49 protein-coding genes (2 of these 49 running past the window's edge) are annotated in these 57,458 nt (G+C 67.8%); 25 read left to right on the top strand and 24 right to left on the bottom strand.

All coding sequences use genetic code 11. The features are described from left to right. Positions 1–97 carry the end of an aldehyde dehydrogenase family protein gene (locus AC5WS7_RS29875; RefSeq protein WP_495957935.1) on the top strand. 1,418 nt of this gene lie to the left of the window's left edge, so only the last 97 of its 1,515 coding nucleotides appear in the window; its start codon lies off the left edge, out of view; the stop codon is at positions 95–97. 18 nt (positions 98–115) lie between these two features. On the opposite strand, the gene AC5WS7_RS29870 is transcribed toward AC5WS7_RS29875, so the two are convergent. Then, positions 116–1,357, bottom strand: a complete 1,242-nt coding sequence (locus AC5WS7_RS29870; RefSeq protein WP_495957934.1) for a TetR/AcrR family transcriptional regulator — start codon at positions 1,355–1,357, stop codon at positions 116–118. A gap of 132 nt (positions 1,358–1,489) precedes the next feature. Between AC5WS7_RS29870 and AC5WS7_RS29865 the strand changes: the two genes are divergently transcribed. Together AC5WS7_RS29865 and AC5WS7_RS29860 are read left to right on the top strand one after the other, a co-directional pair. Further along, positions 1,490–2,293, top strand: a complete 804-nt coding sequence (locus AC5WS7_RS29865) for an enoyl-CoA hydratase-related protein (RefSeq protein ID WP_495957933.1) — start codon at positions 1,490–1,492, stop codon at positions 2,291–2,293. Between the two features lie 228 nt (positions 2,294–2,521). Further along, positions 2,522–3,550, top strand: coding sequence for an SDR family oxidoreductase (locus AC5WS7_RS29860; protein WP_495957932.1), 1,029 nt, complete (start codon positions 2,522–2,524; stop codon positions 3,548–3,550). Positions 3,551–3,560: 10 nt separating this feature from the next. Here the strand turns inward: AC5WS7_RS29860 and AC5WS7_RS29855 are convergent, their stop codons facing one another. The 3 genes from AC5WS7_RS29855 to AC5WS7_RS29845 all read right to left on the bottom strand — a co-directional run bounded on the left by AC5WS7_RS29855 (position 3,561) and on the right by AC5WS7_RS29845 (position 6,177). Further along, positions 3,561–4,778 carry a lycopene cyclase family protein gene (locus tag AC5WS7_RS29855; RefSeq protein ID WP_495957931.1) on the bottom strand — a complete coding sequence of 406 codons (1,218 nt, stop codon included), beginning with the start codon at positions 4,776–4,778 and terminating at the stop codon, positions 3,561–3,563. Between the two features lie 629 nt (positions 4,779–5,407). Then, the gene (locus tag AC5WS7_RS29850; RefSeq protein WP_495957930.1) at positions 5,408–5,806 is read right to left on the bottom strand and encodes a hypothetical protein; all 399 of its coding nucleotides are present in this window, start codon (positions 5,804–5,806) and stop codon (positions 5,408–5,410) included. Continuing rightward, positions 5,803–6,177 (bottom strand): hypothetical protein, encoded by a 375-nt coding sequence (locus tag AC5WS7_RS29845; RefSeq protein ID WP_495957929.1) that lies wholly within the window; start codon positions 6,175–6,177, stop codon positions 5,803–5,805. The genes AC5WS7_RS29850 and AC5WS7_RS29845 overlap by 4 nt, the downstream gene beginning before the upstream one ends. Between AC5WS7_RS29845 and AC5WS7_RS29840 the strand changes: the two genes are divergently transcribed. Next, entirely contained in the window at positions 6,176–6,370 is a 195-nt protein-coding gene (locus AC5WS7_RS29840; protein WP_495957928.1) for a hypothetical protein, read from the top strand. The genes AC5WS7_RS29845 and AC5WS7_RS29840 overlap by 2 nt on opposite strands. Positions 6,371–6,464: 94 nt before the next feature. On the opposite strand, the gene AC5WS7_RS29835 is transcribed toward AC5WS7_RS29840, so the two are convergent. Continuing rightward, on the bottom strand, positions 6,465–7,208 hold the full coding sequence (locus tag AC5WS7_RS29835; RefSeq protein ID WP_495957927.1) for an SDR family NAD(P)-dependent oxidoreductase: 744 nt from the start codon (positions 7,206–7,208) through the stop codon (positions 6,465–6,467). Positions 7,209–7,300: 92 nt separating this feature from the next. Here AC5WS7_RS29835 and AC5WS7_RS29830 point away from each other — a divergent pair, with 92 nt between their 5' ends. After that, the gene (locus AC5WS7_RS29830; RefSeq protein WP_495957926.1) at positions 7,301–7,921 is read left to right on the top strand and encodes a TetR/AcrR family transcriptional regulator; all 621 of its coding nucleotides are present in this window, start codon (positions 7,301–7,303) and stop codon (positions 7,919–7,921) included. Positions 7,922–8,305: 384 nt separating this feature from the next. Here AC5WS7_RS29830 and AC5WS7_RS29825 read toward each other — a convergent pair whose 3' ends face one another. From AC5WS7_RS29825 to AC5WS7_RS29805, 5 genes are read right to left on the bottom strand one after another with little or no spacing between them, the layout of a single operon-like run. Then, positions 8,306–8,668 (bottom strand): hypothetical protein, encoded by a 363-nt coding sequence (locus tag AC5WS7_RS29825; RefSeq protein WP_495957925.1) that lies wholly within the window; start codon positions 8,666–8,668, stop codon positions 8,306–8,308. A gap of 11 nt (positions 8,669–8,679) precedes the next feature. Further along, positions 8,680–10,125, bottom strand: coding sequence for a CdiA C-terminal domain-containing protein (locus AC5WS7_RS29820; protein ID WP_495957924.1), 1,446 nt, complete (start codon positions 10,123–10,125; stop codon positions 8,680–8,682). Between the two features lie 5 nt (positions 10,126–10,130). Next, positions 10,131–10,427, bottom strand: a complete 297-nt coding sequence (locus AC5WS7_RS29815) for a WXG100 family type VII secretion target (protein WP_495957923.1) — start codon at positions 10,425–10,427, stop codon at positions 10,131–10,133. Then, the gene (locus AC5WS7_RS29810) at positions 10,427–10,762 is read right to left on the bottom strand and encodes a WXG100 family type VII secretion target (protein WP_495957922.1); all 336 of its coding nucleotides are present in this window, start codon (positions 10,760–10,762) and stop codon (positions 10,427–10,429) included. The genes AC5WS7_RS29815 and AC5WS7_RS29810 overlap by 1 nt, the downstream gene beginning before the upstream one ends. Before the next feature lie 52 nt (positions 10,763–10,814). Then, on the bottom strand, positions 10,815–11,291 hold the full coding sequence (locus AC5WS7_RS29805) for a hotdog fold domain-containing protein (RefSeq protein ID WP_495957921.1): 477 nt from the start codon (positions 11,289–11,291) through the stop codon (positions 10,815–10,817). Between the two features lie 205 nt (positions 11,292–11,496). On the opposite strand from AC5WS7_RS29805, the gene AC5WS7_RS29800 reads away from it, so the two are divergent. The 18 genes from AC5WS7_RS29800 to AC5WS7_RS29715 all read left to right on the top strand — a co-directional run bounded on the left by AC5WS7_RS29800 (position 11,497) and on the right by AC5WS7_RS29715 (position 23,830). Further along, complete coding sequence (locus AC5WS7_RS29800) at positions 11,497–12,483, top strand: Rpn family recombination-promoting nuclease/putative transposase (protein ID WP_495957920.1); 987 nt, start codon at positions 11,497–11,499, stop codon at positions 12,481–12,483. A 3-nt stretch (positions 12,484–12,486) separates the two neighbouring features. Further along, positions 12,487–12,717 carry a hypothetical protein gene (locus tag AC5WS7_RS29795; protein ID WP_495957919.1) on the top strand — a complete coding sequence of 77 codons (231 nt, stop codon included), beginning with the start codon at positions 12,487–12,489 and terminating at the stop codon, positions 12,715–12,717. Positions 12,718–12,927: 210 nt separating this feature from the next. Further along, a complete protein-coding gene (locus AC5WS7_RS29790) occupies positions 12,928–14,646 on the top strand; it encodes a hypothetical protein (protein WP_495957983.1) in 1,719 nt (572 codons plus the stop codon). After that, on the top strand, positions 14,643–15,104 hold the full coding sequence (locus AC5WS7_RS29785; RefSeq protein WP_495957918.1) for a FixH family protein: 462 nt from the start codon (positions 14,643–14,645) through the stop codon (positions 15,102–15,104). Before AC5WS7_RS29790 ends, AC5WS7_RS29785 begins: the two co-directional genes overlap by 4 nt. Positions 15,105–15,231: 127 nt before the next feature. Beyond that, positions 15,232–16,392, top strand: coding sequence for a hypothetical protein (locus AC5WS7_RS29780; RefSeq protein WP_495957917.1), 1,161 nt, complete (start codon positions 15,232–15,234; stop codon positions 16,390–16,392). A 76-nt stretch (positions 16,393–16,468) separates the two neighbouring features. Beyond that, positions 16,469–16,990, top strand: a complete 522-nt coding sequence (locus AC5WS7_RS29775) for a hypothetical protein (RefSeq protein ID WP_495957982.1) — start codon at positions 16,469–16,471, stop codon at positions 16,988–16,990. A 448-nt stretch (positions 16,991–17,438) separates the two neighbouring features. After that, complete coding sequence (rpsJ, locus tag AC5WS7_RS29770) at positions 17,439–17,744, top strand: 30S ribosomal protein S10 (RefSeq protein ID WP_003938093.1); 306 nt, start codon at positions 17,439–17,441, stop codon at positions 17,742–17,744. Positions 17,745–17,758: 14 nt separating this feature from the next. After that, entirely contained in the window at positions 17,759–18,424 is a 666-nt protein-coding gene (gene rplC, locus AC5WS7_RS29765) for a 50S ribosomal protein L3 (RefSeq protein WP_495957916.1), read from the top strand. Beyond that, a complete protein-coding gene (gene rplD, locus AC5WS7_RS29760) occupies positions 18,421–19,119 on the top strand; it encodes a 50S ribosomal protein L4 (RefSeq protein ID WP_495957915.1) in 699 nt (232 codons plus the stop codon). Before rplC ends, rplD begins: the two co-directional genes overlap by 4 nt. After that, the gene (gene rplW / locus AC5WS7_RS29755; protein WP_495957914.1) at positions 19,116–19,421 is read left to right on the top strand and encodes a 50S ribosomal protein L23; all 306 of its coding nucleotides are present in this window, start codon (positions 19,116–19,118) and stop codon (positions 19,419–19,421) included. The genes rplD and rplW overlap by 4 nt, the downstream gene beginning before the upstream one ends. Before the next feature lie 33 nt (positions 19,422–19,454). After that, positions 19,455–20,285, top strand: a complete 831-nt coding sequence (gene rplB, locus AC5WS7_RS29750) for a 50S ribosomal protein L2 (protein WP_040818434.1) — start codon at positions 19,455–19,457, stop codon at positions 20,283–20,285. 14 nt (positions 20,286–20,299) lie between these two features. Beyond that, positions 20,300–20,581 carry a 30S ribosomal protein S19 gene (gene rpsS, locus AC5WS7_RS29745; protein ID WP_025347177.1) on the top strand — a complete coding sequence of 94 codons (282 nt, stop codon included), beginning with the start codon at positions 20,300–20,302 and terminating at the stop codon, positions 20,579–20,581. Further along, positions 20,578–20,976 (top strand): 50S ribosomal protein L22, encoded by a 399-nt coding sequence (rplV, locus tag AC5WS7_RS29740; protein WP_495957913.1) that lies wholly within the window; start codon positions 20,578–20,580, stop codon positions 20,974–20,976. Before rpsS ends, rplV begins: the two co-directional genes overlap by 4 nt. Beyond that, on the top strand, positions 20,977–21,780 hold the full coding sequence (gene rpsC, locus AC5WS7_RS29735; RefSeq protein ID WP_495957912.1) for a 30S ribosomal protein S3: 804 nt from the start codon (positions 20,977–20,979) through the stop codon (positions 21,778–21,780). A 3-nt stretch (positions 21,781–21,783) separates the two neighbouring features. After that, positions 21,784–22,200 carry a 50S ribosomal protein L16 gene (gene rplP / locus AC5WS7_RS29730; protein WP_067666862.1) on the top strand — a complete coding sequence of 139 codons (417 nt, stop codon included), beginning with the start codon at positions 21,784–21,786 and terminating at the stop codon, positions 22,198–22,200. Then, positions 22,197–22,436, top strand: coding sequence for a 50S ribosomal protein L29 (gene rpmC, locus AC5WS7_RS29725; RefSeq protein ID WP_495957981.1), 240 nt, complete (start codon positions 22,197–22,199; stop codon positions 22,434–22,436). Before rplP ends, rpmC begins: the two co-directional genes overlap by 4 nt. Then, positions 22,433–22,744, top strand: coding sequence for a 30S ribosomal protein S17 (rpsQ, locus tag AC5WS7_RS29720; RefSeq protein ID WP_495957911.1), 312 nt, complete (start codon positions 22,433–22,435; stop codon positions 22,742–22,744). The genes rpmC and rpsQ overlap by 4 nt, the downstream gene beginning before the upstream one ends. A 243-nt stretch (positions 22,745–22,987) precedes the next feature. Beyond that, positions 22,988–23,830 carry a DUF6585 family protein gene (locus AC5WS7_RS29715; RefSeq protein ID WP_495957910.1) on the top strand — a complete coding sequence of 281 codons (843 nt, stop codon included), beginning with the start codon at positions 22,988–22,990 and terminating at the stop codon, positions 23,828–23,830. Between the two features lie 5 nt (positions 23,831–23,835). Here the strand turns inward: AC5WS7_RS29715 and AC5WS7_RS29710 are convergent, their stop codons facing one another. From AC5WS7_RS29710 to AC5WS7_RS29695, 4 genes are all read right to left on the bottom strand, one after another. Continuing rightward, positions 23,836–25,080, bottom strand: a complete 1,245-nt coding sequence (locus AC5WS7_RS29710) for an acyltransferase (protein ID WP_495957909.1) — start codon at positions 25,078–25,080, stop codon at positions 23,836–23,838. A 181-nt stretch (positions 25,081–25,261) separates the two neighbouring features. Then, on the bottom strand, positions 25,262–25,945 hold the full coding sequence (locus AC5WS7_RS29705) for an SGNH/GDSL hydrolase family protein (protein ID WP_495957908.1): 684 nt from the start codon (positions 25,943–25,945) through the stop codon (positions 25,262–25,264). A 109-nt stretch (positions 25,946–26,054) separates the two neighbouring features. Continuing rightward, entirely contained in the window at positions 26,055–28,085 is a 2,031-nt protein-coding gene (locus AC5WS7_RS29700) for a hypothetical protein (protein ID WP_495957907.1), read from the bottom strand. An 807-nt stretch (positions 28,086–28,892) separates the two neighbouring features. Continuing rightward, positions 28,893–29,684, bottom strand: a complete 792-nt coding sequence (locus AC5WS7_RS29695; protein WP_495957906.1) for a CPBP family intramembrane glutamic endopeptidase — start codon at positions 29,682–29,684, stop codon at positions 28,893–28,895. Positions 29,685–29,923: 239 nt separating this feature from the next. On the opposite strand from AC5WS7_RS29695, the gene AC5WS7_RS29690 reads away from it, so the two are divergent. Beyond that, on the top strand, positions 29,924–30,388 hold the full coding sequence (locus AC5WS7_RS29690; RefSeq protein ID WP_495957905.1) for an EXLDI protein: 465 nt from the start codon (positions 29,924–29,926) through the stop codon (positions 30,386–30,388). 10 nt (positions 30,389–30,398) lie between these two features. Here AC5WS7_RS29690 and AC5WS7_RS29685 read toward each other — a convergent pair whose 3' ends face one another. Both AC5WS7_RS29685 and AC5WS7_RS29680 read right to left on the bottom strand, forming a co-directional pair. Then, positions 30,399–31,358 (bottom strand): RluA family pseudouridine synthase, encoded by a 960-nt coding sequence (locus AC5WS7_RS29685; RefSeq protein ID WP_495957904.1) that lies wholly within the window; start codon positions 31,356–31,358, stop codon positions 30,399–30,401. A gap of 36 nt (positions 31,359–31,394) precedes the next feature. Next, positions 31,395–31,952, bottom strand: coding sequence for a helix-turn-helix transcriptional regulator (locus AC5WS7_RS29680; protein ID WP_495957903.1), 558 nt, complete (start codon positions 31,950–31,952; stop codon positions 31,395–31,397). Between the two features lie 305 nt (positions 31,953–32,257). On the opposite strand from AC5WS7_RS29680, the gene AC5WS7_RS29675 reads away from it, so the two are divergent. After that, positions 32,258–32,830, top strand: coding sequence for a class I SAM-dependent methyltransferase (locus AC5WS7_RS29675; protein ID WP_495957902.1), 573 nt, complete (start codon positions 32,258–32,260; stop codon positions 32,828–32,830). Between the two features lie 90 nt (positions 32,831–32,920). On the opposite strand, the gene AC5WS7_RS29670 is transcribed toward AC5WS7_RS29675, so the two are convergent. The 8 genes from AC5WS7_RS29670 to AC5WS7_RS29635 all read right to left on the bottom strand — a co-directional run. Next, positions 32,921–33,712 carry an ABC transporter permease gene (locus AC5WS7_RS29670; protein ID WP_495957901.1) on the bottom strand — a complete coding sequence of 264 codons (792 nt, stop codon included), beginning with the start codon at positions 33,710–33,712 and terminating at the stop codon, positions 32,921–32,923. After that, positions 33,709–34,497, bottom strand: coding sequence for an ABC transporter permease (locus AC5WS7_RS29665; protein ID WP_495957900.1), 789 nt, complete (start codon positions 34,495–34,497; stop codon positions 33,709–33,711). Before AC5WS7_RS29665 ends, AC5WS7_RS29670 begins: the two co-directional genes overlap by 4 nt. After that, the gene (locus AC5WS7_RS29660; protein WP_495957899.1) at positions 34,494–35,498 is read right to left on the bottom strand and encodes an ATP-binding cassette domain-containing protein; all 1,005 of its coding nucleotides are present in this window, start codon (positions 35,496–35,498) and stop codon (positions 34,494–34,496) included. Before AC5WS7_RS29660 ends, AC5WS7_RS29665 begins: the two co-directional genes overlap by 4 nt. A 163-nt stretch (positions 35,499–35,661) precedes the next feature. Next, entirely contained in the window at positions 35,662–41,943 is a 6,282-nt protein-coding gene (locus AC5WS7_RS29655; protein WP_495957898.1) for an SDR family NAD(P)-dependent oxidoreductase, read from the bottom strand. Beyond that, positions 41,940–50,978, bottom strand: a complete 9,039-nt coding sequence (locus tag AC5WS7_RS29650; RefSeq protein WP_495957897.1) for an amino acid adenylation domain-containing protein — start codon at positions 50,976–50,978, stop codon at positions 41,940–41,942. The genes AC5WS7_RS29655 and AC5WS7_RS29650 overlap by 4 nt, the downstream gene beginning before the upstream one ends. Further along, on the bottom strand, positions 50,975–56,440 hold the full coding sequence (locus tag AC5WS7_RS29645) for an amino acid adenylation domain-containing protein (protein WP_495957896.1): 5,466 nt from the start codon (positions 56,438–56,440) through the stop codon (positions 50,975–50,977). Before AC5WS7_RS29645 ends, AC5WS7_RS29650 begins: the two co-directional genes overlap by 4 nt. After that, positions 56,437–56,685, bottom strand: coding sequence for a phosphopantetheine-binding protein (locus AC5WS7_RS29640; protein WP_495957895.1), 249 nt, complete (start codon positions 56,683–56,685; stop codon positions 56,437–56,439). The genes AC5WS7_RS29645 and AC5WS7_RS29640 overlap by 4 nt, the downstream gene beginning before the upstream one ends. A 51-nt stretch (positions 56,686–56,736) precedes the next feature. Beyond that, positions 56,737–57,458: the 3' portion of a YqcI/YcgG family protein gene (locus tag AC5WS7_RS29635; RefSeq protein ID WP_495957894.1), read on the bottom strand. Its footprint extends 10 nt past the window's final position; 722 of the gene's 732 nt are visible here — the last part of the coding sequence; its start codon lies off the right edge, out of view; the stop codon is at positions 56,737–56,739.

Below are 57,458 nucleotides of genomic sequence, written 5' to 3'. Positions count from 1 at the left end.
GCACCGCGGCATGGTCGACCTGGTCACGTTCGACCGGCATCCGCGAAATCTGCGACTGGCCAAGGCTATCTTCCGGATACGCCACGGTCAGGGGTGAGGCGCGCAGGGAACGGAGTTACGAGTTCTGTTCTTCGGCAGGAGCATTCGGTCCCAGCAGCACCGCGCGCATCAGATCGTGAACGCGGGCAAGGCTTTCCGGACGGCGATCGAACCGCAGCCGGCGGCCGACGTCGACGACCTGGGCGATGGCGGCGTGTACCCGGAACCGGGCCTCGGCGGGGTCGCCGTCGAGCAGATTCGCCCACTCCAGGACGTTCTGCCGCTGGATCGCGCGCAGTCGATGTTGTTCGGCCGCGGGCAGGTTCGAGAATTCGGCGAAGTAGACCGGGAGGATCTCGGGCATGGCGAAGGTGAGCCGGGCGAAGCGGTCGGCGATGCGCAGCGCGGCGTCGGCGCGGCTGCTCGCCTCGGCGAGGGCCTCGGAGTTGGCGATCGCGACGCGCTCGCCGGTGCGGTGGAAGGCCGCAGCCAGCAGCTCGGATTTGCTCGGGAAGTAGCGGTACACGCTCGAGGCGTTGATGCCGACCGCCGCACCGATCTCCTCGATACTGGCCTCGTGGTATCCCTGACGGCCGAAGATCCGGATCGCCTCGGTGAGCAGCTGTTCGCGCTTCGAGCTCAGCGGCAGGCCGCGCACGGGCGTCTCCGGGGCGGGCTGGGTCGGCGCCGGGGGCAGCTCGGTGCGCAGGATCGACCAGCAGATGTCCTGCAGCAGATCGGTCAGGCGGGCGGTGGACAGCGTGGTGCGGTGCAGGGTGATACTGCCGATCGCGCCGAGCATTCCGGTGCCGAGCACATTGATGTCGGCCGGATCGGCACCGGGGCGCAGCGCGGCGATGGCCGTTTCCACCGTGGCGTGCAGCTGGTCGTAGAGCTTGCGGATGCGGTGCCGGTCCTCCGGCTCGAGATATCGCCGCTCCCAGCGGTACAGCCCGCCCTCGCGGCGGACCTCGATGGTGTGCTCGGCCAGTGCGCGGATCTGTGCGGTGAGCCGTGCCTCGGGGTCCAGCGCGGGATCGTCGGCCGCCTGCGCGGCGTCCAGCAGCAATTGCGCACCGCCCTCGGCCGCGGCGACGAGCAGTGCGTACTTGTTCCGGAAGTGCCGGTACAGGGCCGGGCCGGAGATACCGACCTCGGCCGCGATCTCGTCGACACCGACCGGGTGGTAGCCGCGCTCGCTGAACGCCTGGGCCGCGACGCGCACGATTTGTGCTTTCCTGTTCTTCGGCCGTCGTCGGACCGTCGTGCCGTCGTCTCGCGCGGAAGCGAGTCCGGACTCGCTGCGATCCGCGACCATGCACCTCTCCTTCTCTCGCATCGCCGCCTGGTTGACAGCGCCGCACAACTCAACCTAAGTTAACCACAATTCGCAATGTTAACCGTCATTCTCGCGCCGCCGCCAGCGTCGACGGCCTACCTGGGAGTTGTTATGAGCAACGTCGAGCAGACCACCGCCCCGACGGGCCTGCGTGTCGTCCACGACGGCCGGGTACTGCGTGTCACCATCGCCAACCCCAAGCGCAAGAACGCCATCAACTACGACACCATGGTGGCGCTCGGTGACGCGTTCGAGGCTGTGGTCGAGGATCGCACGGTTCGCGCGATCGTGCTCACCGGTGAGGGCGAGGATTTCTGCACCGGCGCGGACCTGTCCGGCGTGGTGTCCGAGGCGCAGCGCGGAATCACCCCCGAGATGACCATGGATGCGGCGAATCGGCTGGTCAAGGCCATCGTCGACGCGCCGGTGCCGGTGATCGCGCGGATTCGCGGCGCGGCCGCGGGCGTCGGCGTGGCGCTGGCGCTGGCCGCCGATCTGACCTATGCGAGCGAGGACGCCTATCTGCTGCTGGCGTTCATCAACATCGGCCTCATGCCCGACGGCGGCGCGGCGGCCATGATCGCCGCCGCCGCGGGACGTCCGCTCGCCGCCGAGATGGCCCTGCTGGGCGAACGGCTGCCGATCGCCGAGGCGGCTCGCTACGGCCTGGTGACCGGGGTACTTTCCGCCGAGGAACTCGACGCCAAGGTGGAGGCCGCCGCCGCGAAGCTGTCCACCGGTCCGCGCCGCGCCCTCGAACTCACCAAGCGCGCCCTCAACGAGGCCTCGCTGACCTCGTTGGACGCCGCCCTGGCGGCGGAGAAGACCGGCCAGTCCGAACTTCTCCAGTCGCCCGACTTCATGGAGGGCGCGACGGCCATGCTCACCAAGCGCAAGGCGGTTTTCGCCGAGTAGTCCGGCGCTCGGCCGAGTCCGAAACGTCTTCGCGCACAGGATCTCGGGTCGCCCGGCTCCTGCTCGTCGTCGGATGCACCGCATCCTCGCCGGTGCTCGCTGCGCTTCCGGCTCGGCGGAGGAGCGCGAGCCGACAGGCTCGGACGACGGTAGCGAAGCGGAGGCCATCGGCACGGCCGGGCGCTATCCGGGTGCTGGGCGTCGGCGGGTGGACGCTACTGTAATTACATGAATTACCTGGTTATCGGGGCAACTGGGTGTATCGGTCGGTATCTCGTCCCAGAGTTGCTGAAGCGTAGCGGTGAAATTCATGTGGTGGTGCGTCCCGGGGCAGATCCGGCCCATCGATTCGACCGGTGCGCCCGTGAGTGGAGCGGGGGCGAGCGGGTCCGGCGCGTGCACGGGGATCTCGGCGCGCCCGGACTCGGCATCGACGCCGATTGGATTGCGGCGCAACGTGGTTCGATCGACCACGTGATCCATCTGGGCGTCGGGTACGACGCGGCGGGTTTCGGCCCCGGCACCGGTCACGTGGTGGACCTCGCCGAGCGACTGGAAGCCGGTGCGCTGCACCACATGTCGAGCGTCGAGGTGGCCGGGTCGGCGGAGGGTCTGTTCGGCGAGGATATGTTCGATGTAGGTCAGGTGCTGCCCACCCCACAGCAGCGGGCGGCCTTCGAGGCCGAGCGGATCGTGCGCGAGCGCTGCGCGGTGGCGTGGCGAATCTACCGGCCCTCGATCGTGGTCGGTCATTCCCGCACCGGTGAGATCGATCGGATCACCGGGCCGTACTACTTCTTCCGGCTGCTCCGGATGGCCGCACAGCTACCGCGAATCATGCCGCTGCTGGTTCCCAAACTGGGCGAAACCAATATGGTGCCGGTGGATTTCGTCGTCCGGGCGCTGGGGCACATCGTGCATCTGCCCGACGTCGCGGGGACCACCTACCATCTGGTCGACCCGCGCCGCCAGAGCGCCGCCGAGGTGCTCAACCTGTTCGCCGACGAGGCGGGCGCACCCCGGTTGGTGGAGGTCATGCCCCGGCAGACGCTGGACATGATGTTGCGGCTGCCCGGTGTCGGCGCGGTTCTCCCGCGTCTCGGCGTGCCGCGAGAAGTGCTCGAGCAGAACGAATTCGGTTGCTGGTTCGACTGCCGCAACACCTCGGCGGCGCTGGCGGGCACGGATATTCGCGTACCGCCGCTGGCCGGATACGCGCCGGTCCTCTGGAAGTACTGGATCGAGAACTGGGTATGAGCCGTCGGGGCTACCGCAGTTCGTCGAGCGCGGCCTCGGCGCGGTCCTTCCCGGGCGGGTATTCGTAACCGACCCAACGGTTCCGGTTGGTCCAGCCGACCAGGTCGTACCGCCAGTGGAACGGCCAGGTGCGGGCGACGGTCATGAACAGGACCGCGGCCAGCGGCGCGTAGTCGGCGTGCGCGGACAGCAGCGCGTGCTGCTGGCGGGGGGAGGCGGTGAAGAATGCCTCGAACATCGAGATCGATTGTGCCGTGGTGAGTCTGCCGAGTCCGTAGAGACCGCGCATGCGCATCCAGTAGACCAGGCGGGCCTGCCGGGGCCACAGGTCCCGGACCGGGTCGCGGCCCGCCCGTAGCGCATCGATCGCGGTGTCCACCAGGGCCAATGAATCCGCCACGCTGTATCCGGTGCAGGGATGCATCATCCCGCCGCGGGAGCCGAACGGGACCGCATCGGCGGCCCTCGCGGCGGCGCGGACCGCGGGCGGCGGCTGATCCAGCGGATAGTGCGCGGCCTCGCTGGGTTCGTCCCCGCTCAACGTGATCCCGTGTGCGGCAAGACGCGCGAGCGCCCGACGCCGCAATTCACGTTGCGGCATCCCGCCCCGCAGCCCCAGACTCGTCTCCTCGAAGATCACCGTGCCGTCACCGAGCGGCACCGCGTACAGGAACGACGGCGGCTCGTCCGGTCCAGCCCCGTTCTCCGCACGCCAATCCAGCAGCAGCCCTTCACCTTCGGCGACCATCGGCGCGGCGCGCTCGGCATCGACGAAGATCCCGTGCGCACTCGCGGTCCGGCGCGCACCCGGCGAGGGCAGCCCGCGGGTATCGAAAACCGCTGCGGCCGTGACCACCGCGCCGTCGGCGAGTTCGACGCGATGCGCGCCGACCGACGTCGCCCGGCCGGCCAGCACGGTCGCGTCGTCGAGCGGAAGCGCTTCGCGCAGACCGGGTTTCGACAGCACACAGTACGGCCGCTCGATCCGGTGTGCGGATTCGGTCCACACCGTCGGCGCCTCGATCCGCTGCGCGATCGCACTCTGCGGCAACCACGACGGCAACTCGTCGATCCAGCACGAGAACGTCGGCGGCCACAACCGCTCCGGCCGCGGATCCACCGCCACCACCCGCATCCCGGCCCGCACCGCCCGATGCGCCAGCCCCCGCCCCGCAGGCCCCAACCCCACCACGCAGAGATCCGCCTCGCCGACACGCTGAGCACTCATATGTCTCATTCAATCAGCCGGATGTTCCACGGGTTTTCGCACCCGGCATGTCGCGAGATCCCGCGCCGTTCGAGCAGCTGGGACCGATGCGTGCGTCCGTAGAGCTGTCTCTCGCCACCGTCGACGTCGGCCGTGGGCACCCACGACGAACCTTCTGTCCGCCGATGCCAGGACATCACGTCACCGGAGACTCACAGGCCGTTCCGATCCGGCCGATCGGAACGTTCCTCGCGAACCCGGCTTTTGACCGCGTCGGCGTCGTCCGGCCCGCCGACCGTGTCCGGCGTGGCGGTATCGATCGTGCCGGGGCGATCGCGTTGGCCTGTATGCCCGTTCGGCGAGTTCGGCGGCACAGGTGCGGTGTGGGAGCGCAGGACGGCCTTCGAGGCGGCGTACCAAATGCCTTCATTCCGTGGTGCATCTGATATTGGATCAACACTTAGAATGGTCCGCGCGACGCCCACGTGTCGCTCCCGAAGATCGCTTTTGCCGATCGTCCGTCCGAATGAAGATCTGATTGAGTGACTCATGTGCCGTACTCGGGATCCGGCCGATCTTCCGCCCGGGACCGGAATTCTCGATACCTGTTCATCGGATATTCGACTACTGCCCGGGACGAGTGCGAATATTTACATTTCCGACAACTCGGATTTCAGAGCAGCCGTTATGCGCGCAAAGTCCTCGGAAGCGCGACGGCAGAATTCTTCGTCGGTCTGCATCAGATGGCGGATCGCTTCGCGCTCGGTCAAGGGTGGCTGTGTGCGGTTTATCTCTTCGATTGTGCGGGTGGGGATCAGGACCCAATTTCTCCGGGTCGCGTCGATCGTCCAATCGATGCGACCTGCGCTCTCATCCGTAAGTCTGCGAAGTTTCTCGAGCACCCACTCCGGGCGGGGTTCCGTGAAGCGCCAAACAACGAGAGGAGGCGTCGGCTGGCCCTTGTCATCTGTTCCGGCTACATTGCGAGACCACTCGATCTCTCCTGCTTGCCGTAGTGTATCGATGAACAACCTCGGGTCGCCTATCATTTTGTCGTCCTTATGTTTGCGCCAGGATTGTCTCCGAGTATTTCTCTTTCCCACTCGGCTTTCGGGATCGGATCGCGACTCAATCGTGGATCGTACACGTAGTTGTCGTCGGAGTACACTTCATGGTACTCGTATTGCTCGCGTATTCCATTCTCCTCGACATCCAACAGTTTTCCCTTCGGGGGCTCGACTCTGAGTATATTTCCGTCGCCGTTGGCTGCTTCCGCCAAATCCTCGGCAATCTCTGAACAGTCCGTATTCGGATCGATGCCTCTACGCAGCAGCTCGGCCATTTTCTCGGTCACGGCATCGTTCGGGTGTGCGGGAACAGGCTGGTTGCCGCCATCTTTCGCGCTGTCCCCGGATGTCATGGCGACGATCAACGCCTGGATGGCGAGGATTTGGGCGTCGGCCTTGGTGAATTGGCCTATGCCGCTGAAGATTTCGGCGCCGTCGGCGATGAGGGCGGGGAAGGTGCTGGCGGCTATGTCGCTGGTGATCGCGGCTGCGGCGGTGGTGATTTCGGCCTCGGTGGCGGCGACTTCGGCGCCGGTGGCGCAGTGATCGGCGACCGCGGTACGAACGGATCGCGTGCTGATCGAGCAACCGGCTGGCCAATTCGGTGCACCGCTCGAGCGATCGGCCGAACCGCTGTCACTCAGAGTTGCTTCTCGCCGCCGTCGACATAGATGTTCGCGCCCACGATGAAGCTGCTGTCCGCGGACGCCAGGAACAGGACGGCGCCCGCGACCTCCTGCGCGGTTCCGATCCGGCCGATCGGAACGTTCGCCGCGAACCCGGCCCTGACCGCGTCGGCGTCTTCCGGGCCGCCCACCGTGGCGAGCGCGGCGGTATCGATCGTCCCCGGGGCAATCGCGTTGACCCGAATTCCGCGCTCCATCAGTTCGGTGGCCCAGGTCCGGGTGTAGGAACGCAGCGCGGCCTTGGACGCCGCGTACGCACCGAATGCCGCCATGCCGTCGTCGGCGCGGACGGAGGTGTTCACGACGATGGTCGCACCGTCGTTGAGCAGGGGCAGAGCCTTGCGTACGGTCTGGAGCGTGCCCCAGACGTTGGTGCCGAAAACCTCGTCGAAGTGCTCCCGGGTGGTTTGCTCGAGTGTCGCGAAGGAGCCAGCCCCCGCGTTGGCGAACAGCGTATCCAGGCCTTGCCCGCGCGCCTCCACTGCCTCGTAGAGCCGGTCGAGATCGGCGGGATTCGAGATGTTGCCCGGGACGGCGGTGGCCGATCCGATCCTTTCGACCGCGGCCCCCAATTCGTTCTCTCTCCTCCCGGTGACGAATACGTGCGCACCCTCCGCCGCGAACCGCTCGGCAACGGCCAGTCCGATGCCGCTGCTGCCTCCGGTCACGACCGCAGTCTTCCCATCCAATTGTCCCATCGCACGACCCTTCCGTATATCTGCACCGATCGGTACAGAAGTTACTGTACCTGATCGGTACCGTTCGGTACAGAAGCGGTAATATCGGGAATGTGAGTAGTCGCGGTAAGAGCACCCTGGGACGCCCGCGTGGTTTCGACACCGACGAAGCATTGCAGCGCGCCCTGCTGGTCTTCTGGGAGCGCGGTTACGAAGGCGCGAGCCTCACCGACCTCACCGACGCCATGAACATCACCAGAACCAGCATGTATGCGGCCTTCGGCAACAAGGAAGAACTCTTCCGAAAGGCCCTGGATCGCTACACGGCAGGCCCTGCGTCCTACGGCCTGCGCGCCATGCAGCAAGAAACAGCCCGGGAAGTCGCCACGGCCTTCCTGCACGGCTCGGTCGAAGCCACCACTGGCGCCGGCCAGCCCTCGGGATGCCTTGGGGTACAAGGCTCTTTAGCGGCAGGCGACGCAGGCGCGCCCGCCTGCGCAATGCTGGTGGAATGGCGCCGAACGGCCCAGCGACACCTGGCAGAGCGTTTCCACCGCGCCGCGGCCGAAGGCGACCTCCCCTCGAGATCCGATGCCACCCAACTGGCCTGCTACATCATGACCATCGCCTTCGGCATAGCCGTCCAAGCCGCCACCGGAGTCGACCCCGCCGAACTCCACGCCGTTGCCGACCAAGCCCTACGCAACTGGCCGCCGGTCGACGTCGTGCGGTGAACTCCCGGCTCATGAAAGTGCGCATCCATTCTCATGACGCGTTCTATGGAGCGGGCGAATTACTGCGGCATGGATAGACGTCGTGCATGGACGACCTTTTCGAAGGTATCGAGGTCGATCTCCTATATATCGGACGATATGGCAGTCAAGCCGGTCGGGGTTTCCAGGACTGCGCTGACGTCGTTCGGCATCTGCAGGTAGAGATCCCTAGTCGAAGTGCAGGACTCCATACGGTGTCGTCGCCAATGTCGAATTCGCAACTCATTGGAGTGCTGCAGAGGCACGCTTGCGCGGGTTGCGTTCCGGGAATATGCTGGATTTCGGAGGCCGCCCAGGATCTCTGCTTGCAACATTCCCGCCGCGCACTCGAAATGCTGCGCGATATTATATATCGGTTCGCAGTAGGAGTTTCTGGAGATCGAACACCAGTATCATGTCGTAAGTTGTGTCCTGCCTCAAATGTTCGAAGATGGTGCGAGCCTCCCTTTCTTCCCTGTCGGGATTCGATTCCAGGTCGCGGACGGTCAAGACAACTGGGTGTGATTCGAATGGAATTCCCATATCGTCGTCGTAGTCATGACCGAACTCGAGATCTATAGCCGAGCTGCCGGTTCGCCCCCAGTAGGTAGGCGCGGTGGTTATCGGGTCTACCAGTGCGAACTGTGTGCCTGCCGCGATGCTGATGTTGCGGACGACCGTATCTTTCGGGGAATTTGTGCGTATGAAGATCTGATTATGCGCGCTCATGTGTTGCTCTCCTAGGGCCAGTCTATTTCCCAGCCATTGCCGATGATCCGGATTGCTTTGAGCTTTCCTGGGCTGGCGCCTTGGAATCGATTTATACCGCGTTGCGCTTCCTCTTCGGTCAAGCCGCTGTTGCGTGCATCCAAAATCGCATGATCGGCCTGACCTGCGGCTGAGTTGAGCTGATTCTTCACGGTCCCGTTGGTGGCTCCTTCATCCAGCGACTTGAATTCCGTTGGAACACCATCAACCGTAGCGTCGGGAGTCCGCTGATTCGGTGTTGAACTTTCCTTGATTGCCTTGACGTTCTTTCCCTCTTTCGACAAGAGTTCGGCGATGTCGCGCTCGCGGTCATTGAACGCTTTCTCGCTCTCGTCGATATTACCCGGCGACGCGGCCGGCTTCGGTTCATTCGCGCTGTCCCCGGATGTCATGGCGACGATCAACGCCTGGATGGCGAGGATTTGGGCGTCGGCCTTGGTGAATTGGCCTATGCCGCTGAAGATTTCGGCGCCGTCGGCGATTAGGGCGGGGAAGGTGCTGGCGGCTATGTCGCTGGTGATCGCGGCTGCGGCGGTGGTGATTTCGGCCTCGGTGGCGGCGATGGTGGCGTCGACTTCGGCGCCGGTGGCGGCCGCGCCCGCGCCGTCGGTGGCCACGACCGTGAGGCACCACAGGAGTCCTGCGGTGATGACGGTGGCGCCGATGGCGATGAGGGCGTGGGTTCGGTCGGATTGGATGTCGCCGCGCAGGGTGGAGAGTTGGTCGTGGTGGTTGGCGACCGTGCTGGTGATGGCGGTGGACGCCTGGGCGAGGTTGCCGGCGGCGGTGGAGAGGTTGGTGAGGTACTCCTGGATGCGCGGCAGGTGCGGGTCGACGGTGCCTTGATCGGTGAAGGTGTCGATGAGCTGTTTGATGGTGCTTTGGGCGCTGGTTACCGCGTTGTGTTTGGCGAAGTTGTCCCATGTGCTGTGGACGGCGGCCAGTTTGCCGAGGTCGCCGTTGGGCACCGGGTGCGTGATCTTGGCGAGTAGTCCGTGCAGGGGCCCCTCGTCCAGCCCGGGTGCGGTGTTCGTCGATTTGGCCGAGGGCGGAGTCGGCAGGGTGGGTTTTACGAGGGGGTCAGTGGCTACGGTCGGTTTGTCCGGCGCCTTGCCCTTGTTCGGGTTCTTATCGGCGTTGTAGTTCGCGATGTCCCAGTTGTATCCGGTGGCGTTGAGGATGTCGCCGAAGTGGTTGAGCGCGTTGACATACGCGATGTATGCCTGGTGGAAATCCTGTGCCTGGGCATCGTACGGGGAGGTCCAGGCCTCGACGCCCTGGTAGTTTCCGGCCATGCCGCCGTTGGCGTGCAGGTTGTTGTGCAGCGCGATGAAGGGCAGAACTGCCTGGTCGGCGAGCAGAGTGAGTTTCTTGGCTGCGTTGTAGTAGGTGTCGGGGTCGATCTTCAGCGTGGTCACGAGGTTCAGCCGTTGAGCATCGTGCCGTTGGTGTCGACCGCCTGGGTGTAGTGGCCGTGTGCCTCGCGCGCCGCCTCGGTCGCGTCGGTGACACCCTGGGCGAATTCTCTTGCTCCACCGAGCCATTGGGTGTGGGCCTCGGCGTATGCCTGCGCGGCAACGCCTTCCCAGGCGCCGTTCTGGAGGGTTTTGACGCGGCGGTCGATCTCGTCGAAGGTTTCGGTCAGATATCCGGACAGGCCGTTGAGGCGGGCCACGACCTGATCCAGATGTTCGAGGTCGACGCCGAAATTCCCGCTCATCAGGGCAGATCCAGACTCGAAATCGCATTGGAGGTGCGGGCGTCCTGGACGCGGAAGTTCGTCGCGGTGATGCCGAGCTTTTCCGCCATGGAGGTCAGCGCATCGATGATCTTCCCGCCGCCGTCCTGGCACTCGTGCCAACCCTGGCCGAAAGTTGTTGCGGCACTACCTGTCCAGGTGCCCGACACCAGTGCGTCGACTTCGCGGTCCACCGAACTCAAAGCCGATCGAAGGCTCTCCGCCGCACCGTAGACGTAACGTCCGATTGCTGCCACGTCGTCAGGCACAACCGAAACCGATTGTGCCGCCGCGGAGCTGCTCCCCTTCTCTCCCATGACCGCCGATGTTATCGGCAACCGCAGGCCGACGCACGGGGTTGTGTCGCGGCTACTTCGGGGTGATCCAGGTGGTGATGTCGGCGTGGACGACCTCGACGCCGTGCTTGTCGTAGATCGAGACCGGAACGGTGAGGTCCCGGCCCCCGGTGATCGCGGTGAAGTCGGGGATTTCGGCGAGTTGGGCCACCGCGCGCAGGCCGGATTCCGCCTTGGCGAGGTACTGGACGTTCATGGCCTTGGGGATCCAGCGGTGGGTGGTGGGGACGGTGGCCTCGCTCAGCATGCCCATCGCGACTTCGGCGAGGTTGCAGGCGGCGATCGCGTGGAAGGTGCCGAGGTGGTTGTGGATGCCGAACCACTTGGGCGCGGTGACCTCGCAGACGCCCGGTTCGAGGCGCACGACGTTCGGTACGACGGTGCCGAAGTACGGCACCCGGGCGACCATGCCCAGGGAGAACAGCGCATGCCCGATGCGGTTGTCGGGGAGCTTCTTCCAGCCGCGGAAGGTGGCGGTCTCGTTCGTCATACCTACATCTTACTCGAAAGTAAGTTCTGTGGAAGAGGCAGTCGATGACTACGTTCTTTGAACAAGCCCATTCTAGAGATGCATCACTTGAATAGATTGCAATTCGCATTTTTATCATTCGTCTGATTGACTGTCTGAAATGGTAAAATGCCTGCCAGGCAGGCGATTTGGCGAATTATCGGTGTATTCACGTACTGTGCTGGGCATGACATCCGATCCATCCAATCCGCATGACGCGCTGGTTCGCAAAATGCTCTCGAATGCCGTCGACGCGGGTTCCGAGGTTCGGGTCGTCGCGCCGAAAGCTATTGCGGAGCGACTCGACTGGGATGAATTCGAACTGGTGGACGGTTCGCTGGTTTCCGCCGAATTGCGGTCGCGATACACCGATCGGTTGTTTCGCACCCGTACCAAGTTCAGCGGTAGGCCGACGTTCGTCTACGTTCTGCTAGAGCACCAGAGCACACCGGATTGGTTGATGGCGTTCCGGGTGCTCGAGTATCAGGTCGGGGTGATCGGGAAGTATCTGCGGGACAAGGGAGATGAGAAGGTCGAACGCATTCCCGCTGTCCTGTCTCTGGTCGTGCACGTCGGCCCGAAGGGGGTGCGTTGGAATGCGCCCTTGGAGGTCGGCGAACTGTACGACCTGGACTCCGATGACCGTATCGCGATGCAGGACTACCTGCCGGGTACGCGATACATGCTCGATGATGTCAATGCGCTCGACGTCCCTACACTCCTGAGCCGTCCCGTCACCGTCATGGTCAGACTGGTTCAGGTAGTGGTCAAGGTCACCGGCCGCGGCCGGGAGGCACTGCTCGCCACCTTGCCCTACCTGGTCTCTGACCTCCGCGTCGTCCTCGAAGGTCCCTACGGCAGGGAGGCGTTCGAGGTCATCGCGACGTACATTGAATATGTTGGCAAACTGTATCCCGGCGAGTTCGAAACCTTCGCCGAACAAGCACAACTCGGACCCATCGCCAAGGAGGTCATCGTGACGACTGCTGAGATGCGTGAAGCGCTGGGGGAAGCACGGGGTCGTGCGGCGATGTTGATCAGGCAGCTGACGGTCAAGTTCGGGTCGTTGAGTTCCTCGGTCGAGGAAAAGGTCTATGCGGCTGACATCGAGCAGTTGGATGCGTGGGCTGAGCAGTTGCTGACTGCGACAACCCTCGAGGAGGCGCTCGCATGACGGATGACGGAACCGAACATCGCCCTGGAGGTCATCAAGACGACCGCGCGAATGCGAGAAGAGATCGGTGAAGCGCGTGGCCGTGCGGAGACGCTGATCATGTTGCTGACCGAGAGGTTCGGGCCGTTGGATCGCTCGGTCATGACGAGGATGTATGCGGCTGACATCGGGCAGTTGAAGGTGTGGACTGCACGGGTGTTGCGCGCGGCCACGCTGAACGAGGTGTTGGCCTGAGCAGTTCGGGATGTTGGGACGCCGAGGGGCGGCATTGTGCCCCAAGGGGATACCCGGGGATTTCTAGGTGTGCATCACTCGTATGGGGGAGGGAGGATCACCTTGTGAGGTGATGGCAGCGGGGGTGGGGGTTTCTACGATGGGCTCGTGACGGCTATCGGGCGGGTTCGGCGGTGGGGCCTTCTTCCGCTGGTGGGGGTGTTTTTGCTGATGGGGTCGGGCGGGGTTGCGGGGGCCGACGCGCCGTCTTCGGGCGGGGATGTGTCTATTGCGCAGACGTTGGGGGGTCGGGAATTGACCGTGGTATTGCGGCGGGTGACGTCGGTGCCGGGGCCGTTGCAGGTCGAGGTGGTTACTCATGCCGGGAGCGGGGGCGGGAGGCTGACATTGGCGTTGACGCCGACCGGGGCCTCGTCGGCGGCGGCGTCGCCGGCACCGGGAGTACCCACCGATCGGGGGGCGGTGCAGCTGGGCGATTCGCCGGGGATGTACGCGACGACGTTGCGAGTGGATCGGCCCGGGCCCTGGGAATTGGCCGTGGGCGATGGGCAGCAGGTCGCGCGCATTCCGTTCGTGGTGTCGAAACAGGTGACCACGCCGCCGGAACGGTTCGTGTACGGCGGATTCCTGGCGGCCGGTGTGCTGCTGCCGGTTTCGATTCTGGTGGCGGTTCGGGCGCGACGCAGCGCGTGGGCATTGGTGCCCGCCGGGGGCATGGTGGCGGGTTTGGCGGTGGCGATGACGGCTGCGGTGCTGTCCGCATCATTGCCGTTACCACCGCAGCCCGGCGTGCAGCTCGATCCCGATGTGGACAATGTGAGCAACCCGTATTCCCTTGGGCAGCCGATGATTTCGGACTTCTCGCGCCCGCCGGTGATGCTCGCGCTGGGCGGAGCGCCGCTGATCGCCGGACAGCCGGGCGATCTGGATCTGTATCCGATCGATGCGGCTACCGGCGCGGCCGTCGACGATCTGATCATCGAGGACAGTGCGCTGATCCACCTGCTGGTGGTCGGGCCGAGCGGTCAGCTGTGGCATCTGCATCCGATCCGGATCGCGCCCGGCCACTTCAGGATCCGTCTCACCCTGCCGGAGGCCGGGCACTACGCGCTGTCCGCCGAACTGGCGCGGCGCGGTGGGGGTGTGCAAATGGTCCGCGCCGCAGGCGGTTTCACCGTCACGCAGGGGCAGGCCGCCAGTGGGGCACCGCAGCACACGGCGAATCCGGTACACCTCGGCGACGGCGCCACGACGGCATCGACCGACGTCGACACCACCCCGATCGCCGTGGCCGCCACCGCCGCAACCGCGGGTAAGCCCACCACCCTGACCGCGACCGTCGGCACCGCCTCCGATCTGCAACCCTGGCTCGGCATGGTCGGGCACATGATCGTCGCCGGACCACTTCCCGATTCGGATACCGATATCGGGACAGCGGTTCAAAACGCTTCGGTCTGGGGGCACGCTCACTCCATGGGCGGCATGTCCATGTCGGGCATGAGCAACCAGCCGGTCGGCGGGACAACGACTTCCGGCCCACCGGCCATGGCGGATATGCCCGGGATGAGCAACGGTCCGAACACCAGCACAACCACGATGCCGAATATGCCTGGTATGAGCAATGATTCCAGCACCGGCACTCCGCCGATGCCGGATATGCTCGGGATGAACCACGACTCGAATCCGAGTACGCGGCCGATGCCGAATATGCCTGGTGGCGGCAACGATCCCGGCGGCGCGATGCTGATGCCACCGGTGAACGGTGACAGCGCACCGGATGAGACCGTCGCCGCATACGGCCCGGCGGTCCCGTTCACTTACACCTTCTCAGCGCCTGGCCGCTACCGGCTGTGGATACAGGTGGAGAAGAACTACACCGTGCTCACCATCCCGATCGTTCTCGACGTCGTGGCGGGAGGATCACGATGACGACGAGTCCCGCGACGACCGCGAATCCGGTCGAACACGGGCCGCGCGCCCGAACGCTACGGGTGGCGGCGGTTCTCGCACTGGTGGTCGCGCTGATCGCACTGGCCGGATGGCTGCTGTGGCCGAGCCCGCCCGGGCATCTCGTAATGCACAGCGGCACAGCCGATCACATTGTCACTGTGACATCGGGCAGTTCCCGGATCGGCGACACGAGCATCGATATCGACATCACCGATCGTGCGGGACGTCCGGTGCGCGATGCCGTCGTCGAGGTACAGGCGGTGGAGCCGCGGATGGGCTACTCGAATGCGCCGGTGACCGCGACAGCGAGCGGGGAAGGTCGTTATCACGCGCAGGATGTGCCGTTCATGATGACCGGGCCGTGGGATCTGCGGCTGTCCATCGTGATCGGCGACTCGACCGATCGGCTTTCCGTACCGCTGTGGATCAGCGGATGAGAAACAGGGGTGCGGGAGCACCGGAAGGGAGGATCACGATGCGCGAAAACAAGGAGCGACCGCCCGGATCGCTGTCGGATACTGACCAGGCGACAACCTGGTCGCAGCCCGAGACGGGGGAGAAGCCATGAGCACCTCGATACCGTTCGACACCGCGCCGGGCGGTGCGGCAGCGGCGAATACGCCGCGCTCGATCACCGTGGCCGACGCCACCGGAACGGCGGCGCGGGCGGGAGCCTGGGTCGTCCTGCTCGGCATCGTCGTCACCACGGTCGGAACCAGCTGGGATATCCAGTGGCACAACGACGTCGGGCCGGACACCTTCTTCACACTGCCGCATCTGTTCCTCTATTCCGGCAGCGCTATCTCCGGATTCGCCAGTCTCGCCGTAGTCGTGCTGATGACCTCGGCGCAGCGGGCGGGCCGCGCGGTGCCACGCGCGGGCGGCACGCCGATCCGGGTCTTCGGCGGCACGCTCACCGCACCGATCGGCTACATGGTTTCGGGCGCGGGCGCCGCACTGTTCCTGCTCTACGGCCTGTTCGACCTGGAGTGGCATTCGATCTACGGATTCGACGCGGTCCTCAACACCCCTTCGCACGTAGCGCTGTTCCTGTCGATCTCGACGACCATGATCGGCAGCGTCATCGTGTTCTCCGCGCATCGAGACGAGTTGTGGGGGCGCGCCGGGCTGGTTTTCGCGATCGTGCTGCTGATCTCCTACGCCCCGATCCCCGCCGACGGGCTGAACAACCTGCGCCTGCCCGTCGACGCCATGGTCGCCGCCACCGTGCTGTTCGCGCCGATGCTGCTCATCGTGGGCGCAGTCGTCCTGGGCCGGGCCGGAGCCGCGCTGGCCATCGGTCTGGCGATGAGTGTGACGCAGGGGCTGCTGTGGTGGTTCTCGCCGTGGGCCGCGCACGTGTACGCCTCGGCCGTCGGCCTGCCGCTGCGCGACGGATTGCTGCCGCTGCCGCCCTCGTTCCCGAGCATCATGCCGATGTTCCTGATCGTCGCCGCGGTGGCCGTGGAGGGAATCTTCGCGCTGGCCAGGACCCGAAACCTGGAACCGCACCGCACGCTGCTGGCGACCGGCGTGGTGGCGGGCGTGATCCTGGGCATCGGCCTGCCGCTGCAAACGATCCTGACCGATCCGGTCGCGCACATCAGCGCGTCGATGTTCGTCATCATCGCGGTTCTGGGCATCCCGTTCGGACTCGTCGCCGGATATCTCGCCGGACGTTTCGCCGCCATGCTGCGCACCCTCGCACCACGGGAGACCTTGTGACCCAACGCATCACGCACGATCGCCGCGGCGCCGAGGTGCGGTCGTGATCAACAGCGCCACCCTGCGCCGGCTGGCGGTGCTCCTGCTCGCGGCGGCCACGCTGGGCCTGATCACGTCCGGTCCGGCCGCCGCCTATCAACCGGTGAACATCGTGCACACCGAACGGGTCCAGGCCGGACCGTACGGCGTCACCGTCGGATTCACCACCTGGCCGATCCGGGCCATGCAGTCGCTGGACTTCACCTTCCTGCCCGACGGCGGCATCGCCGGCAAGTCCGGAACCCTGAAGATCAACGGACCCGACCGCCGGGCCACCCGCCGGGTGCAGCCGCTCGCGCGGCATCCGCGCAAACGCGACTCCTGGGGCCTGGACGTGAAATCCCTGAACGCGCCCGGCGACTACAGTTTCAGCTTCGTCATCGACGGGCCGCAGGGCCGCGGCGAGGGCACGCTGCAGGGTGTGCGGGTACTCGATCAACCCGGTCCGCCGCTGCCGCTGAGCTGGACGTTGGGCCTGCTTCCCCTGGCCGGACTGCTGATTTTCCTCGTCGTCGTGTGGCGGCGGCTGCGTCCGGGAAAGCTGCCGTTGACGATCTGATCCGGGCCCGGCGGCGTCCGCGGGGGGCGTCGCCGGGCTCACAGGACCCCGATTTGAAGTCCGCGCCGGGGCTCGTGCATACTTGTCGGGTTGCCTTCACCGGGTGGCGTATGTCTGTGGTGAAAACCCGCGGATACCAGGCGTAATCGGTGGAGGCGGGCAGTACCCACTCAGTATCGGTGTCGAGTCCGGCGCGGATACGTCCGGGACAGCGTTCTACCGGCCCAATGGAGAGTTATCCGGGGCCGAAGAATGAGCGGAAAGGCGACACGCCCGACCGCGTGGACCGGAAGAACCATGACAGATGAACAGCGGCGATGGATCGGTCGAGACCGGTCGAGGCAAGTACGGATGCGTCTGCTGTCTTCGTGGGTTCGGGCATGCAAATGAGGGTGCTTCGGGAGGCGACTCCCGGATCACGACGAAAGCGGAGAAAAGGACACTCAGCGTGGCGGGACAGAAGATCCGCATCAGGCTCAAGGCCTACGACCATGAGGCGATCGACGCGTCTGCGCGCAAGATCGTCGAGACGGTGACCCGCACCGGTGCCCGCGTCGTCGGGCCGGTGCCGTTGCCGACCGAGAAGAACGTGTACTGCGTCATCCGTTCGCCGCACAAGTACAAGGACTCGCGCGAGCACTTCGAGATGCGTACGCACAAGCGGCTGATCGACATCCTCGACCCGACGCCGAAGACGGTGGACGCGCTCATGCGCATCGACCTCCCGGCCAGCGTCGACGTCAACATTCAGTGACGGGGACTTCGAATATGACTGACAACAAGAGCCGTCCGGCCGCGGGCATCCTGGGCACCAAGCTCGGCATGACCCAGGTCTTCGACGAGAAGAACCGCGTCGTTCCCGTGACCGTCATCAAGGCGGGCCCGAACGTCGTTACCCAGATCCGCACCGTGGAGCGCGACGGCTACTCCGCCGTTCAGCTCGCGTTCGGCGCCATCGACCCGCGCAAGGTGAGCAAGCCGGTCTCCGGCCAGTTCAGCAAGGCCGGCGTCACCCCGCGTCGCCACGTCGCCGAGATCCGCGTCGCCGACGCCTCGACCTTCGAGGTCGGCCAGGAACTCAGCGCCGAGGTCTTCGAAGAGGGCGCGTACGTCGACGTGACCGGCACCAGCAAGGGCAAGGGCTTCGCCGGCACCATGAAGCGCCACGGCTTCCGCGGCCAGGGCGCCTCGCACGGTGCGCAGGCCGTGCACCGCCGCCCGGGTTCGATCGGTGGATGTTCGACGCCTGGCCGTGTTTTCAAAGGCATGCGGATGTCGGGCCGGATGGGTAGCGACCGCGTCACCACGCAGAACCTCTCGGTCCACAAGGTGGACGCCGAGAACGGCCTGCTGCTGATCAAGGGTGCGATCCCGGGCCGCAAGGGCGGCGTCGTGATCGTCAAGAGTGCAGTGAAGGGTGGTGCCCGGGCATGAGCACCGAGACAGCAACCGCTGAAAAGAAGACCAACCTGACGCTTCCGGTCAAAGAGCCGGGCGGCAAGACCAACGGCACCGTCGAACTCCCCGCGGAGATCTTCGACGTCACCGCCAACGTCGCGCTGATGCACCAGGTCGTCGTGGCCCAGCAGGCCGCGGCTCGCCAGGGCACGCACGCGACCAAGACCCGCGGCGACGTCCGCGGCGGTGGCAAGAAGCCGTACCGGCAGAAGGGCACCGGCCGCGCCCGTCAGGGTTCGACCCGCGCGCCGCAGTTCACCGGCGGTGGCACCGTGCACGGCCCGCAGCCGCGCGACTACTCCCAGCGTCTGCCCAAGAAGATGAAGGTCGCCGCGCTGCGTGGCGCCCTGTCGGACCGGGCGCGTAACGAGCGCATCCACGTGATCAGCGAACTCGTCGCGGGACAGACCCCTTCGACCAAGACCGCCAAGAACTTCCTGACCGAGCTGTCGGAGCGCAAGAACATCCTGGTCGTCGTCGGCCGCGAGGATGTCACCGCGTGGAAGAGCGTGGCGAACCTGCAGGGCGTGCACCCCATCGCTCCGGACCAGCTGAACACGTACGACGTCCTCAAGAGCGACGACGTGATCTTCTCGGTCGAGGCGCTCAACGCCTTCGTGCACGGCCCCTCGGAGGCAGATCAGGCAGCTGCACAGGAGGACAGCAAGTGACCACCATCGCCGATCCCCGCGACATCCTGCTCGCGCCGGTCATCTCCGAGAAGTCCTACGGACTGATCGAGGAGGGTACCTACACCTTCCTGGTGCACCCGGACTCGAACAAGACGCAGATCAAGATCGCCGTCGAGAAGGTCTTCGGCGTGAAGGTGACCAACGTCAACACCGCCAACCGTCAGGGCAAGCGCAAGCGGACCCGCTTCGGTTACGGCCAGCGCAAGAGCACCAAGCGCGCGCTCGTGACCATCTCGGCCGACAGCAAGCCCATCGAGATCTTCGGAGGCTCTGTCGCGTAAGCGGCGGAGAGTCCAGAAAGCAGAGAAGAACTCATGGCAATCCGTAAATACAAGCCGACGACGCCGGGCCGTCGCGGCGCGAGCGTCTCGGACTTCGCCGAGATCACCCGGTCGACTCCGGAGAAGTCGCTGCTGCGCCCGCTGAGCAAGTCCGGCGGCCGCAACGCGCACGGCCGGATCACCACCCGGCACCGCGGCGGCGGTCACAAGCGCGCCTACCGTCTGATCGACTTCCGCCGGTTGGACAAGGACGGCATCCCGGCCAAGGTCGCGCACATCGAGTACGACCCGAACCGCACCGCCAACATCGCGCTGCTGCACTACGCGGACGGCGAGAAGCGCTACATCATCGCTCCCAAGGGCGTGACGCAGGGCACTCGCATCGAGTCCGGCACCGGTGCGGACATCAAGCCGGGCAACAACCTGCCGCTGCGCTCGATCCCGACCGGTACCACCGTGCACGCGGTGGAGCTGCGTCCCGGCGGCGGCGCCAAGCTGGCCCGCTCGGCCGGTATGAGCATCCAGCTGCTGGGTAAGGAAGGCGCCTACGCCGTCCTGCGCATGCCCTCGGGCGAGATCCGCCGCGTCGATGTGCGCTGCCGCGCCACCATCGGCGAGGTCGGCAACGCCGAGCAGTCGAACATCAACTGGGGCAAGGCCGGCCGCATGCGGTGGAAAGGCAAGCGCCCCACGGTCCGAGGCGTCGTGATGAACCCCGTCGACCACCCGCACGGTGGTGGTGAGGGCAAGACCTCCGGTGGTCGCCACCCGGTCTCGCCCTGGGGTCAGCCGGAAGGCCGTACTCGTAAACCCAACCGTCCGAGCGACAAGCTCATCGTCCGCCGTCGCGGCAAGAAGCGCTAAGAGGAGGTTAAGACATGCCACGCAGCCTGAAGAAGGGCCCGTTCGTCGACGAACACCTCCTCAAGAAGGTGGACGTCCAGAACGAGAAGAACACCAAACAGGTCATCAAGACCTGGTCGCGGCGTTCGACCATCATCCCCGATTTCATCGGCCACACGTTCTCGGTCCACGACGGCCGCAAGCACGTGCCGGTGTTCGTGTCGGAGAACATGGTCGGGCACAAGCTCGGTGAGTTCGCACCGACCCGCACGTTCCGGAGCCACGTCAAGGAAGATCGGAAGAGCAAGCGGCGATGAGCACTGAAACTCAGAATCCGACCGCACGCGCCACCGCCAAGCACGTTCGCGTGACGCCGATGAAGGCGCGTCGCGTCGTGGACATGGTTCGCGGCCAGCGGGTCGAGGACGCGCTGAACATCCTGAAGTTCGCGCCGCAGGCAGCGAGCGAACCGGTCGCCAAGGTCGTGGCCTCGGCCGCGGCCAACGCCGAGAACAATCTGGGCCTGAACCCGGCGACGCTGGTCATCTCGACCGCGTACGTCGACGAGGGCGCGACCATGAAGCGCTTCCAGCCGCGGGCACAGGGCCGTGCGTTCCGGATCCGTAAGCGCACCAGCCACATCACCATCGAGGTCGAGAGCGTCGCCAGCGCCGCCCCGGCTCGCAGCCGCCGGAAGGGAGGGGCTAAGTAAATGGGACAGAAGATCAACCCCCATGGCTTCCGCCTCGGTATCACCACCGACTGGAAGTCGCGTTGGTACGCGGACAAGCAGTACGCGGACTACGTGAAGGAAGACGTCGCGATCCGCAAGCTGCTCGCCACGGGCATGGAGCGGGCCGGCATCTCGAAGGTCGAGATCGAGCGCACTCGTGATCGCGTCCGGGTGGACATCCACACCGCGCGTCCGGGCATCGTGATCGGCCGTCGTGGCGCGGAGGCCGACCGCATCCGCGCCGAGCTGGAGAAGCTCACCAAGAAGCAGGTCCAGCTGAACATCCTCGAGGTCAAGAACCCCGAGTCGGATGCGCAGCTGGTCGCTCAGGGTGTCGCCGAGCAGCTCTCCAACCGTGTGGCGTTCCGTCGCGCGATGCGCAAGGCCATCCAGTCGGCTATGCGTTCGCCGAACGTCAAGGGCATCCGGGTGCAGTGCTCGGGTCGCCTCGGCGGCGCGGAAATGTCGCGTTCGGAGTTCTACCGCGAGGGTCGCGTTCCGCTGCACACGCTGCGCGCGGACGTCGACTACGGCCTGTACGAGGCTCGGACCACCTTCGGCCGCATCGGCGTGAAGGTCTGGATCTACAAGGGCGACATCGTCGGCGGCAAGCGCGAGGTCACGGCCAGCGCCGCGCCGGCGGGTGAGCGCCGCGAGCGTCGGGAGCGGCCGAACCGTCCGCGGCGGTCCGGTTCGTCCGGTACCACCGCGACCAGCACCGAGGCCGGGCGTGCCGCCACCGCTGTGGCGGAGACTCCGGCGCAGACACCTCAGGAGGGCTGACCCATGCTGATGCCTCGCAAGGTCAAGCACCGCAAGCAGCACCACCCGGGCCGCTCCGGCATGGCCAAGGGTGGCACCTCGGTGGCGTTCGGCGAGTACGGCATCCAGGCTCTGGAGCCCGCCTACGTCACCAACCGGCAGATCGAGTCGGCGCGTATCGCGATGACCCGCCACATCAAGCGTGGCGGCAAGATCTGGATCAACATCTACCCGGATCGTCCGCTGACCAAGAAGCCCGCCGAGACCCGCATGGGTTCCGGTAAGGGTTCGCCCGAGTGGTGGGTCGCGAACGTCAAGCCCGGCCGGGTGATGTTCGAGATGAGTTACCCGAACGAGGAGACCGCTCGCGAGGCCCTGCGCCGCGCGATGCACAAGCTCCCGATGAAGTGCAGGATCGTGACGAGGGAGGAGCAGTTCTGATGAGCGGAACACCGGCCGCAGAGCTGCGGGACAAGGATCAGGACGAGCTCGTCGCCGCCCTGCGGGAGGCGAAGGAAGAGCTGTTCAACCTGCGCTTCCAGATGGCGACGGGTCAGTTGACGAACAACCGTCGGCTGCGTGTGGTCCGGCACGAGATCGCGCGCATCTACACGGTCATGCGCGAGCGCGAGCTCGGTCTGGCCACCGGTCCCAAGACTGAGGGAGACGCCGCATGAGTGACAGCAGTGTGAGTGAAAAGAAGGGCCCGGCCAAGACGCCGGCCAAGGAGACGGAGCGTGGCAGCCGCAAGGTTCGCGTCGGCTACGTCGTCTCGGACAAGATGAACAAGACGATCGTCGTCGAGCTGGAGGACCGCGCGCGGCACCCGCTCTACGGCAAGATCATTCGCACCACCTCCAAGGTGAAGGCGCACGACGAGAACGAGACCGCCGGTGTCGGCGACCGCGTTCAGCTGATGGAGACCCGTCCGCTGTCGGCCACCAAGCGCTGGCGTCTGGTCGAGGTGCTGGAGCGGGCCAAGTAAGTCCCCTCCACCGCTGAGAGTCGAAAACCGCAGGCCCGCTTTCCTTCCCGGAAAGCGGGCCTGCGGCGTATTCGGCGGCGCGGTGTCGGTCGCGATAACCGGCGGTATGCCGATAGCGAACGAAATATCCGGTGAGCGAATTACTTCTGCGCGCCCGAACCGGGCGTTATCGTGCCCACTGGTAGAAAGATTGGGGCGAGTGGAATACGCTTCGCGCGGAGAACCCGCGTATGGAGGGATGATGTGACCACCCCGAGCACGGTCCGGCAGGAGGCCGGGGCAACTGGCGAACGGCCGCCGGTGCGCATGACGAAGCTGGTTCACCTGATGGCCGAATATCAGAAGCTGGGCGCGCATCGCCAGACGTTTCTGCCCGCGTCCATGAGTGACGACATCTTCGTGCGCGGGTGCGGGCTGATCGCGGGCGGGCTGGCCATCGTCGCGGGGATCTGCGCGACCGCGTCCTGGTGGACCGGCACGATCGTATTCGTCATTCTGGCGCTGATTCCGTTGGCGGCGGCCTGGTTACGCGGCAGCCTCACCGGTGCGGTCCGTACGGCCCGGATAGATCTGTTCGAGCACGGTCTGACGGTGTATCGATCGGGGCAGGAGATCACCGCATTCCGTTGGGACACCGCCGAAGTCCGGCAGTCGGTCATCCCGTCGCCGGGCGCGCCCGCCGAGTACTCACTGACCCTGGACGGACCGGACGGTTCGCACGAATCCTTCGACGAACGCCAATTCGACTGCGCGCATGAATGGGGTCCGGCCATTCAATCCGCCGTGACCGCAACACAACTCCCGCGCGCGGTGGCCGCGATCGATGCCGGGGAGCGCGTGCAGTTCGGCGAAATCGTCGTGGATCTGGCCGAATTGGCGTTCGCGGGCGCGAGTTACCCTTGGGAACAGGTCGATACGATCGATGCCCAGGGTGGCCTGATCCGATTCAAGTCGGGTAGTCGCTGGGTCACGTTGCCGCCCATCGAATCCATTCCGAACTTCTATATCTTCAACGAGGTCGCCGAACGATTGCGCATGGCTGCTGCGGCGGAACTGGCCGACGGCACCCAATCGGAAGCTCGCTGAGCGTTTCAGCGGGTCGGCGTGAGCGGCAGATCCTCGGCGGCGGGCGCCGACCCGGACGGCTGTGCGCGACGCAGATGCCCGGCGATGCCGAGCGGATCGGTGTGCAGCATCGGCCGCCCGGTCAGCCACAGGCTGCCCGGAATCCGGCGCGCCACCTCCGTGATGCCGATCGCCATCGCGACGACGGTCAGATACAGCAGCACTGTGCCCCAGAAGAGCCCGAGGTGATTCTGTAGCGCCGGGATGACCGGTGCGAGCACCTGCAGCGCGATCGGGTGCGACAGGAAGATGCCGAACGATCGGTCCGAGCCGAAGCGTACGGCTCGGGAGAACAGGTCGTGTTCGCGTCGGTGCGCGGCCCACCAACTGCTGACCGTGTACACGGCGGAGATGATCAGGACGTAGCAGAACAGCAGGTGCGGCATGAAGACGTTGTTGGCCTGCCAGGCGGGCATCTGCCGCGTCTGCCACAGGAAGTACAGCTCGGCCAGCGCCAGCCCCACGGTCGCGCCCGCGACGAACAACGGGCCGAGCCGGCGCACCGTGCGGGTGACCGCGTCGATGTGCCAGGCCGCGATCGCGCCGAGCAGGATGTAGAACTGGTACGGGATCGCTGTGGCATACAGGTGGTTCCAGATGCCGAGTGCTCGTCCGGTCAGCGTCGGCGGGTGCACCAGCCACCACAGCACGCCCAGTTGTAGCGTCGCGCTCGCCGCGAGCACCCACCGGTGATTGCCCTCGGTGGCGCGCAGCAGTCGCATGATCAAGGGGAACAGCAGGTACGCCTGCATCGTCACCAGCAGGAAGTAGAGCTGATACCAGGCCCCGCCGGTGGCCGTCTCGAACACCAGCCGCCACAGCGCGCTGCGGACCGGTTCTCCAGGATGCAGTCCGGCCAGGACCGAATAACCCCAGTAGATAACCGACCAGGCGAGGTACGGGATGCCGACCAGCGGGAAACGTTTGCGCCAGAAGGCCCGGGTGTCCAGCGACTTACCGCGGTACTGGTAGATCAGCACGAAGCCGGTGAGAGCGAAGAACGCGTCCCGGGTGAAGTGCAGGGGCATGACCACGCCGTTGGCCGCGGTATTGCTCGCGTCGATCGAGTTGCCGACTACGTGCGCGCCGATGACACAGGCGAAGGTGAGAATCCGGAACAGGTCGATCTGATGGAGATGCGGCCGTTTGCGTCGCGGGGCCGGCGCCTCGGACTGCGTGGCTACGGTGCGGGGTGCGATGCTGATACTCATCAGGCCACCGCAACCCGGGCGAGCACTGTCGCCACCTCCGTCTCGACTACCCCTGCTTCGAACTGCCTCATACACTTCCCTCGGTCCGACCGTCAAAACCATCGTTCCCACCGAGCCTGTGAGCCGACTGATCGATTCCTCCGAATCGGCTGTGCCGGCGGCACGGGCCCTCGGCCCGATGTCAGTGGGTCAGACCGTAATGCCGGAAATCCGAGGCGAGCCGGTCGGCGATCCACTGGTGACCGGCTGCGGTGGGATGGAGCCGGTCTGCCACTGTGGGGAATACCCAATGTGAGGACAGTGGATCGAAGACGTACACGTTCTGATAGGCCGACCTGGCCGCGGTCACGATGATCTTGTCGGTGGCCCATGCGGCGGGTGTCGGCTCACCCTTCGGGAAAACCGTGATCACACCCACGGCCGCGTCCGGCGCCTGGGTGCGGATTTCGCTGATGACCTTGCGCACATTCGTCGCCAGCTCGGCCGGCGACGTGCCGATGTCATTGTATCCGGCCTGCACGATCACGACCGTCGGGTGGTCGGAGGTGAGCTGCAGCTTGCCGAGAAGGCGTTCCATGGGGCCGAGCTTGTGATAGCCCGGCGCGACGTAGCCGGCGCCCGGGTCGGCGCTCACCGTGGAACGCCAGCCGAGCTGGTGGGCCAGCAGTACGGGCCAGCCCTTCTGCGGGGATCCCGCACCGACCCCGTCACTGATCGATGCCCCGACCACGGCCAGCGTCGGGCGATCCTGCGCTGCTTCGGGGCCGGTGGTGGCGCCCGCGTGACCGTGCTGGGTACCCAGTCCGATGACGCTCGCCGCCGCTACGACAGTGGCGTAAATGCCGAATCTCGAAACGCGCTTCACGCAGTCAGTGTTATCAGGTTGTAAGGGTGGGTCAAGCTGTGGAGTCCGGTGAACTACGCCACGCGGGCAAATCCTGTGGTCGGCGGTGTGTGCGATGGTCCGATTCCGTTCAGCTGCCGACCGCGTACGGACGGGCGAGCCGGCGCGCCGCCTCGAGGATGCCGAGCACACGCGAGCCGGGCAGGCCGATCGATGCGCCGATCGCGGCCGGGGTCCAGGATTCGTCCGCGAGGGTGAGGACCTCGGCGAGCTGTTCGACGGGAAGTTTGGACAGTCGTCGCGCGGAGATCTCGCGCGCGACCGCCCAGACACCGGTCTCGTCGCTGTCCGGGTCGATCTCGTCACCGTCGTCCCAGGCATCGTGCGCCTCGAATGCGTCGCGGGCCGGTGTGCGGGTCGCGGGTTCCGGATCCGGCACGATCCTCGGGCGTGGCCGTCGCGGCGCCGCCTCGGCGACCGCCTGCTCGTCGAGGGCGAGCTGAGTGCCTCGCTGAGCGCTCGCGGCCGGGCGGGGGGACTCGACCGGCTCGCTCATCGCGGCCGCGCGCTGAGCGGGATGCTGGGCGGGTGCATTCGCCGGGCGGGTGTGCGCGGCCGGCTGCGGTGGCGTGGCAGTCGCGGCGGGCGCACTGGGGGCGGGCTCGCCGGTCACGTTCCGAGTGAATGCGGCGGAATCGAGGTCGGCGGAGGGCAGCGCGGGGCGGGCCGCCGACTCGACGGGGGACTGCTGGGTTGTGCTCGCGGGCGCAACTTCGCCGGACGGTTCGGCGGGGCGCCCGGTCTCGGCGAGCCGGACATCGGCGGAATCCGCGACGGGAATGCCGCTGCCCTCGGGCGTGACCGGGTTCGGCGGCTGCGGTTCGGTCGTGGAGGCAGTGGCGGAATACTGCGGAGACGGTTGGTGCGCGTCGGCGCTGATGTCGCCGTGGGGGTTCGGTTCGGCACTCCGGCGGGATGCCGGTGCGGCGGCCGTGATGTCGTTCGACCGCGTGGTGGTGGTGCGCGCGGTGGTGGTGCGTGGATCGTGCTCGATCGTCGGCCGATCGGGCGCGATGTGTGACGTGACGTTTCGCCGGGCATGTTCGGCATTCGCGGCGGGCGTGGCGAAAAAGCCTGCGGCCGGGTCGAATCGGGCGCCGAAGGTGGCCGTGCCGTCGGCGGGGCGGGCGGTGTGGCCCATCGGCAGGGCTACCGAATCGGTTGGCTCGGTGGTGAATTCGGCAAACGTGGCGCGACGCGGCTCGCCGAATTCGACCGTGGTGTGGCCGAATCGGGGCGGTGGCTGGTCGGGACTGGCGTCGTTCTCGACGGGAATGGCATCGATCAGCTGGGCGTAGCGGGCGGAAACCCAGGCGTGCAACCAGATCACCACGCCGACCATGACCGGTGCCACCGCGGATTCGGCGGCGCGGGCCAGTGCGCCCGCCACCAGATGCGGGCCCGCGTTGAGGGCGATGGTCACGCCCAGTAGGGCCGCTTCCAGGAAAACGACCTTGCCGCCTGCGATTTCGCGACCCCAGCGGGCGGCGGTGGTCGCCACGACCATGATCGTGATGATCGGGATCGAGATCATCGCCTCGAAACCGTAACTGAGCCAGTACAGCGGATCGGACATGTCACCGCTGGGGACCAGATTGTGCTGGACGTTCACCCCGGCCCACAGCATGCCGAGCACGACGACGCCGATCAGCGCTCGCGAGGACCATTCGGCGCGGCGATACAACTGGGCCAGGCGCGCATCGGGATTGGACACCCGCCGCCGCGCGGCCAGGGCGCGCCGGTGCCAGCGCGCATCGGCGTCGTCGGCGCGGCGCACCGACAGCGCGACGCGGCGGTCTCGCTTCTCCGCGGCCAGTTCGGCGCTCACGGCCCGGCGGCGTTGCTGCCGCCGCTGCTTGCGCATCCACTCCGCGAGTTCGCGTTCGGCGGCGATCTCGTTCTCGGACAGTTCGGCGAACAGCGCCGGGTCCGATTGCAGCGGCAGCTTTCCGCGGGCGGTGGCGACCCGATCCGCCAAGGCGGCGATCGCGGCCTCGGCGGCCGACGGAGATGTCGCGGTGGCCTGCTCCGCCGCCGGGGACGAGGCCGCCGTGGCTGGATCGGAGGGTTCGGAATTGCCGGTCGACCGGTTGTCGAGCATGGCGCGCCTTCCCGGGAGCGGATGTGGTTGCGGCAGTTGCCGAACCGATTACTCGAACGTATGTGTGACCGCAGTGAGAGTAATGCCCGGCCCATTCGAGGTCAATGCTTCCACCGAACATCCGTTCGGGTGGCTTGTGCGCCCTTCGGGTGCGGCGAGGGGTTCCATCAGGGCAAATGTGTCTTCTGCTGACATTTCCAGTGTTTTCTGTACATTCGCCGAGTCCGTTGTGTACCGCCTGGTCTGCTCGAGATCGCGCACGACAGGCAGGCCGGGCCGCGGTACCGGGGAACACCGAGGTCGTGCGTGCCAAGCCGCGCACCATGGTGCAGCTCGGGCTGACCGACGGCATCGAGGACATCCGCATCACCCTGTCCGGCCGGTGTCGCATCATCCGGCCGATGACCGGCCGCAAATCCCAAGGACTGTTCCTCTACCAGGTCACGGATCGGGTGCGGGCGAACCTCGCCGCATGCGGAACTGTGCGCACCTCGGATGGTGGCTGCCCTGAAGGGCGGCCGCACTTCCGTATGCGCAGGATCAGCACGGCCGCCCGAACCGGGCGGCCGTTCTCGTCCGCGTCAGGCGACGGTGGCCCGGCCGGGCGGCCCCATCACGAAAAGCACAAGCGCATGTCCCGGCGTATCACCGGCTTCACCCCCTCGGGTGAACTGCATCTCGGCTGGCGCTGGCCTGGCACCGCATCGAGGAGGATCCAGAGGTGTGATCCGCACGGCTACCCTGCGGGAAGCATTGAGGGCCTCGGGAATTCGTCGGACGACACATCTCGGGGCCCCTTTTTCGGTATCAGTGCAGTGCGGTGTGCCAGACCAGGGCCGCGGCGAGCGCTCCGGCCCCGTTGAGCGACCAGTGCAGCGCGATCGGAGCGAGCAGGCTGCCGCTGCGCCGCCGCAGCCAGGTGAAGACCGCACCCGCCGCACCGGTTGCCAGGACCGCCAGCGCGATGCCCGCGACCTGAGCCGTCGCTCCGTGGCCGAGAATTCCGCTCAGTCCGCGATTGCCGCTGGTGAGGCCGAGCGAGGAGGCGATATGCCAGAGTCCGAAAAGCAGTGAGCCCGCGGCGAATACGCCGCGCACGCCGTAGGCGCGGTCGAGTGCGCCGTGCAGGACGCCGCGAAAGGCGAGTTCCTCGGGAATGACGGTTTGCAGCGGAATCACGATCATCGAGGCGATCAGCGCGCCGGAGATGGTCGCGTAGCGGTTGGCGAGGAAGAACGGCCGGGTGATCGGCAGCGCCGCCCCGATCACCACCGCGGCGAGCACGATCCCGACCGCGCCCAGTGCATACAGCGTGCCGCGCCGCCAGTGCCGGGGGGACAGGCCGAGTTCGGCCCAGCCGAGGCCGCGCCGGCGCATCAGCAGCACCAGAACCACCGCGGCGATCGGGACGGTCAGGACATTGGCCCACGCCGAAGTGAAGTGGGCGATCAGATTCGTACCCGCGAGGGTGAGAACGACGACGGCCACGTCGACGTAGGCATGGACCCGCCGAACCGGCCCGGCGGTGGGCGGCTCGAGGAGGGCGGTCGCTCCGGAACTGCTCGCGACCGGCGTGCCGTCGTTATCGTTTCGAGACATCTATATCAGTCTACGTTTGTTAGCTGAAGGTTCGCCATATCTCATCGATCACCGACTCGATCGGCTCTTGCGCTATATGTATACGTCTACGTATAGTGGTGGCGAGGGGAGATGGCGGCCCGGTGGTGGGTGGCCTTCCGTGTCGCGCCGGTTGCCCCGAGTTGCGATCACCCGATCCGCCGTGCCTCGAAGAAATCAAAGGATGCGCATCCGTGCATCTTCGAATGAAGGGTGGAACCATGGCCATTGATTCGCAGCAGCAGTCCGTCACGGCCGACGCGCCGGGATCGACCGAGCGCGAGGACGAGTTCGCGACCGTCGAGCTCGCCGACGGCCCGGCCGGAGCGCGCACGAAGCGTTTCGAGGGGCGGTTCGTGGTCCAAGGCCGCGAATTCGGCAAGCGCGAGGTTGAGGTGACCAAGGTCTATCAAGGGCGCTCGGGCAGATTCGTGGTGCAGCGGCAACGTTTCGACTGGGCGGAGATGGCCTCCCGGGCCAACTTCCACGGCAGCTGGAAGAACTGGCTGAGCATGTTGGGCGGCAGCGGTTTCGGCGTGGATACCGATGCCGAACCGACCTGGGGCGATTACGAGGTCGAGGTCGTGGACACGCTGGAGGATCTGCGCGGGGTGCTCTCACCGAAACTGCATCGCCGCGTGGCCGCCGTTGTCGAACAGCCGCGCATCGAATATCTCGATATCTGAAGTCGCGGGATCAGTTGTCGCGGTGTGCTTTCGGGTGCAGCCCGGCCGACCAGCCGACGGGATCGGACCATGCCTGCAAGGTTCGGGCGGTGTCGAAGCGGCGGGCTGCCCCGGTGATCGGATCGGTGAATTCCAGTGTGGCCGCGAGTAATTGCAGCGGGCGGGTGAAGTCATCGATGGGGCGTTCGGTCAGTTCGGGAAAGAAATCGTCGCCGAGGATCGGGATGCCGAGGCCGTTCATGTGCACGCGGAGTTGGTGGGTGCGGCCGGTGCGCGGACGCAGGCGGTAGCGGCCCAGTCCGCCGCGGTGACCGAGCAACTCGACGTGGGTCTCGGCGTTCGGCTCGCCCGGCACCTCGAAAGCGCGAATGATATTGCGCTCCTTGATGATCCGGCTTCGTATCGTTCTCGGCAGCGACAGCTCCGGAGCGTGGGGCGCGATCGCCTCGTACTCCTTGCGCACGCGACGCTCCCCGAACAATTTCTGGTACGCGCCGCGCTGGGCCGGGGTGATCACGAACAGCACCAGCCCGGCGGTGGCCCGGTCCAGGCGATGCGCCGGAACGAGGTCCGGTAGGTCCAGTTCCCGGCGCAGCCGCACCAGCGCGGTCTCCAGGATGTGCCGGCCGCGCGGGATGGTGGACAGGAAGTGCGGTTTATCGATGACGAGCAGATGATCGTCGCGGTGCACGATCGTGATCGGGAACGGCACCTCGGTCTCGTGCGGCAGATCCCGGTGGAACCACACCGCCCCGCCCGGGACGTAGGGGGCGTTCGGCGCGATCGGACCGTCCATATCGACGATGCCGCCCTCGGCGAGCAGTTCATCGATGCGCGCGGGCGCGACTCGGGGCAACCGCTCCACGAGGTGATCGCGGATGGTCGCCCAGGAGCCCTCGTCCGGCAGCCGCAGCCGCGCCGGGTCCAGTCCGTGCCGCTTCGGCAGCGGCGGCTTCTGCCTGCGTCTCATCGGTGAGAAGACTATCGGCACGACGATGCGCGTCCGTCACCGCGCGAAATATCGGCCCGGCGAGATGCCGACCGTCCGGTGGAAGGCGGCCACATAGGCGCTCGGGGTGCCGTAGCCGACCCGTTCGGCGATGCGGGCGACCGGCAGCCCACCGGCGAGCAGCGGCAGCGAGGCCGCCAGCCGGATCTGAGTTCGCCACTGCCCGAACGTCATTCCGGTCTCGGCCCGGAACAGCCGGGCCAGGGTGCGCGGGCTCACGGCGGCCGCGGCGGCGAGCTGGGGCAGGGAGCGGTCGTCGGCCGGATCCCGCACCAGCGCACGGGCCACCGTCCGGGCGCGCGGATCGGCCGGCAGCGGCGCTCCGACCGGTACCACCTGCACGGGTTCGAGCAGGTCGAACACCACCGCCTCCGCTCGTCTGCGGGGACCGGCGTCGTCGTGGTCGCGCGGAGTGTCCGCGCAGTCCTGCACGCCGCGGGCGTCGTCGCGGGCGAGGTGGTCGAACAGCTCGTGCAGCAGCCGTCCGACTCGCAACAGGGTCGGCGTCGGGAAGGCGACCGGGGCGTGGTGCGGCTCCACGAAGATGCCGCGCATCGCCGCACCCTGGGACGTGCCGGTGCGGTGCGCGGTGCCGCCGGGGATCCACAGCGCCTGGTGGGCGGCAGCACCCAGCGCCCGGCGCCGATCTGGACGGCGAGGACTCCCCGTGCCGCCCAGGCGATCTGGTGTTGTGGATGTTCGTGCACATCGAACCAGTGGCCGGACGGCAGGTCGCCCGCGCCGAAGATCATCGTGGTGGCCCCCGGCGGTGCGGTGAGCAGCTGAGCATGGCCGTTTTGCGACACAGTCTGTCACTGTAGTGTCTGGTTGCCATCGCGACGTCGTCCTACCGTCGAGGCATGGCGATGAACTACCTCCATCGAGTGCTGTGCCGCTCGGCGATGTGGGAGCGCACCAGCGCGCGGAAGATCGTGCCGTGGGCGCTGGCGGGCCTGGACCTGGGCGATTCGGCGCTGGAGATCGGTCCGGGATACGGCGCGAACATTCCCGCGCTGGGCGATCGCGCGGCGACGCTCACCGGCGTCGAGATCGATCCGGAGCTGGCCGCCGGCCTGCGCGCGAAACACGGGCGCCGACTGCGGGTGGTCGAGGGCGACGGCGCGGCAATGCCGTTGCCGGACAACGCTTTCAGCTCGGTGGTCTGCTTCACGATGCTGCATCACGTGCCGTCGCCGACGCGGCAGGACGAACTGTTCGCGGAGGCGCTGCGGGTGCTGCGGCCCGGCGGCGTGTTCGCCGGTAGCGACGGTCTGGATCGGTTGCCGTTCCGTTTGATGCATGTCGGCGACACCTGCGTGCCGGTTCCGCCGGAGACGATCACCGATCGTCTCGTCCGTGTCGGATTCACCGATATCGAGGTCGACAAGCGATTGTCCAGCTTCCGTTTTCGCGCACGGCGACCCGAGAAGTAGGCGGCGACCCGGGTATGGCCGTGGCACCCGGCCCCGGTGGTGACGGAATCGAATCCGTTGCCACCGGGCCCTTTTCGGCTGGGGCGCGGTCTACTTGCGGAAGCCGCGGATGATCCGGCCGCCGAATATCAGGGTCAGGCCCACCGACCACAGGGCGGTGTACAGCACCGGCACGGCCACGGGACCGCCGGAGATGAGGCCGCGCATGGCGTCGATCGCCACGCTCATCGGTTGCGCGCGCACCACGGGCTGCAAGAAGCCCGGATACTGGTCCACGGGAACGAATCCCGAATTGAAGAACATGCCGAGCAGGATCAGGATGGAGCACAGCTCCACGATCTTGGCGCCCGCACGGCTCATCGCCAGCGCCATCACCATCGTCGCGAATCCCACCACGAGCAGGATGGGGACGCACAGCGCGCCGATCGCGGACAGGACGCCGGTATGCCAGCGCAGTCCGAGCGCCGCCCCGACCGGGAGCAGCAGTACCGTCGCGCCCAGGGTGCGCGCACATTCGGCGAGCAATCTGCCCGCCGGAATGGCCGCCCGGTAGCCCGGCAGCGCCCGCCAGCGATCGAGCAGACCGTTCTCGGCCTCCGCGTGCAGGGAAGTGCCCGTGGCCATCGCGCCGAACATCGTGGCCGTCACCGCGACCAGCGGGACGAAGCCCTCGATACTCGCCCGGCCCGATGACGCGGACAGAAATCTGCTCAGCACCAGCTGGTACATCAGCAGCAGTGCGGTGGGGAAGATCAGGGACTGGATCATGATCTCGGGTTCGCGCGTCCAGCGGCGCACCAGCCGGCCCGCGTGGATCAGGCTCTGCCCGACCAGTGACGCGTGCGTGGTCGCGTTGCCGTTCTGCCGTGTCAGCGTGGTCATCGCGCCCGCCTTCCGATTCGTGCCGACACCGCGGCGAACACCACGATCAAAGCGACCGACCACGCCAGCGCCCCGCCCACCGAGTCGTACCGCCCCGCGGACAACGCGCGCAGCGCATCGCTGCACACCGATACCGGCTGCCACCGTACGATCGGCTGAATCCAGCCCGGAAAGCCTTCCACCGGAACGAATCCGGTCGACGCCATGATCAGCAGAAGCTGTGGCAGCAACAGGATCTGCGCGCCGATCTCGGGATTACCGGTCGCGGTGCCGACCACATCGGCGCCGATCACGACGCCGACCGCGAACAGCAACGCCAGCACCACGAAGAGCAACGCACTGCCGACATCGTGGAATCGGAATCCGAAGATCGAACCGATCACCAGCGCACCGGCGATCGCCACGATCGCCCGCGACGCGTTGGCCGACATCCGCGCGGCCATGGGCACCCAGGGCCGCACCGGCATCGAGCGCAACCTGGTGCCCATTCCGCTCGCGGTGTCCAGGGCCGCCCGGTCGGCGGCCGACATGGCCGTGAAGAACATGCCCTGCAGGATGATCACCGGCAGCAGATACTGCGCGTAGCTCATCCCGGATCGCTCCATCGAATGTCGCAGCGGCACATAGAAACACATGAAGAAGATCATCGGCGCGAGGAAGCCGAAACCCAGATCGCCCTCGCGGATCGCGGCGCGCACGGTACGTCCGCTCAGCGCGCGCCACTGCAGGCCGGTCGGCGGCAGTACGACGGAAGCCGGTTCGCCGACCGCGCCCGGCCCGCTCATGCCCGCACCGCTCGGGTGTCGGTGTCCGCGGCGGAATCCGCGGTCACGGCATCGGATCTGGTGAGTTTGACGAATACCTCGTCCAGGGACGGACGGCGAAGCGCGATGTCCACCAACTCGATTCCGGCGGCCGAAATGCGTTCCAGCGCAGCGGTCAACGTCGCCGCGCCGGCCGGAGCGGGCACCGAGACGCGGTCCCCGGCGTCGGCGATGGTGACATCGCCCAGACCGGCCAGGGCGGTGGCCACCGCCGGGATGTCCGCGGACTCCACCGGGACGACCTCGCAATAGCTGGGCCCCGAGCGCGCCTTCAGATCGTTGGCCGTGCCCTCGGCGATGACCCGGCCCTTGTCGATGACGATGATGTTGTCGCTCAGCACATCCGCCTCTTCCAGGTACTGGGTGGTCAGCAACACCGTGACGCCCTCGTGCCGCAGGTCGCGCACCAGCGACCAGACCGCCTGGCGGCTCACCGGATCCAGTCCGGTGGTCGGCTCGTCCAGGAAGACCACCTTCGGCAGCCGGACCAGACCGCACGCGATATCGATGCGTCGGCGCATACCGCCCGAGTACTGCCCGACGCGCCGGTCCGCGGCCTCTTCCAGGTCGAACTGGGTCAGCAGTTCCGCCGCGCGCTGCTTGCTCGCCTTGGTACCCATCCCCAGCAGACGGCCGAACAGTACGAGGTTCTCCCGGCCGGTCAGCAGGTCGTCCAGCGCCGCGTACTGGCCGGTGAGCATGACCGATGCGCGAACCGACGCGGCATCGCGCACCACATCGAACCCCGCGACCGTCGCGCGCCCCGCATCTGGGCGGACCAGGGTGGAAAGGACCGAAACCGTCGTCGTCTTACCCGCCCCGTTCGGTCCGAGCACGCCCAGGACGCTGCCCGCCGGAGCGGTGAAGCTGACCCCCTGGAGGGCATGCACGGAGCCGAATCGTTTTTCGACGCCTTCGACGACCACGGCCTCGGCGTTCGCCTGCGTTGGAACCGCAGCCACAGGATCCTCCCAACTCTTCGAGAACTAACTGCCATACGTCCGAAAACCCACCGCCGGAGCCGATCCGAGATCGATCAACGCGGTTATATAAGGTTAGGCTAACCATAACAAAATGCTCGGTGGTCGGGTAAGTGATCACGGAATCGGAAACCCGGGCCGCCGATCATCGCGGAGCGACTCGGGCGGCGCGGCGGCGCTGTGCGCGGCCGGCGACTCGCTGCGCGGCGGTGACCACCCGGGCGGGTCGCAGTGTGTGCGCCAGCCGGTACGGCGTGGGGCTCCGATACAGCTCGGCGAGTGAGACCTGTTGTCCCAGCCGGTCTTCCAGCAGCGCGTGCGCGCGGATCGCACTGATCGACGTGCCGCCCAGATCGAAGAAACTGTCGTGAATCCCGAATTCGCCGACGCGCAGCGCCGCCGCGAACACCGCGGCGATCGTGGCGTCCAGCCCATCGGTGTCCGAGGCCGCGTCGACGTGCCCGCGCGCGTCGGTGGTGGCCGCCTCGATCCGGACCGGCACGCCGAAGCGGTCGCGCACCGTGCCCAGTGCGCCGATCACCCGGTCGCGTGAGGCCGGGTCGAGGTGCAGCACCAGATCGGTTGTGGCCGTGTCGGGAGTGCAGAGCAATCCGGCGACCCGCGCCCCGCGGGGATCCAGTCCGACCAGGGGATACGGTGTGTCGCGTCGTAGGCACAGATCCAGCGAGGCCAGCGCCTCGGCCGGATCCAGGGCGCGATAGCCGTTGGCGCGGCCGAGATCGCTCAGCGTGCTGGTGCGGTTCAGGCCGACGCCGTGCCAGGCGGACCAGGCGATGGATTGCGCGCGATGACCTTTCGCGCGGAATTGCCCGGTGAGGGCGTCGAGATAGGCATTGGCCGCCGCGTACGCCGCGGCGTGCGCCGCGCCGAATACCGCGTTGACCGAGGAGAATCCGATCCATCGCAGCGCGGGCCGCGAATCGCAAAGGCGCATCAGGGATTCGGCGACTGTGGCCTTGGCCTCGAGTGCGGCGTCGAAATACTCGGCGGTCGACTCCGCCAGTGGATGTTCGGCGAAATGTCCCGCCAGATGGACGATGCCGTCCAGGCGTCGGCCGAACCCGGCCTCCGCGGCCTCGACGCATCGCCGCAGGGCCGCGCCATCGGCGGGATCGAGAACGGCGTGGCGGATCCCGTCCGAATCGGCGGGGGCTTCGGAGCGGCCGACAACCAGCAGGCGTAATCCGTAGCGGCGTCGCAGATGTGCGGTGACCAGCGCGCCGACACCGCCGCGACCACCGCTGACCAGGTAGAAATCGCCCGGTGCGGGCGGTTCGGCATCGAGCGGGGCGGTGTCGCGGCGCAGGCGTGGCACGTAGCGCGCATCGCGCAGAGCTACCACCGGATCGCCGGTGCCGCTGCGGATCTCGCGGGCGAGCCGCTCCGAGCCGACCGATGCGGCGGTGTCGATGAGCCGGATGCGCAGCTGTTCCAGCTCGGCACGGGCGCTCTCCACCAGCGCGGCGCAGGCGGCGTGCAGGGGATCGGCGGCCGTGTCGACGGCGAAGGCCGATTCGGTCACCACGGTTACCCCGGCGCCGGAAGGGCAATCGGCCAACGCGGCGGCCAGGGCTGCCAATACCGTTGCGGGCGAGCCGGTGTCATTGATCGTGACCGCCGCGGTCGGGGCGCCCTCGATGATGCCGACGGTGATCACCGTGCCGGAGTCCGGCGGCGCATCGGTTTCGACACGCTTGGGCGCCCAGGCCGGCTCGAAGAAGTGGTCGGCCACGGTGCCCGAGTCCCCGGCCGCGACGCCCACAGCGGCGAGATCGGCTGTGAGACCGGCGAATTCGCCACGCTGGTAACGCTCGCGCAGCGTCGAACGCTGGATCTTGCCGATTTCGGTCTTGGTGATCACACCCTCGGGCAACGGCAGGACCACGGCGGGCGAAACGCCGACCGTCGCGACGACGGCCGCCCGGATCGCCGACACCGCCGCCGCCACGTCACTGCGGTCCGCGAGGCGGCAGAACACGATCAGCTGTTCCCCGTCGTCCTGCTGGACCGCACACGCGGCAGACCAGGAGGTCAGGGTGCAGTCCAGGCGATCGACCGCGGCCTCGATCTCGTGGCACGGGTAGTTGACGCCGTTGATGATGACGACGTCCTTCGCCCGTCCGGTGATCTGCAGGCTGCCGGTATCGTCGATGCGGCCCAGATCGCCGGTGTCGAACCAGCCCTCCGCGTCGAAGGACGCCGAATTCTGCTGTGGCAGATCGCGATAGCCGCGAGTGACGGTGGCTCCGGACACCTGTAGCCGCCCGGCTTCCCCGGTGGCGAGAAGCCGATCCGCGTCGTCCACGATGCGGATCCGGCATCCCGGAATCGGCGCACCCAGATGTGCGAAGGTGTCCGCGCGGGAGACGGCGCTGCGGAACCGCGGCGAATACACCACGCCGGAACAGGTTTCGGACATACCCCAGACCGGGACCATGGTGTCGGCGGCAAGACCGTGCGGGGCCAGCGCGTCCAGGAACGCGGCCGCGACCGCGGGTGCGATGGCTTCGCCTGCGTTCAGTGTCATGCGCAGGGCGGAAAGATCCCAGCTGCGTTCACCGGCCGCGGCGACGGCCTCGCTGACCAGGCCGAAGGCGAAATTCGGCGCCCAGGTGCTCGTCACCCGGTAGCGGTCCACGCAGTCCAGCCAGCGCAGCGGATCGGCGAGGATCCAGTCCGTCGGGGCATGGATCTGATCGACGCCGTGGTAGACATCGCGCAGGTGCCACATCACCACGCCGCCGACGTGATCCAGCGGCATCCAGTTGAACGAGACGTAGGCGCCGCTGAAATCCTCCACCGTGCGCAGGGATTCGCCGCGCCGGAGGATATTGCCGTGCGTCAGTTCCACGCCCTTGGGCGCGCCGGTGCTGCCGGAAGTGAACATCAGCAGGGCCACGTCATCGGGGCCCAGGCCGGGCAGCGGTCGCGACGCGTGGGTGACCGGCTCGGCGGGGCCGCGCGAGAAAGCCGCGATGCCGATCGGCCGCAACGACTCTCCGTCAGGAGTGCGCCAGGTGCGCAACGCGTCGTACTCGTCGCGTCCGGCCAGCACGATCGGCCTTTCCAGGCTTTCCCAGATCCGCAGGAACCGATCGCGCGCCGGACTCGGCACGGCGTAGTCGACGGGTGCGGCGACGGGTGCGGCGACCAGGCCCGCCAGCAGGCACGCCCACACGCCGACCAGGAAATCCTCGGTGTCGCGGGACTGCAGGACCAGCGGGTCGCCGGTCCGGCTGCCGCCGTCGAGCAGGGCCGTCGCCAGAGCCGTTGCCCGCGAGAGCAATTCGCCGTAGCTCGACACGGTATCGGGGCCCGTCGCGCGCAGATGGCGGATGCTGCCCGTACCACCGGCCGCGGCTGCCAGCGCCGGGCCCAGGGCCGTCCAGCGCGGTTCGGGCTGGGGTCCGCCGTCCGACAGCGCCGGGCCGGTTCCGGGCACGCCCTCGCCGGTCGGCGCCGGTGCCGCGGCCGGTACCGCCAAGCGGCGCAGGGGCGGTGCGGGCGGTTTTCCGGTGGTCGCGGTGGCGGCTCCGGCTGCCGCGGCAGCGATGCGTTCGGTTTCCGCCGCGTCTATGACTGGAATGCGTTGCAGCACAGCGATATCGACGCGACCACGAGCGTCGAGCGGTAGCGCGCCGGGCAGGGTGACCACAGCGTTCGGGATCAGCGCGCGCGGCACGCGCTCGTGGAGCAGGCGCAGTACCGCGCGCCCATCGATGGCCGTGTTCCGCGAGACGTAGGCGACGGTTTCGCGCAGACCGGCGGCAGTGGTGCGGTCCAGCACGGCGGCCTCGCGCAACTGCGGCAGGGTGAGCAGGGCAGCGCGCACGAGGGCGGCGAGCACCGGCGCGCGCCCGGTCCAGACGGCGGTGTCGTCGCGGTCGGTGTCGATACGCAGCCGAGCGCCGACGAGGCTGCCGCGCAACCCGGTCGGCACACCGTCGAGGTGAATCGCGCCCCGGAAGCCGTGCGGTACCACCGTGCCCGAGCGGTCCCGCACGGTCACCTCGCCGGGGCTGCGGGCGCTCGCATCCGCGTCGACCCGCAGGTACCAGCCGCGGGTCTCGTCGCCGTAGACGGTATGCGTGTGGACGGGTGCGGCCACCGACTCGCCGATGACGACGGCGATGCCCCCGAAGCCGGCCAGCTCCGCGCCGGTGCCCAGCGCCACGTCCGCGTCGCCCGGTGCCGGCGTGTCCTTGATTCGGTCGAAACAGCTTGCGGCCCAGAGGATATCAGTGGCATGTGCGGCATCGCTCAACCAGACGGACCCGGTGGGGCCGGTGCGGAACCACGCCCGCATGGTCCGGACCTGCGCGTCCACGGTCGCGCGATCCAGCAGCGCCCGGCCGTCCGGCGTGGCAACGAGAATCGCGGGCAGGTCGGGCGTCGGATCGACGCTCGGGATGGATTCGATGCCGTTGGGTACGGGGGTGTGAGTGGCTTCAGGTGTGGGGCGGATGCTCCCGCGTGCGCGGATGCGGTTCGTCGCGGGGGCCGGTTCGCTGCCGTCCGGGGCATCGGTGGAGGCTCCGCCGACTGTGGGGGCGATGCGGTGGAGCGCAGGTGGGCGCGCACCGCCGAGTGTGGCTGGGCGGAGGGCGTTGCCGGGAGTGAGCTGGGTGTTACCGGGCGCGTGGGCGGTGCCGGGTTCGAGATCGGTGTCGCCGTCCGGCCGGGTTGGTCGACGGGGTCCGTCCGGGGTCGCGATGGCATGGTCGCCGGGTGTGGGCAGAGCCTGGGCGCCCGGCGCCTGGAACCCGATGGTGAACCGGTTGCCGGGTCGGTACCAGCGCTCGATCGCGGCGATCTCCTGTGCCAAAGCGCCATTCGAGTCGCGGGGATCCAGCGGGAGCCACACTCCGCCGCGGCGCAGGATGGCGAGTGCGGCGATCGCGACGTAGCTGGATCGTGGCGAGACGGCTGTGGCCACCACGTCGCCCGGACGCATTCCCGCCTCGTGCAGCACGCTCTCGTATCGCTCCACAGCGTCAACCCGGGCGCCGAAATGCCAGTCCCGCAACGGTTCTCGATTCACCGATGCGGACGGCAGCGCGGATTCGGCGGGCAGGTCGAGCCGGTCGATATCGAGATCCGGTGCGGCGCAACCGCTCCGCAGGATCGTGGTGAACGCGCGGGCAAGTCGGTCGACCGTGTCGGCGTCGAACAGGTCGGTGCTGTAGACGAGGGCCGCGTGCAGCCGGTCCGGATGCTCCCAGATGTGCAGTTCCAGCTCGAACCGGGTGGAGCGTTCGTCCTCGTCGATGCGCACGACATCCAGGTCGGCGAAGCGGACGCGCGCATCGGCGAAGTTCTGCAATGCGAACAGCAGCGGAAAGGTCACCTCACCGGTGTCCCGCGTCCGCCGCAGGGCCGGCACGATCTGCTCGACGGGCGCGTCCTGATGGGCGAATACGTCCATGGTCGCCGCGCGCACGCGGGCCAGCAGAGCGCGGAAGGTCGGCTGCCCGCTCAGGTCGACCGGGATCGGCAGCGTATTGACGAACAGGCCGATGAGATCGACGATCTGGGGATTGTCGCGATTGGCCAGAAGCGTTGCGGCGGTGATGCTCTCACAACCGCCACTGGCCCGCGAGACGGTCGCGGCCCACGCCGTGAGCAGCACCATGTACAGTGTCGCGCCGTCGCCGCGGGCGAGCCGGCGCGCGGCATCGGCGACCGCGGCGTCGAGATCGAATTCGTGCCGTGCCCCGCTCGAGCCGCGCGTCGTCGAGCGTGGCCGGTCGGTCGGCACAGTCGACTCGGCGAGTCCGTGCGGGAACAGGCCGCGCCAGTGCGCCAGCTCCGCGTCGAGTGCGGCCCGGTCGGTCCGGCCGCGCTGCCACTCGGAATAGTCGGCGTACTGAATGTCCAAGGAAGGCAACGTGACCGGGGCACCGCCCACGCGGGCCCGATAGAACGCGTCGAGTTCGGCGAGCAGAATCTTCAGCGACACGCCGTCGACCACGATGTGATGCACCACGATGGCCAGCAATCGGTCCTCGCCGCCGAGATCGAGCAACGCCGCGCGCAGCGCACCCGGTTCGCCGAGGTCGAACGGCGCGTCGATGAGTCCGCGCAGTACCGCTGCCACGGCGGGCCGGTCGACCAGTTCGGTGTCGGCCGCGTCACTCGCCTCGACGCGATGCCGTGCCAGTTCGAAGCGGCCGCGCGGATGCACCCGCTGCTGGAGTTCGCCGTCCACATCGGCGAAGGAGGTGCGCAGTTGCTCCTGACGGTCGATCACATCCTCGAACGCCCCGGCCAGCGCCTCGGCGTCGAGCGGCCCGCGAATCCGCAACAGCAGCGGTACATGATAGGACGGATCACCGGGATCGAGCCTGTGCAGGAACCACATTCGCTGCTGGGCGAAGGATGCCGGGAAGTTCAGGGGCGCGCTCATGACCGCACCGCACGCCGCGCGCTCGGGACGATCAAGTCCGCCGCCTCGCCCGCACCGTTGTCCGAACGAGCGCGTTCGACCAATTCGGCCAGACCGGCGACGGTCAGATTGCCAGAGGAGAAGAACTGTTTGACCGAAAGGCTGACGCCCAGCTCCTTGCGCAGACTGGTGACCAGCTGCATCGCCAGCAAGGATTCACCGCCGAGGTCGAAGAAGTCGTCGTCGGCGCCGACCTTGTCGATGCCGAGCACCGCCTGCCAGGCCTCGGCGATGCGACCCTGTAGCGGTCCGTCCGGTTCGCGATAGGGCACCGACAGTGCGGGCCGCGCGTTGAATGCCGAACCGCCGCCGAACATTCCGCGCCCGGACGAAGACGGTTGCGATGCGTCCGAGCGGGTTTCGGCGCGTCCGCGCGAGCCGACGATCAGCGCGTGGTCCACCGGGATCGCGTCCCGGTAGGTATCGATACCGGATTGCACTCGCACATCGGCGAATCCGGCGTCGCGCAGCAATTCGGCCCACTGCCTCGGGGTGACCAGCGGCGAATGGGTGCGCAGCGAATCGGTGAAGTACCACCAACCCTCGAACAGACCCGCGGTCAGCATCGAAACCCGGCGCTGCTGAGCGGATTCCAGCAGCATCAGACTGCCGCCGGGGGCGAGCAGCGAATGCACCTTCGCCACCGTCGTGGCCAGCTCCGGGGTGGCATGCAGCACGTTGAACGCGAGCACCACGTCGAACGGTTCGGTGAAGCCCTGCGCCTCGGCGTCCGCCGTGACGTCCAGGACGCCGAAGCGCATCCAGTCGTAGCCCTGCGCCTGGGCCCGGCGCTGGGCCGCGACGACGAACGAGCGCCCGAGGTCGGTGAAGGTGTACTCGACCGGCGTGCCGTGTACCGCCTCGGCCACCACCCAGGTCAGATAGCCCTGGCCCGCACCGACTTCCAGGATCCGCAGCGGCCGGTCACGGCCGGCGGCGAGTTCGCGCAGCGCCGCGCCGATCAGTCGGGTGTAGATCGCGACGTCGCTGTGGGCCAGCCGTTTGTCGACCACATCGGTGGAGCGATCATCCGAGCCGTTCGCGAACATCACCTCGGTGCCGGCGATTTCACCGGTGCACACCTGGCGGTAGCGCGCCGAGCAGTAGTCCAGGAAGGCGAGTTCCTCCTCGGCGTCGGGATACCGCGTCCGCAGCGCGGACCGTTCCCGGTCGAGTTCGCCCTCGCCGCAGGGCTTGTCGGTGATGCGCAGCCGATCACCCTCGCGCACCGCGTAGCCGTCCGCGAGCAGCAGCGACAGCAGAGCGTCGAAGAATCGTTCGTAGGGCGCGACGAACCTGTGCTCGGCCGCGATCGCCGCCGGGTCGATCAGTGCGCCCGGCTCGGTGGCACAACCGATTTCACGCAGGAACCGGGCGACGTAGAGCGCGCACAGTGCTTCCAGCCGCGAATCCAGGCCCTGCTCGACGTGCTCGACCGGAATCCGCCGGCGCAGTTCGCTTTCGCGGCGATCGAGAAAATCGAACAGGTCGAACCGCCGCGTCGCGCCGCGGGCGGGCGGATCGATCCAGAACCGGCGGCGCTGGTAGGGATAGCCGGGCAAGGTCACCTTCCGGGCGTCCGCAGAGCCGGTGAGCGTCAGATCGACCGCGCCGCCACCGGCCCAGACACCGCCGAGGGCTTGCCGCAGGACCACCCGGTCCTCGCTTTCGTCGCGGCGATGCCGCATGGCCGGTGGCGCGACCGCGTCCTTCCCGGCCTGCAGTTCGATCAGCCGGGTCAAACCCCGGCCGGGTCCGGCCTCGACGAACAGCGGCGCGTACTCCTTCACCAACGTGTCGATACCGTCGGCGAAGCGAACGGTCCGGCGAGTGTGACGCAGCCAGTAATCCGGATCGGTGGCCTCGGCGGCGGTCAGCCAGGTGCCGGAGACGTTGGAGATCACCGGAATTCGCGGCGCGCTGAGCGCGATGGTGGCCAGAACCTCTGCCAGCGCGGGCAATTCGGGGTCCAGCAGCGACGAATGCACCGCGGGCAGCGGCAGCCGGTTGACATCGACGCCCTGGGCCTCCAATACGGCCTCCAGCGCGGCGATCTCGTCGACGGGACCGGATACCGTCGTGTGCAGCGGCCCGTTGACCGTGGCGATACCCAGGTTCCCGGTGAGGTACCCGGCGAGTTCATCGGTGCCGAGCAGGACGCTGGTGGCGGCGCCGCCCGCCCGGTCGAGCAGTCGCGCGCGCTCGACCACCACCCGGAGCGTGTCCGCCAGACTCATCACGCCCGCGATGCAGGCCGCGCTGTATTCGCCGAGACTGTGGCCGATGAGCGCGGCGGGCGTGAGGCCGTATCGGGTCAGGGTCGCCGCGAGGGCGATCTCGGTGGCGACGATTCCGACGAAGGCGACCGCCGAATCCCCGGACTCGGCGAACCCTTGCGGATCGTGCAGATGGGCGACGAGGTCGACGCCGGTGAGCGGCTCGGCGGTCGCGGCGGCGGCATCGATGATCTCGCGGAACGCCGGCTCGGAGTCGTAGAGCCCCAGGCCCATTCGCGGGTACGCGGTGCCGCCGCCGGGCAGGACGAGTACGACCGGACGCTCGGCGCGGGCGGCCACGGGCGTTGCGGCGGCCAGGGCGGCGCGGGCTTCCTCGATCCCCGAAGCGACGACGGCCGTGCGATAGTCGTGCGTCTCGCGCCCGACGCGCAGGGTGTGCGCGACGTCGGCGAGGGAAAGTCGCGGGTTCGCCGCCAGGTGCGCCGCCAACTGCTCGGCGGCCTGCCCGAGCGCCTCGGGGGTACGCGCGGAGAGAGTCAGAACCGCTGGGCCACCGGCAATTTCGAAGTCGTCCGGACGCGGCTCGCGCTCGGGCGCGCGCCCGAGGATGACGTGCGCGTTCGTTCCGCCGATACCGAACGAACTGACCGCGGCCAGCTCCGGCCGGGTGTCGTCCCATTCGGTCAGGCCCGTGACGACCCGGAACGGGCTGGCATCCAGATCGAACAGCGGATTCGGCTCGGTGAAGTGCAGGCTCGGCGGTATCGTCCGATTCTCCAGAGCCAGAACGGTTTTGATGAATCCGGCGATCCCCGCCGCGGCGTCCAGGTGGCCGAGATTGGTCTTGACCGAACCGAGCAGGCAATACCCCGTGCGGTCCGTGCCGGTGCGGAACGCGTCGTCGAGCGCACGCAGCTCGATCGGATCGCCCACCGGTGTGCCGGTGCCGTGCGCCTCGACGTATCCGATCTTCTCCGGGGTGGTCCCGGCCGCGGCCTGCGCGGCGAGGATGACCTCCACCTGGCCGGGCGCACTGGGCGCGCCGTAACCAGCCTTGCGGTTGCCGTCGTTGTTGACCGCGGACCCCTTGATCACCGCCCGGACCGGGTCACCGTCGGCGAGTGCGTCGGCCAGGCGCTTGAGTACCACAACCCCCACGCCGTCACCCGGGAACATGCCGTTGGCGCCGGCATCGAAGGCACGGCAGCGACCGTCCGGGGACAGCGGGCCGTCGGCGATGGCCTGATAACCCTGGTGCGGATTGGGATTCAGCGACGCACCGCCCGCCAGCGCCACATCGCACTGGTAGCTCAACAGGTCCTGGCAGGCCACGTGGATCGCGACCAGCGAGGTGGAGCATGCGGTCTGCACACCCATCGCCGGGCCGGTCAGGCCCAGTTTGTAGGCGACGCGGGTGGCGATGCCGCCGGGCGAGCTGCCCGAGGTGGCGGGAAGTGAGGCCATCGAGTTCGCCTGGCCCATGACGTGCGGGTACACGTTCTCCAGGAAGTAGCGGCTCTGGCTGCTGCCCGCGTAGACCCCGATCCGGCCGTCGAAGCGGCCGGGCACCTGCCCGGCCTGCTCCAGGGCCTGATGGCAGCATTCCAGGAACAGGCGTTGCTGCGGGTCGATCAGCTCCGCCTCCGACGGCCGGTAGCCGAAGAAATCGGCGTCGAACCGGTCGATGCCCTCGACGGTGGAGGCGACCCGGACCAGCGCGGGATCGGCGAATTCGGCCTCGGTCCCGCCCGCGGCGAGGAATTGCGCGAGGGTGAATTCCGCTGCGCCCTCGCGACCTTCGACCAGGTTGTCCCAGAAGGCCGCCAGGTCGGGTGCACCGGGGAAGCGACCGTCCATACCGATCACGGCGATCGCGTCCGCATCGGGGCCGCCGGGCAATTCCTCGAATTCGCTGGTGCCGGTCATCTGGGCTTCCTTCCGGGCGGTGGTCAAGCTGAGCAGGGTGGCGTGGAATTCGCCGAGCAGGGACTCGGCGTCGTCGTCGCGATAGCGGTCGCTGTCGGCGATGACACCGAGTTGGCGCCCACCGCCGCTGTCGACGCATTCGAGAACGAGATCGAAACGCGCGGTGCCGAGATCGAGCGGGGTGAGGCTGGTGTGTACGCCGTCGAGAGCGAGTTCGCCAGCCAGTTCGCCACGTGCGGAGAAGACGGCATCGAACAGCGGACCGGTTTCCTGCGGCCGCGCCGCGCGCTGGTCCGCCACCACGACGTCGAACGGAACCTGTTGATGCGCATAGGCTTCGATGCTCTTCGCCGCGACCTCGGCGAGGAGATTCGTGGCCGCGAGGTCGATGTCGACCAGCACGAGGTTGCCGAAATTGCCCAATACCGACTCCGCGCCCGGCGCACCGCGATCGATCACCGGCACGGCCAGTACCACGGTGTCGTGGCCGGTGCGACGCCCGATCGTGAGCGCCGCGGCCGTCATCAGCACCGTCGTATCCGAAATACCCTGTCCGCGTGCCGTTTCGGCGACCGCGTCGAGATCCGATGCGGTGAGTTCCCGGATCACTCGCCGCCCGCCGCGAGGTGAGAGGGTCCGACCCGCACGGGCCCGCAGCGGTCGCGAACGCCAGTAGTCGCGGGCGGCGGCGTACTCCGCGTCCCGCGCGCGGTCGGCCTCCGCCAGCGCGTAGTCCAGGTACCGGCCCGCCGGGGCGAGCGTGGCGATCTCGCCACGGCGCCGCGCGCGGTAGGCCGCGGACAGATCGCCGAACAGGATGTCCCAGCAGTTGTTGTCGAATGCGATGTGGTGCAACACGATCCACAACATCCAGCTGCCCGCGGTCTCGTCCCGGGCCAGCCCCGCCCGGATCGGCGGTTCGGTGCTCAGCTCGAACGGCCGGAGCGCCTCGGCATGGGCCTGGGCGAGGGGGTGGGGAGCGCTGATCCGGACGACTTCGAACGGGCGAACCGCATCGGCCCGAGCCGGGGCGTGATCGCCGCGGTCCCTCGACCGAGCGGTATGAGGCGCACCGGGCCGCGTTGTCCGGCCGGGTATGGCGGCGCCGGCCGCGTCGAACGGCTGGGTTGTCCCGGCCTGGGCGCGTGCGAGGGTGGCGGGCCGTGCTCGATCGTGGGCCGGGGCAGCGGGCCATTCCAGGACATGTTGTGCGGGAACACCATTCGCGTCGACGAGGTAGACGGTTCGCAGGACGGCATGCCGGGCGACCACGTCCGACAGGGCCGCGCACAGGGCGTCCGGGTCCAGCGCGTCGTCGAACCGGATCGTCACCGCCAGGTGGTTGGCCGCGCGTCCGGGGGCCAGCCGCTCGGCGAACCACATGCGGCGCTGGGCAGCGGACAGCGGGCCGGTATGCGGTACGGATGTGCCGTCGGCGGGGGCCGGGGTTGCCGAGATCTCCGGTCCGGGCCTGTCCTCGAGTGCGCGCCGGGCGGCTTGCTCGATCGCCGGCCCCGCGTGCGCGAGCAGCTCGCGCGCGCAGGTCGCGACATCGATACCGGCCAGCACCGCTCGTGCGGACACCTCGCATCCGGCGAGTTCCCGCCGCAATCGAGCCAGAATCCTGGTGGCGGACAGCGAATCTCCGCCGAGGGCGAAGAAGTTCTCGTGCGGGCCCACCTGTGCCAGGCCCAGGACATCGGCCCAGGCGGCGGCGATCACCGTGGTCAGCGCCGAGTCCGAGGGGCGATCCCGATTCGCCGCGGTCGGCTCGGTCAGGGCCGACTGTCCGAGTGCGGTCAACCTCGCGCGATCGACCTTGCCGCTCGCGGTGAGCGGCAGCGTGTCCAGGACCAGGATCCGGCTGGGTACCAGATACGCGGCGATGTGGTCGAGCAGGTGGGCGCGCAACGTCCGCTCGTCGGCATCGGCCACCACGTGGGCGATCAGTGCGCGGTGTCCCGGGCCGGACGGCTGCGGGACCGCCGTGACCACGGCGTGGTGCACATCGGGATGACTCCGCAGCGCGGCCTCGACGGCCGACGGCTCGACCCGGCGGCCGCGCAACTGGACCTGCGAATCACGCCGGCCGATGAACTCCAGTGTGCCGTCCGGGCGGCGGCGGCCCAGATCGCCTGTGCGATAGAGCCTTTCGCCGGTGACCGGATGCCGGACGAATCGCTCGCCGGTGAGCTGCGGATCGCCGCGGTACTCGCGGGCGACACCGATTCCACTGCAGCACATTTCGCCGACCACCCAGTCCGGGCATTCGAACCCGCGCTCGTCGAGCAGGTGATATCGCGCGCCGGGAATCGGCTCGCCGTACGGGACGCTGATCCAATCCCGGTACTCGGTGAGATCGCCGACGCGGTGCCAGATATTCCACAGCGTCGTCTCGGTCGGCCCGCCAACGCTGACGAGTTCGGCGGTGTGGAAGACCTCGCGGTAGCCGGCGGCCAGTTCGAGCGGAAACCAGTCTCCTCCCAGGAAACTCAGCCGGAGCGGGATCGAACCGAGTTCGGCCTCCGGATTCTCGCGATGGTGGTCCAGCAGCATCCGCATCATCGCGGGCACCGAATTCCACAGGGTCACACCGTGTTCGGACATCAGCGCCAGCCAATGTTGCGGATCGGTGCGCCGGGCGGCGTCGGGTACGACGACGCAGCCGCCCGCGCCCAGGATGCCGAACACGTCGAACAGCGACATATCGTGGTGCAGCGCGGTGACCGCGAGCGAACGATCCTCGGGCCCGAGGCCGAAGGCGCGTGCGGTCGCGCGCAGACAATTGACCACGCCACCGTGTTCGATCGCGACGAGTTTGGGTTCTCCGGTCGATCCGGACGTCGGCAGCAGATAGGCCAGGCTGCGCGCGGTGGTGGCGAGCCGCGGAAGTTCCTGCCGTGGTGCGGATGTGAGCCGGTCGACGGCCAGCGCGGGCGCTGCGCTGCTCGGCAGTACGTGCTCGGTCGCGGTATCGGTCAGCAGCGCGATCGGGTGCGCTCGCTCCAGCAGTGCGGCAATCGATGCGGTGGGCAACTCGGGATCGATGGGCAGGTAGGCCATTCCGGCGCACAGCACGCCGATCGCCGCGGCGAACTGCTGCGGAGATTTGCCCATGACGATCGCGACGATCGGTTCGCCCGCATCGGGTTCCGGCACGACGTCGCGCAGCCGGCACGCCACGGCCGCGGCTCGGGCACGCAGCTGCGCGTAGGTGAATGCGCTGCCATCGGCCCCGCGCACCGCCGTGGCATCTGGCCGTATCCGAACCTGCCGCAGAAAGTCGGTGTGCGCGAGATCGGTATCGCCGACGAGCCCTGGAACATCCTCGCGCGCCGCATCGTCCGGCGCCGGATCGGGGGTTTCGGATCGTCCTGGTGGCCGCTCGCCGGGAACGGGCACGGTGCCGTGGCCCGCGGGCCTGTTGCCGAGGCCGTCGCTGTCGATGCCGCGCCGCCACCGCGTACCCGTCGCGAGCGCGGCGTCGAAACCGACGGGATCGCTACTGCGCCAACGTGTCTCGCTGTCGGCGAGGTTGCGCAGCAGAGCGGACCAAGCCGTGAACATCGCCTCGACGACGCCGGGCCGCAGCACATCGCGCACATAGTCCCAGTTGATGTACAGCTCACCGAGTCGTTCCTCGAGTTGCACGTCGAGATACACCTGGGGCGTGGAGGTGATGTGATGGACCGGCTCGAGCGCACGCACGAGCGCGGAATCTCCCTTGGAGAAGGCCAGCGTGCTGGTCAGCACCACGGGCATCAGCACAGGACCGTGCTGAGCGCCGTGCAGTTCACCGAGTCTGCGCAGCAGCTCCGTGCCGCTGACCATGCCGTGCTCGAGCGCCTCCCACATCCGGCGCTGCGCCCGGAGGGCGAAGTCGGCGAACGGTTCCCGCTCGCTCGCGTCGATATCGACCAGGGTGAAGGTGGCGAATTCACCGGCGACGTCCGGTACGCCGTCCAGCAGTTCGTCGCGGCCCATGCGCGGGATGTTCAGCGTGAACCGTGGTGTCGTGCTCCAATGCGCGAGGACCTGCGCGAAGGCGGCGACCATCAGACCGCTGGGGGTGAGTCCGTGCGCGGTGGCGCCGGCCCGCAAGCGCGACCAGGTCGGCGCGTCCAGGCAATCGTCGAGCCGATCGAACCGGGGATGGGTCACCGACTCCGGGTCGCGTCGCAGCGGAAGCTGCGGCGGGCCGGGCAGATCCGCCAGCACCCGATCCCAGTACTCGTTCGCCTCGGCGATGTCCTCGGGATCGGCGAGATCCTGTGCGGCGAGCACATAGTCGCGGAAGGAACAGGTGAGGGCCGGCGGTTCGGCGCCGGGATCGTCGTAGTAGATCGACAGATCACGCAGTAGCACATGCCAACTCGCGTAGTCCAGCGTCAATCCGTCGATACCGACGTGCAATCGGGCACGCGCCTCGTGCTCCCGCTCGGTATCGGCCAGCAGCGACAACGCCATGCCGAAGATCGGATACCGGTCGCAGGCGCGCACCTCGTGCGCCATCGTGTCGCGGATGGCCGCGAGTTCCGCCGCGGCGGCCGACTCGTCGAGTCCGCGCAGATCACGCACGGCCAGACCGGAATCGGGCACCTCGGCCAGGACGCGCTGGGTGGCGGTGCGCGGATCCACCACCGCGCGCAACATGTCGTGCCGGTCCACCACGCGCGCCCACGCCGCGGCGAACCGGTCCGGGTCGATAACGCAGCGGTATTCGAGATACGCGTGCGTGGAGACGTTTCCGAGCGGATAGAAGTCACCGCGGCCGATCAGGTAGGCACGTTGAGTATCCGTCAGCGGAAACGGCTCGTAGCGTTCGGTCGTCATTTCCCGTTCCTTCGGCGTGCGGCGGCAGCTCGCTGCGCGGTCTTGGCCGCCTCGGCACGTCGCCGGGCCGCGGCGACGGCGTCGCTGTCCACCCGGGCCGGCGCGCCGGACACACCGGCCTCGCCGGCGCGCTGCTCGTCCAGATGGGTGGCGAGCCGGCCGATCGTGGTGTGCTCGAACAACTCCAACAGCGCGATCTCGGTGCCGAACTCGGCGTCGATCAGGTTCTGCACGCGCACCATGGCCATGGAATGGCCGCCGAGTTCGAAGAAGTTGCGATTCGATCCGACCGAGTCGACACCGAGCACCTCGCACCAGATCCGGGCCAGCCTCAGTTCGGTATCACCGCTGGGCGCGACCCGGTCGGCGGTATCATCCGGCGGGGGAACGGCCAAGGCGGCCAGACCTTTTCGGTCGACCTTGCCCGCGTCGGTGAGCGGGATCCGGTCCAGCACGGTGATACCGCGCGGAACCATGAAGGCCGGAACCCACCGGGTGAACCACTGCCGCAGCGTGCTCACATCGCACCGCGCGCCGTCCTCGGGCTGACAGAACGCCGCGAGTTCGCCGTCGGAATCCAGGACCACCGCGGCGCGGCGCACATCCGGGTGACGCAGCGCCACCGCTTCGAGTTCCGGCAGTTCCACCCGGTGCCCGTGCACCTTGACCTGGTGATCGACGCGGCCGCAGAACTGCAGTTCGCCGGACGCGGTGAACTTCGCCAGATCGCCGGTCCGGTAGAGACGCGTGCCGGGCAGTCCGGAAACAACATCCGCGACAAAGGATTCCGCCGTGCGGGCGGGCGCGTTGACATAGCCGCGCCCCAGCGGCAGACCGCCGATGTACAACTCGCCCGGCATTCCGGCGGGGACCGGACGCATCCGGCGATCCAGAACGTACACGCGCGCACCGGGGTTGGGTGTCCCCATGGTGACCGCGCCGCCCGATCCGCCCGAGGGCGTGTACCGGCGGCACGCCACTCCGATGGTCGCCTCGGCCGGGCCGTACCCGTGGAACATGGTCGCCTCGGGGAAGTCGGCGGCGAATCGCCGGTACAACTCGTCGGTCAAAGCCTCACCGCCACACCACACATAGCGAAGCGACCGGGCGCGGGTGGCACTGTCGCGGCGGTCGAGGATCAGATCGAGCATCGAGGCCACGACGTAGAAGAAGGTGACCTTGTCACGCTCGATCACCTCCAGCAGATGCCCGATATCGGCCTCGCGTCCGGGCGTCACGACGGCGAGCCTGCCGCCGACCGCCAGCGGCAGGAAGATCTCGTTGATCGAGATGTCGAAGCCCAGCGGAGCCTTGAACAGCACGGCGTCCGATGGGCCGAAGTCCAGCAGGCCCTGCTGCCAGCGCAGCCGGTAACCGATGGCGCCGTGCCGGATCATCACGCCCTTGGGGGTTCCGGTCGAGCCGGAGGTGAACATCACGTAGGCGAGCTGTTCGGGATCCACCGCGGGCAGCGGATGCGGACCCGGTTCGTCCTCAGCCCGGATATCGATCACCGAAATACCCTGTGGCACAGTCTGAGTCGCCTCGGGGTCGGCGATCATCAGGGATACCCCGGCCTGCGCGAGCACCTGCCGGCGGCGTTCGGCGGGCCAAGCCTGCTCCACCGGCACGAATGCCGCGCCCGCGCGCATCACCCCGAGCAGCGAGACGACGTAGTCGATACCGCGCGGTAGCGATACCGCGACGATCTGCTCGCGCGTCACGCCCGCGTCCAACAGTCTGCGGGCCAGGCGTTCGGAGGCCGCGAGCAGTTCGCCGTAGCTGATCGAGCCCGCATCGGTGGTGATGGCGATCGCCGCCGGATCGCGCCGCGCCGCTCGGAGTACCAGTTCGGGCACCGCCGGCGGGCGAGCGCCGCGCGGAATTCCGGTACGCGACACATCGGCCGAATCCGGATGTGCCGCACCGGTCCATCCCGTGTACAGCAGTTCACGCTGGGACGCCGGGACGATCGACACCTCGGCGAGCGGCGAATCCGGTTCGGCGGCAAGGTGTTCCAACGCCGCGGTGATCGCCTCGGCGATGCGTGCGATGGTTTCGACCGCGAGGATGTCCAGCGCGCCGGTCACCGCGCCTCGAATGCGGCCCTCCTCCTCCCAGACGTTGCACACCAGATCGAATCGCGCCGTGTCGACCCGGTCGACGATCGGCTCGCCGGCCACGCCGCCCATGCGCAGCGGTCGCACCGGCTGCTGGCCGATCACCATGGCCTGCGGGATCGGCGTCCGGTTGGCGGTGGCATCCCAGCCCAGCTCCGCGATCAGTTCGTCGAAGGCCACCGACTGGTGCGCCAGCGCTTCGCCGATGGTGTCGCGCACCCGCGCGAGCAGGGCGGCGAAGGTGAGGTCGGGTGTGATGCGCTCGCGCAGCAGGACGGTATCGGCGAAGCAGCCGACCGCATCGCGTTCGGCCGCGTCCAGGCGACCGTGGGTGACGGTGCCGGTCAGGATGTCGGTCTGCCCGGTCAGGCGGTGCAGCACCGTGATGAAGGCGGCGGTGACGAGTGCGAAGGTGCTCGCGTGCCGGCTTCGGGCGAGTTCGCGCAGCGCGGCCGAGGGTCCGGCGGCGAGGTCGAAAGTTCTCGCGTGCCCGGCGAAGGTGGGCGTATCCGGACGCGGGCGATCGGCGGGCAGATCGAGCACGGCGGGCTCACCCGCGAGACGTTCTCGCCAATAGTCCAGTGCCGCAGCGCGTTCGGATCGCCGCGCCGGATCCTCGCGCCGCAACACGAGTTCGGGGAACTGCGCCACCCGGGCGGGCAGCCGCGCCGCGCGCGCCTCGAGATCGGCCGCGTACAGCTCGGCGAGTTCGGCGTGCAGAACGGCCACGCTCATACCGTCGGCGATGCTGTGGTGCGCGCACAGCAGCATCAGGTGCGGCCCATCGGGATTCTCGGCGGGTGCGAAGGCCAGCCGCACCAGCGGGCCGGCGCTCAGGTCGAACGGAGCCGCGTCCACCTCGGCGATCCATTGTTCGGCGGTGGTGTCGTCGCGGTCGCGAACGGTCAGGATGTCGAGCGTGTCGTCCACTTCGCCGACGACGGTGAACGGGGCGTTCTCGTGCACCACGAATCGGGTGCGCAACGCGGCGTGCCTGGCCAGCAGCCCTTTGGCCGCCCGCCGCAGCGCCTCGACGTCGACGGCGCCGCGCAGCCGCATCGGGAATCCGATGTTGTACGCACTCGAGGCCGGGTAGAGCCGCATGAACAGCCACATCCGCCGCTGTGCGGCGCTGAGCGGTATGTGCGCGCCTGGCTGCCAGGTGTGCGTGCCGTCGGCGGTCTCGATCCGATCGCGAGCATCGATCAGCGCTGCCAGCCGCGCGGGAGTGGCTGCCTCCGAGAGCAGTTCGCGAATCGACAGGTCCACGGCGCAGGTTTCGCGCAAGCGGTCGACGATGCGCGCGGCCAGCAGCGAATGACCGCCCAGATCGAAGAATTCGTCGTGTGCGCCGATCCGGTCGAAGCCGAACTCCCGCGCCCAGATTCGCGTCACGGTGGTCTCGGTCGCCGAGCGGGGCTCGACGTAGGGCGCCATGGTGATCGGGCGGGGATGGGCGGTTTCGGGGGCGATCGTGTCGAGCTGCCGGGGCAGCTCGGGAATGCCCGTGGCGCTGGGACTTTCGGCCTCCTGCGGTGGCGCCGCCCAGCAACGTTGGCGCAGGTACGGGTGACCCGGCAGAGCCAGCCGGACCGGGGTGTGCGCGCCGCGCAGGACGGCCGGGTCGTGATCGGGGCGATCGTCGAGCCAGGACCGGCCGACGGTGCGCAGCGTCGCGAGATATTCCTCGCCGCCGAGGTTGTCGAGGTCGATGCCGGCCGAGGCGTCCGCTGCCGGTGCGTCCGCCGCGGACACGGTGAAATTCGAGGATTCGTACGATTCCTCGCGCAGTACGCGTTCGGCATCGGCGGTGTCGGTGACGATGAACGCGGCCCGCACCGGATGGAACTGCCGACCGGACTGCAACGTCCACGCGAACGCCCGCAAATCCGTATGGGGTTGTGCGGCAAGGTGATCGGCCAGCTCGTGGCGCACCTCGCGCAACTGGGCGGCACTTCGGGCGGATATCATCAACAGTTCCGCGGCCCGCGGCGGTGCCCCCGGTGCGCGGCGCGGGGCCTGCGCGAGTACGGCGTGGGCATTGGTGCCGCCCAACCCGAAGACGTGCACGCCCGCTCGTCGCGGACGCCCGGACTCGTGCTCCGGCCAGGGCCGCAGGGCGGGATTGACCGCGAACGGGGTGGCGTCGAAGTCGATGCGCGGATTGAGCGGTGAGCAGTTGATGCTCGGCGGCAGTTCGCCGTGGGTGAGCGAAAGCAGCACCTTGGCCACGCCCAGAGCGCCCGCGGCGGCCCAGGTATCGCCGATATTGGGTTTGTGCGTGCCGATCCACACGCGGTGACCGCGATCGCGCAGCAGACCCTCGAAACCTTCGGTGAGGGCGGCGATTTCGATCTCGTCGCCGAGTGCCGTTCCGGTGCCGTGGGTTTCGAGGTAGTCCAGGTCGTCGGCCTTGATGCCCGCCACGCTCAGCGCCTCGGCGACCGCCTCGGCCTGCGCACCGGCGTCGGGTGCGGCGAATCCGGCCTTGCCCGCGCCGTCGTTGTTCACCGCCGTGGATTCCAGGACGCCGAGGATGGGATCGCCGTCGGCGATGGCGTCGGCCAGCCGCCGCAGCGCCAGCACCGCGACGCCGTCGCCGGGGGTGGTGCCGTCGGCGTCGGCGGAGAAGGCGCGGCAATGTCCATCGGCAGAGTTGATCCCGCCCTCGCGGTACCGATAGCCGGTGTACTGGGGCACGTAGACCGTCGCGCCACCGGCCAGGGCCAGATCGGATTCACCCGCCAGCAGGCTCTGCGCGGCCAGGTGCACCGCGACCAGCGAGGTCGCGCATCCAGCCTGCACGTTCACCGCCGGACCGCGCAATCCCAGCGACCAGGCGATGCGCGCGGCGAGGAAATCCTTGCTGTTGCCGAGCAGATGGTCCATCCGCGCGGCCGGGTCGCGGCGCTCGCGCGGGAGCAGGTGGTGCTGATAGTACGAATCCGGGCCGGAGCCGGCGAATACGCTGATCGCCCCATCGAATCGGGCCGGGTCGATCGCCGCGGATTCCAGTGTCTCACTGGCACATTCGAGCAGCAGCCGCAATTGCGGGTCGGTCGTTTCGGCCTCGCGCGGGGTGAGACCGAAACGACCCGGATCGAACTGTTCGATGCCGTCGAGCACCGGGCGGGTGCGAACCAAAGCCGGATCGGCCAGCTCGGCCTCGCCGAGGCCGGACCCGCGCAGTTGTTCGTCGGTGAAGGTGGTCAGGGCCTCGCGGCCCTCGCGCAGCAACGCCCAGAACTGTTCGGGCGTCTGCGCTCCCGCCGTCCGCAGCGCCATGCCGACCACGGCGACGGCGTCCGTGCCGACCGGCTTCTCGTCCATCGATCCGGTCATGACGCGTCCGATGCGGTGGCTCCGGTCAGTCGCAGCCACGCCCCCAGCGTCGGCTCGGACATCATCTCGGCGAACCTGAGCCTGATCCCCTCCCGTTTGAGCAGACCCGAAATCTTCATCACCCGTACCGAATCCAGGCCCAGCGCCATGAGATTGGCGTCGGCGTCCAGGAATTCGGCGTCGGCCCCCATCGCTTCACCGACCAATCTGCGTAACAGATCGTCACAGTTCGGCTTGTCGGACATCGTATTTCTTCTTCCGTCGAGATGTGTGCGGTAGTCGATCCGATGAGCCGCTCAATCGGAAGACGGTGGCTGCTGCCGCATGCGGTGCAGGAACGGGCAGCCGCCGGTGGGCGTGCCCGATTCGTTGTCGTCGGGAAGGAAGTACTGCCGCCATTCCCGGTTGTCCGGATCGCCGTAATTACCCAGCACCGGGGAGGGGTCGAGGCCGTCGTCGAACGCGACCAATCGCTTCCGGATCCGCTTGCGCGCCAACTGTCCCGCTCTGGTGTCCGGTTTGATGTTCTCGAACACCCATTGCGGTTGGAAGGTGATGTAGAAGATCGGGCTGTACCGGCTGCGGCGGCGCACGTGTGCCGGATTGCTGCAGACCACGAACATCGGGGTGCCCTCGAACACATACTCCCACATGGGATCATCGGTCTCGGGCGGAATGTCCTCGGGCCACCGGACCGGGTCGCCGTCGTGCAGGTCCTGCAGGATGTCCCAGAACGTCCGGTAGTATCCGGACAACGTATCGTCGGGCTCCCTGGTCTGGAAGAAGACGATCAGCGACGTCTCCCGCGAAATGGTTTTGTACATCCCGAGATATCGCCGGAGAATGACGCGGAGTTCCTCGCGTGCGCCCGGATCGTAGAGTTCGTCGATGAATCCGAAGCGCAACCCTTCGGTCAGTGCGCCACGCACCGCGAATGTGCACGGAAAACCGTTCTCGGGCAGTCCGATCAGGTCCAGCAATTCGGTGCCGTGTTTGATACCCCATTCGGGTAGCGGGC

The sequence above is a fragment of the Nocardia sp. PLKS1-43 genome, from assembly GCF_059510335.1.
Note: the sequence above shows the minus strand (reverse complement) of the source record. Positions and strands in the feature narration are given on the sequence as shown.

Excerpts from the sequence above, each read along its gene's own strand:
- AC5WS7_RS29690 (WP_495957905.1), top strand. The coding sequence starts at position 29,924 with ATGGCCATTGATTCGCAGCAGCAGTCCGTCACGGCCGACGCGCCGGGA.
- AC5WS7_RS29815 (WP_495957923.1), bottom strand. The coding sequence starts at position 10,427 with ATGAGCGGGAATTTCGGCGTCGACCTCGAACATCTGGATCAGGTCGTG.
- rpsS (WP_025347177.1), top strand. The coding sequence starts at position 20,300 with ATGCCACGCAGCCTGAAGAAGGGCCCGTTCGTCGACGAACACCTCCTC.
- AC5WS7_RS29865 (WP_495957933.1), top strand. The coding sequence starts at position 1,490 with ATGAGCAACGTCGAGCAGACCACCGCCCCGACGGGCCTGCGTGTCGTC.
- rpsQ (WP_495957911.1), top strand. The coding sequence starts at position 22,433 with ATGAGTGACAGCAGTGTGAGTGAAAAGAAGGGCCCGGCCAAGACGCCG.
- AC5WS7_RS29685 (WP_495957904.1), bottom strand. The coding sequence starts at position 31,358 with ATGAGACGCAGGCAGAAGCCGCCGCTGCCGAAGCGGCACGGACTGGAC.
- rplD (WP_495957915.1), top strand. The coding sequence starts at position 18,421 with ATGAGCACCGAGACAGCAACCGCTGAAAAGAAGACCAACCTGACGCTT.
- rpsC (WP_495957912.1), top strand. The coding sequence starts at position 20,977 with ATGGGACAGAAGATCAACCCCCATGGCTTCCGCCTCGGTATCACCACC.
- AC5WS7_RS29650 (WP_495957897.1), bottom strand. The coding sequence starts at position 50,978 with ATGACGACCGAACGCTACGAGCCGTTTCCGCTGACGGATACTCAACGT.
- AC5WS7_RS29850 (WP_495957930.1), bottom strand. The coding sequence starts at position 5,806 with ATGATAGGCGACCCGAGGTTGTTCATCGATACACTACGGCAAGCAGGA.
- AC5WS7_RS29860 (WP_495957932.1), top strand. The coding sequence starts at position 2,522 with ATGAATTACCTGGTTATCGGGGCAACTGGGTGTATCGGTCGGTATCTC.
- AC5WS7_RS29800 (WP_495957920.1), top strand. The coding sequence starts at position 11,497 with ATGACATCCGATCCATCCAATCCGCATGACGCGCTGGTTCGCAAAATG.
- AC5WS7_RS29645 (WP_495957896.1), bottom strand. The coding sequence starts at position 56,440 with ATGACCGGATCGATGGACGAGAAGCCGGTCGGCACGGACGCCGTCGCC.
- AC5WS7_RS29700 (WP_495957907.1), bottom strand. The coding sequence starts at position 28,085 with ATGCTCGACAACCGGTCGACCGGCAATTCCGAACCCTCCGATCCAGCC.
- rplC (WP_495957916.1), top strand. The coding sequence starts at position 17,759 with ATGACTGACAACAAGAGCCGTCCGGCCGCGGGCATCCTGGGCACCAAG.
- AC5WS7_RS29790 (WP_495957983.1), top strand. The coding sequence starts at position 12,928 with ATGGGGTCGGGCGGGGTTGCGGGGGCCGACGCGCCGTCTTCGGGCGGG.
- AC5WS7_RS29780 (WP_495957917.1), top strand. The coding sequence starts at position 15,232 with ATGAGCACCTCGATACCGTTCGACACCGCGCCGGGCGGTGCGGCAGCG.
- AC5WS7_RS29785 (WP_495957918.1), top strand. The coding sequence starts at position 14,643 with ATGACGACGAGTCCCGCGACGACCGCGAATCCGGTCGAACACGGGCCG.
- AC5WS7_RS29665 (WP_495957900.1), bottom strand. The coding sequence starts at position 34,497 with ATGAGCGGGCCGGGCGCGGTCGGCGAACCGGCTTCCGTCGTACTGCCG.
- AC5WS7_RS29835 (WP_495957927.1), bottom strand. The coding sequence starts at position 7,208 with ATGGGACAATTGGATGGGAAGACTGCGGTCGTGACCGGAGGCAGCAGC.
- AC5WS7_RS29640 (WP_495957895.1), bottom strand. The coding sequence starts at position 56,685 with ATGTCCGACAAGCCGAACTGTGACGATCTGTTACGCAGATTGGTCGGT.
- rplB (WP_040818434.1), top strand. The coding sequence starts at position 19,455 with ATGGCAATCCGTAAATACAAGCCGACGACGCCGGGCCGTCGCGGCGCG.
- AC5WS7_RS29825 (WP_495957925.1), bottom strand. The coding sequence starts at position 8,668 with ATGAGCGCGCATAATCAGATCTTCATACGCACAAATTCCCCGAAAGAT.
- AC5WS7_RS29670 (WP_495957901.1), bottom strand. The coding sequence starts at position 33,712 with ATGACCACGCTGACACGGCAGAACGGCAACGCGACCACGCACGCGTCA.
- AC5WS7_RS29695 (WP_495957906.1), bottom strand. The coding sequence starts at position 29,684 with ATGTCTCGAAACGATAACGACGGCACGCCGGTCGCGAGCAGTTCCGGA.
- rplV (WP_495957913.1), top strand. The coding sequence starts at position 20,578 with ATGAGCACTGAAACTCAGAATCCGACCGCACGCGCCACCGCCAAGCAC.
- AC5WS7_RS29810 (WP_495957922.1), bottom strand. The coding sequence starts at position 10,762 with ATGGGAGAGAAGGGGAGCAGCTCCGCGGCGGCACAATCGGTTTCGGTT.
- rplP (WP_067666862.1), top strand. The coding sequence starts at position 21,784 with ATGCTGATGCCTCGCAAGGTCAAGCACCGCAAGCAGCACCACCCGGGC.
- AC5WS7_RS29805 (WP_495957921.1), bottom strand. The coding sequence starts at position 11,291 with ATGACGAACGAGACCGCCACCTTCCGCGGCTGGAAGAAGCTCCCCGAC.
- AC5WS7_RS29845 (WP_495957929.1), bottom strand. The coding sequence starts at position 6,177 with ATGACATCCGGGGACAGCGCGAAAGATGGCGGCAACCAGCCTGTTCCC.
- AC5WS7_RS29840 (WP_495957928.1), top strand. The coding sequence starts at position 6,176 with ATGGCGACGATCAACGCCTGGATGGCGAGGATTTGGGCGTCGGCCTTG.
- AC5WS7_RS29710 (WP_495957909.1), bottom strand. The coding sequence starts at position 25,080 with ATGAGTATCAGCATCGCACCCCGCACCGTAGCCACGCAGTCCGAGGCG.
- AC5WS7_RS29855 (WP_495957931.1), bottom strand. The coding sequence starts at position 4,778 with ATGAGTGCTCAGCGTGTCGGCGAGGCGGATCTCTGCGTGGTGGGGTTG.
- AC5WS7_RS29675 (WP_495957902.1), top strand. The coding sequence starts at position 32,258 with ATGGCGATGAACTACCTCCATCGAGTGCTGTGCCGCTCGGCGATGTGG.
- AC5WS7_RS29655 (WP_495957898.1), bottom strand. The coding sequence starts at position 41,943 with ATGAGCGCGCCCCTGAACTTCCCGGCATCCTTCGCCCAGCAGCGAATG.
- AC5WS7_RS29680 (WP_495957903.1), bottom strand. The coding sequence starts at position 31,952 with ATGCGCGGCATCTTCGTGGAGCCGCACCACGCCCCGGTCGCCTTCCCG.
- AC5WS7_RS29870 (WP_495957934.1), bottom strand. The coding sequence starts at position 1,357 with ATGGTCGCGGATCGCAGCGAGTCCGGACTCGCTTCCGCGCGAGACGAC.
- AC5WS7_RS29795 (WP_495957919.1), top strand. The coding sequence starts at position 12,487 with ATGACGGAACCGAACATCGCCCTGGAGGTCATCAAGACGACCGCGCGA.